General features: G+C 44.4%; 45 protein-coding genes and 1 rRNA gene. 27 read left to right on the top strand and 19 right to left on the bottom strand.

All coding sequences use genetic code 11. The features are described from left to right. From J4N23_RS20630 to J4N23_RS20560, 15 genes are all read left to right on the top strand, one after another. Positions 1–208 (top strand): hypothetical protein (locus tag J4N23_RS20630; RefSeq protein WP_207429745.1); only part of this gene is annotated, 208 nt, incomplete at its 5' end. A gap of 1,397 nt (positions 209–1,605) precedes the next feature. Then, on the top strand, positions 1,606–3,312 hold the full coding sequence (gene ilvD / locus J4N23_RS20625; RefSeq protein WP_207429744.1) for a dihydroxy-acid dehydratase: 1,707 nt from the start codon (positions 1,606–1,608) through the stop codon (positions 3,310–3,312). A gap of 95 nt (positions 3,313–3,407) precedes the next feature. Next, a complete protein-coding gene (gene ilvB / locus J4N23_RS20620; protein WP_207429743.1) occupies positions 3,408–5,144 on the top strand; it encodes a biosynthetic-type acetolactate synthase large subunit in 1,737 nt (578 codons plus the stop codon). 64 nt (positions 5,145–5,208) lie between these two features. Beyond that, complete coding sequence (gene ilvN, locus J4N23_RS20615) at positions 5,209–5,820, top strand: acetolactate synthase small subunit (protein WP_207429742.1); 612 nt, start codon at positions 5,209–5,211, stop codon at positions 5,818–5,820. 266 nt (positions 5,821–6,086) lie between these two features. Next, entirely contained in the window at positions 6,087–7,568 is a 1,482-nt protein-coding gene (ilvC, locus tag J4N23_RS20610; protein ID WP_207429741.1) for a ketol-acid reductoisomerase, read from the top strand. Between the two features lie 174 nt (positions 7,569–7,742). Then, complete coding sequence (locus J4N23_RS20605) at positions 7,743–9,209, top strand: ATP-binding cassette domain-containing protein (RefSeq protein ID WP_207429740.1); 1,467 nt, start codon at positions 7,743–7,745, stop codon at positions 9,207–9,209. A gap of 96 nt (positions 9,210–9,305) precedes the next feature. Then, positions 9,306–10,817 (top strand): 2-isopropylmalate synthase, encoded by a 1,512-nt coding sequence (locus J4N23_RS20600; protein WP_207429739.1) that lies wholly within the window; start codon positions 9,306–9,308, stop codon positions 10,815–10,817. Between the two features lie 139 nt (positions 10,818–10,956). Then, a complete protein-coding gene (leuC, locus tag J4N23_RS20595) occupies positions 10,957–12,375 on the top strand; it encodes a 3-isopropylmalate dehydratase large subunit (protein ID WP_207429738.1) in 1,419 nt (472 codons plus the stop codon). A 174-nt stretch (positions 12,376–12,549) separates the two neighbouring features. Continuing rightward, positions 12,550–13,146 (top strand): 3-isopropylmalate dehydratase small subunit, encoded by a 597-nt coding sequence (leuD, locus tag J4N23_RS20590; RefSeq protein WP_207429737.1) that lies wholly within the window; start codon positions 12,550–12,552, stop codon positions 13,144–13,146. A gap of 107 nt (positions 13,147–13,253) precedes the next feature. Then, the gene (locus J4N23_RS20585; RefSeq protein WP_207429736.1) at positions 13,254–14,771 is read left to right on the top strand and encodes an alpha-isopropylmalate synthase regulatory domain-containing protein; all 1,518 of its coding nucleotides are present in this window, start codon (positions 13,254–13,256) and stop codon (positions 14,769–14,771) included. Between the two features lie 227 nt (positions 14,772–14,998). After that, positions 14,999–16,060 (top strand): 3-isopropylmalate dehydrogenase, encoded by a 1,062-nt coding sequence (gene leuB, locus J4N23_RS20580; protein WP_207429735.1) that lies wholly within the window; start codon positions 14,999–15,001, stop codon positions 16,058–16,060. 44 nt (positions 16,061–16,104) lie between these two features. Beyond that, positions 16,105–16,506, top strand: a complete 402-nt coding sequence (locus J4N23_RS20575; RefSeq protein ID WP_207429734.1) for a nucleotidyltransferase family protein — start codon at positions 16,105–16,107, stop codon at positions 16,504–16,506. Continuing rightward, positions 16,496–16,849 (top strand): DUF86 domain-containing protein, encoded by a 354-nt coding sequence (locus J4N23_RS20570; RefSeq protein WP_207429733.1) that lies wholly within the window; start codon positions 16,496–16,498, stop codon positions 16,847–16,849. The genes J4N23_RS20575 and J4N23_RS20570 overlap by 11 nt, the downstream gene beginning before the upstream one ends. A 41-nt stretch (positions 16,850–16,890) precedes the next feature. Continuing rightward, on the top strand, positions 16,891–18,138 hold the full coding sequence (gene ilvA, locus J4N23_RS20565; protein WP_207429748.1) for a threonine ammonia-lyase IlvA: 1,248 nt from the start codon (positions 16,891–16,893) through the stop codon (positions 18,136–18,138). Between the two features lie 73 nt (positions 18,139–18,211). Further along, positions 18,212–18,844 carry an outer membrane beta-barrel protein gene (locus tag J4N23_RS20560; RefSeq protein ID WP_207429732.1) on the top strand — a complete coding sequence of 211 codons (633 nt, stop codon included), beginning with the start codon at positions 18,212–18,214 and terminating at the stop codon, positions 18,842–18,844. A 48-nt stretch (positions 18,845–18,892) separates the two neighbouring features. Here the strand turns inward: J4N23_RS20560 and J4N23_RS20555 are convergent, their stop codons facing one another. The 14 genes from J4N23_RS20555 to hemA form a co-directional block, all read right to left on the bottom strand. Then, entirely contained in the window at positions 18,893–19,948 is a 1,056-nt protein-coding gene (locus J4N23_RS20555; protein WP_207429731.1) for an ABC transporter ATP-binding protein, read from the bottom strand. A 191-nt stretch (positions 19,949–20,139) separates the two neighbouring features. Beyond that, a complete protein-coding gene (locus tag J4N23_RS20550) occupies positions 20,140–20,940 on the bottom strand; it encodes an outer membrane beta-barrel protein (protein ID WP_207429730.1) in 801 nt (266 codons plus the stop codon). A gap of 12 nt (positions 20,941–20,952) precedes the next feature. Continuing rightward, on the bottom strand, positions 20,953–21,705 hold the full coding sequence (locus J4N23_RS20545) for a hypothetical protein (RefSeq protein ID WP_207429729.1): 753 nt from the start codon (positions 21,703–21,705) through the stop codon (positions 20,953–20,955). After that, on the bottom strand, positions 21,686–22,255 hold the full coding sequence (locus J4N23_RS20540) for an RNA polymerase sigma factor (RefSeq protein ID WP_207429728.1): 570 nt from the start codon (positions 22,253–22,255) through the stop codon (positions 21,686–21,688). Before J4N23_RS20540 ends, J4N23_RS20545 begins: the two co-directional genes overlap by 20 nt. Positions 22,256–22,316: 61 nt before the next feature. Further along, positions 22,317–23,447 carry a hypothetical protein gene (locus tag J4N23_RS20535; RefSeq protein WP_207429727.1) on the bottom strand — a complete coding sequence of 377 codons (1,131 nt, stop codon included), beginning with the start codon at positions 23,445–23,447 and terminating at the stop codon, positions 22,317–22,319. A gap of 32 nt (positions 23,448–23,479) precedes the next feature. Beyond that, positions 23,480–24,016, bottom strand: coding sequence for a CopD family protein (locus J4N23_RS20530; RefSeq protein ID WP_207429726.1), 537 nt, complete (start codon positions 24,014–24,016; stop codon positions 23,480–23,482). Between the two features lie 54 nt (positions 24,017–24,070). Next, positions 24,071–25,105: a uroporphyrinogen decarboxylase gene (gene hemE, locus J4N23_RS20525; RefSeq protein WP_207429725.1), complete on the bottom strand. Its 1,035-nt coding sequence runs from the start codon at positions 25,103–25,105 to the stop codon at positions 24,071–24,073. Continuing rightward, positions 25,102–25,620, bottom strand: a complete 519-nt coding sequence (locus J4N23_RS20520) for a hypothetical protein (protein ID WP_242689312.1) — start codon at positions 25,618–25,620, stop codon at positions 25,102–25,104. Before J4N23_RS20520 ends, hemE begins: the two co-directional genes overlap by 4 nt. Beyond that, positions 25,620–26,324: a response regulator transcription factor gene (locus tag J4N23_RS20515; RefSeq protein WP_207429724.1), complete on the bottom strand. Its 705-nt coding sequence runs from the start codon at positions 26,322–26,324 to the stop codon at positions 25,620–25,622. Before J4N23_RS20515 ends, J4N23_RS20520 begins: the two co-directional genes overlap by 1 nt. Continuing rightward, positions 26,314–27,189 carry a cell wall metabolism sensor histidine kinase WalK gene (locus J4N23_RS20510; protein WP_207429723.1) on the bottom strand — a complete coding sequence of 292 codons (876 nt, stop codon included), beginning with the start codon at positions 27,187–27,189 and terminating at the stop codon, positions 26,314–26,316. Before J4N23_RS20510 ends, J4N23_RS20515 begins: the two co-directional genes overlap by 11 nt. A 23-nt stretch (positions 27,190–27,212) precedes the next feature. Next, positions 27,213–28,604, bottom strand: a complete 1,392-nt coding sequence (gene hemL / locus J4N23_RS20505) for a glutamate-1-semialdehyde 2,1-aminomutase (protein WP_207429722.1) — start codon at positions 28,602–28,604, stop codon at positions 27,213–27,215. 60 nt (positions 28,605–28,664) lie between these two features. Further along, on the bottom strand, positions 28,665–29,633 hold the full coding sequence (hemB, locus tag J4N23_RS20500) for a porphobilinogen synthase (RefSeq protein ID WP_207429746.1): 969 nt from the start codon (positions 29,631–29,633) through the stop codon (positions 28,665–28,667). A gap of 96 nt (positions 29,634–29,729) precedes the next feature. After that, the gene (gene hemC, locus J4N23_RS20495; protein WP_207429721.1) at positions 29,730–31,310 is read right to left on the bottom strand and encodes a hydroxymethylbilane synthase; all 1,581 of its coding nucleotides are present in this window, start codon (positions 31,308–31,310) and stop codon (positions 29,730–29,732) included. A gap of 59 nt (positions 31,311–31,369) precedes the next feature. Then, the gene (hemA, locus tag J4N23_RS20490) at positions 31,370–32,596 is read right to left on the bottom strand and encodes a glutamyl-tRNA reductase (RefSeq protein WP_207429720.1); all 1,227 of its coding nucleotides are present in this window, start codon (positions 32,594–32,596) and stop codon (positions 31,370–31,372) included. Positions 32,597–32,826: 230 nt separating this feature from the next. Between hemA and J4N23_RS20485 the strand changes: the two genes are divergently transcribed. The 9 genes from J4N23_RS20485 (at position 32,827) to J4N23_RS20445 (ending at position 41,026) form a co-directional block, all read left to right on the top strand. Continuing rightward, a complete protein-coding gene (locus J4N23_RS20485; protein ID WP_207429719.1) occupies positions 32,827–33,285 on the top strand; it encodes a MarR family winged helix-turn-helix transcriptional regulator in 459 nt (152 codons plus the stop codon). After that, positions 33,282–34,121, top strand: coding sequence for a S9 family peptidase (locus J4N23_RS20480; RefSeq protein WP_207429718.1), 840 nt, complete (start codon positions 33,282–33,284; stop codon positions 34,119–34,121). Before J4N23_RS20485 ends, J4N23_RS20480 begins: the two co-directional genes overlap by 4 nt. Positions 34,122–34,227: 106 nt before the next feature. Further along, positions 34,228–34,776: an RNA polymerase sigma factor gene (locus tag J4N23_RS20475; protein ID WP_207429717.1), complete on the top strand. Its 549-nt coding sequence runs from the start codon at positions 34,228–34,230 to the stop codon at positions 34,774–34,776. A gap of 46 nt (positions 34,777–34,822) precedes the next feature. After that, a complete protein-coding gene (locus J4N23_RS20470; protein ID WP_207429716.1) occupies positions 34,823–35,452 on the top strand; it encodes a hypothetical protein in 630 nt (209 codons plus the stop codon). Between the two features lie 12 nt (positions 35,453–35,464). Continuing rightward, the gene (locus J4N23_RS20465; RefSeq protein WP_207429715.1) at positions 35,465–35,851 is read left to right on the top strand and encodes a hypothetical protein; all 387 of its coding nucleotides are present in this window, start codon (positions 35,465–35,467) and stop codon (positions 35,849–35,851) included. 67 nt (positions 35,852–35,918) lie between these two features. Continuing rightward, positions 35,919–37,118 (top strand): aspartate aminotransferase family protein, encoded by a 1,200-nt coding sequence (locus J4N23_RS20460; RefSeq protein ID WP_207429714.1) that lies wholly within the window; start codon positions 35,919–35,921, stop codon positions 37,116–37,118. A gap of 207 nt (positions 37,119–37,325) precedes the next feature. Continuing rightward, the gene (locus J4N23_RS20455) at positions 37,326–38,750 is read left to right on the top strand and encodes a class I adenylate-forming enzyme family protein (protein WP_207429713.1); all 1,425 of its coding nucleotides are present in this window, start codon (positions 37,326–37,328) and stop codon (positions 38,748–38,750) included. Further along, on the top strand, positions 38,740–39,885 hold the full coding sequence (locus J4N23_RS20450) for a DUF3419 family protein (RefSeq protein ID WP_207429712.1): 1,146 nt from the start codon (positions 38,740–38,742) through the stop codon (positions 39,883–39,885). Before J4N23_RS20455 ends, J4N23_RS20450 begins: the two co-directional genes overlap by 11 nt. Further along, on the top strand, positions 39,860–41,026 hold the full coding sequence (locus tag J4N23_RS20445; protein ID WP_207429711.1) for an aminoglycoside phosphotransferase family protein: 1,167 nt from the start codon (positions 39,860–39,862) through the stop codon (positions 41,024–41,026). Before J4N23_RS20450 ends, J4N23_RS20445 begins: the two co-directional genes overlap by 26 nt. Here the strand turns inward: J4N23_RS20445 and J4N23_RS20440 are convergent. From J4N23_RS20440 to J4N23_RS20430, 3 genes are read right to left on the bottom strand one after another with little or no spacing between them, the layout of a single operon-like run. Then, positions 41,008–42,072, bottom strand: a complete 1,065-nt coding sequence (locus tag J4N23_RS20440) for a hypothetical protein (protein WP_207429710.1) — start codon at positions 42,070–42,072, stop codon at positions 41,008–41,010. The genes J4N23_RS20445 and J4N23_RS20440 overlap by 19 nt on opposite strands. Next, positions 42,062–44,611 (bottom strand): PEP/pyruvate-binding domain-containing protein, encoded by a 2,550-nt coding sequence (locus tag J4N23_RS20435; RefSeq protein WP_207429709.1) that lies wholly within the window; start codon positions 44,609–44,611, stop codon positions 42,062–42,064. Before J4N23_RS20435 ends, J4N23_RS20440 begins: the two co-directional genes overlap by 11 nt. 2 nt (positions 44,612–44,613) lie before the next feature. Continuing rightward, positions 44,614–45,498: a UbiA family prenyltransferase gene (locus tag J4N23_RS20430; RefSeq protein ID WP_207429708.1), complete on the bottom strand. Its 885-nt coding sequence runs from the start codon at positions 45,496–45,498 to the stop codon at positions 44,614–44,616. Positions 45,499–45,546: 48 nt separating this feature from the next. On the opposite strand from J4N23_RS20430, the gene J4N23_RS20425 reads away from it, so the two are divergent. From J4N23_RS20425 to J4N23_RS20415, 3 genes are read left to right on the top strand one after another with little or no spacing between them, the layout of a single operon-like run. Further along, positions 45,547–47,766 (top strand): RND family transporter, encoded by a 2,220-nt coding sequence (locus J4N23_RS20425; protein WP_207429707.1) that lies wholly within the window; start codon positions 45,547–45,549, stop codon positions 47,764–47,766. A gap of 50 nt (positions 47,767–47,816) precedes the next feature. After that, entirely contained in the window at positions 47,817–48,002 is a 186-nt protein-coding gene (locus J4N23_RS20420) for a hypothetical protein (RefSeq protein ID WP_207429706.1), read from the top strand. A 20-nt stretch (positions 48,003–48,022) separates the two neighbouring features. Continuing rightward, the gene (locus J4N23_RS20415) at positions 48,023–48,244 is read left to right on the top strand and encodes a hypothetical protein (RefSeq protein ID WP_207429705.1); all 222 of its coding nucleotides are present in this window, start codon (positions 48,023–48,025) and stop codon (positions 48,242–48,244) included. 37 nt (positions 48,245–48,281) lie between these two features. On the opposite strand, the gene J4N23_RS20410 is transcribed toward J4N23_RS20415, so the two are convergent. Together J4N23_RS20410 and rrf are read right to left on the bottom strand one after the other, a co-directional pair. Beyond that, positions 48,282–49,265 carry an acyl-ACP desaturase gene (locus J4N23_RS20410; RefSeq protein WP_207429704.1) on the bottom strand — a complete coding sequence of 328 codons (984 nt, stop codon included), beginning with the start codon at positions 49,263–49,265 and terminating at the stop codon, positions 48,282–48,284. Between the two features lie 308 nt (positions 49,266–49,573). Next, positions 49,574–49,685, bottom strand: a 5S ribosomal RNA gene (gene rrf, locus J4N23_RS20405). Positions 49,686–49,803 lie beyond the last annotated feature (118 nt).

Below are 49,803 nucleotides of genomic sequence, written 5' to 3'. Positions count from 1 at the left end.
CAAATTCCGAAGAGCTCCTGGTGCTTTTTCAACTGTTTTCACCCAAGACCGTAAGCTGAAGTTGCTCATCTTCGCCTACCTCTCCTTTCATCGTCATCCTGAACTGGTTTCAGGATCCCTTGAACTATCTATTTTTCAAACTCAAGAGATCCTGCTCTTCGATATTTGCAATCTCGAAGCCGTATCTCTGGATTTACAATCCAGCTAGCGTTGCAACTTCCTGCCGGTTCTCAGAACCTACGATAGGAACTTCGGAATTACAAATTCCGAAGAGCAGTTGGTTTTCCGTTGACCTTTGCACTGCCATCTCGTTTTTTTATTCCTCAAGAGATGCTGAACTAAATTCAGCATGACGATCTGAAGTAGCGCTAGTGCTCTTTCAACTGTTTCCATCAAAGACCGCAAGCTGAAATTACTCATCTTCGCCTACCTCTACACGCTCTTCGAGATTTGCAATCTCGAAGCCGTATTTCTGGATTTACAATCCAGCTAGCGTTGCAACTTCCTGCCGGTTCTCAGAACCTACGATAGGAACTTCGGAATTGCAAATTCCGAAGAGCTCCTGGTGCTTTTTCAACTGTTTTCACCCAAGACCGTAAGCTGAAGTTGCTCATCTTCGCCTACCTCTCCTTTCATCGTCATCCTGAACTGGTTTCAGGATCCCTTGAACTATCTATTTTTCAAACTCAAGAGATCCTGCTCTTCGAGATTTGCAATCTCGAAGCCGTATCTCTGGATTTACAATCCAGCTAGCGTTGCAACTTCCTGCCGGTTCTCAGAACCTACGATAGGAACTTCGGAATCACAAATTCCGAAGAGCAGTCGCAATACTGATCTAGGCGAGATCTATAAGGTCGTAGCGGGACGCTACGATCATGGGCGGGGCAGCAAATGATAAATTAATTCGGTGTCTCCCCGCTCTTCGAGATTTGCAATCTCGAAGCCGTATCTCTGGATTTACAATCCAGCTAACGTTGCAATTTTACTGCCGGTTCTCAGAACCTACGATAGGAACTTCGTTTCAGATCCCTTGAACTATCTAGTCCGCCAGCGCAAGAGATGCTCAACTAATTTCAGCAGGCTGAAAAAGTAGCGGAGCGATAAATTAACCAGACCTGCGTTTATAGGTAAATCAGAACCTGCTATTTTTTTATCGGGAAATTCAAGAAATTTTATGAATTACCTCATTTCAGGAAGAATTCAGGAAATTTTTGCTTCCCCGCCCGCTCGTCATACCGTATACCAAAAGTGGTTTTGGTATTAGGACATGTACTTATATTCTTTCAAATTAAGGCTAAGAAGAATCATATTTCTAAAAATTAGAAAAAACAAAATAAAATACTAATTCAAAAAAAATCACTAGCCCTATTGCTTCAAAAAACTCTAGTTCCTACCTTGAACATACTGAAACAAACAAGAAATGCGTAACGACAGCACAGTAACTAACAGCAGTCAAAACGGACGAATTAGCATCGGTAATCGGGTGCTGGTCGTGCTCCTGCTTAACTGTATGTCGAAGGCGTATTAATGGAAATAGTATAGAACGCCTTCTGAGAAAGAGGGCGTTTTTTTTTATGCACTAATAAAATTAAAAAAGATTCAGATATGGCCTTATCTTCTGAAAAAACAGAAACTACCGAAATCAACAAGTACAGTAAAACGCTGACTCAGGATCCGACCCAGCCCGCTGCACAAGCGATGCTTTATGGAATTGGATTGACTGAGGAAGATATGAAAAAAGCGCAGGTCGGCATTGCTAGTATGGGATATGATGGAAATACCTGTAACATGCACCTGAACGACCTGGCGAAACTGGTAAAAGAGGGAGTCTGGAAAGAAGACCTGGTGGGTCTGATCTTTAACACCATTGGGGTGAGTGATGGAATGAGCAACGGTACTGAGGGTATGCGCTACTCGCTGGTTAGCCGCGACGTGATCGCTGACTCTATTGAAGCCGTCTGCGGAGCTCAATACTACGATTCGCTAATCGCTCTTCCTGGCTGTGATAAAAACATGCCCGGATGTCTGATCGCGATGGGAAGATTAAACCGCCCTTCGATCATGGTTTATGGCGGAACCATTGCACCGGGACATTATAAAGGTGAAGATCTGAACATCGTTTCAGCGTTTGAAGCGCTGGGCAAAAAGATAGCGGGACAATTAGATGAGATCGACTTTAAAGAGATCATTAAAAACTCTTGCCCGAGTGCCGGAGCCTGTGGAGGTATCTACACCGCTAATACCATGGCGGCTGCTATCGAGGCTTTAGGAATGAGTTTACCTTACTCTTCATCAAACCCTGCTCTTAGTCCTGAAAAACAACAGGAATGTCTGGATGCAGGAAAAGCAATCCGCGTGTTGATGGAGCGCGATATCAAACCGAAAGATATCATGACCCGCGAAGCGTTTGAAAACGCGATTGTGACGATCATGATCCTGGGTGGCTCTACCAACGCCGTATTACACCTACTGGCAATGGCCAGAAGCGTGGATGTGGAGCTAAGTCAGGACGACGTTCAGGCTGTCAGCAACCGGATACCGGTTCTTGCAGACATGAAGCCAAGTGGCAAATACATGATGGAAGACTTGCACAAGATCGGCGGCGTACCTGCAGTCATGAAATATGCCCTTTCTCAGGGATGGCTGCATGGTGATTGCCTGACCTGTACCGGAAAAACGCTTGCGGAAAACCTTGCGGAAGTTCCTGAACTGGAATTTGAAAACCAGAAGATCATTCTACCAGCCGAAAACCCTATCAAAGCAACAGGACACTTACAGATCATCTACGGAAATCTGGCAGAAGGTGGTAGCGTGGCGAAGATCACGGGTAAAGAAGGAGAGCGTTTTGAAGGACCGGCCCGCGTATTTGACGGTGAAACGCAGCTGATTGCAGGAATTTCTTCAGGCCACGTCAAACATGGTGATGTGATCGTCATCCGTAACGTAGGTCCGAAAGGAGCTCCGGGAATGCCTGAGATGTTGAAACCTACCTCGGCACTTATCGGAGCGGGCTTAGGCAAAAGCGTAGCCCTGATCACCGATGGCCGTTTCAGCGGTGGAACGCATGGCTTTGTAGTGGGCCACGTAACTCCGGAAGCTTACCTGGGCGGTTTGATCGGACTGGTAGAAGATGACGACATCATCGAGATTGACGCAGTCAGTCGCGTAATGACACTGAAAGTCTCTGATGAAGAGATCGCACGTCGGAAAGCAAACTGGACACAGCCGGAGCTAAAGGCGAAAAAAGGATTACTTTATAAATATGCAAAGCAAGTAAGCACCGCAGCAGAAGGTTGCGTAACGGATTTGTAGATATAAATAAGAAAAAAGGCGTTAAATAAAATAAACGGTTGAGAGTAGAGTTTGGCGAGAAATCCAAACATAACTCAGCACTCAAAACTACTTTTATGGATACAGCACAACAAGAATTAACCGCTACTGAACAAAAGACAACCATTGAATTGTCAGGTTCTGCCGCCGTACTGGAGGCCCTTATAGCGGAGGGAGTAAAAACCATTTTTGGTTACCCTGGAGGAGCGATCATGCCGATCTATGATGCTCTGTATGATTACAATGACAAGCTGGAGCATATCCTGGTCCGCCACGAACAAGGCGGCATCCACGCAGCGCAAGGCTATGCTCGTACTTCCGGGAACGTCGGTGTTGTATTTGCCACCAGTGGTCCCGGTGCTACGAACCTGGTTACCGGCCTTGCTGATGCGCAGATCGACAGTACGCCGCTGGTATGTATTACGGGGCAGGTGTTTGCTCACCTTTTAGGTACAGATGCTTTCCAGGAAACAGATGTAATCAACATCACCACGCCTGTTACCAAATGGAACTATCAGGTAACTGATGCCAATGAAATCCCGGAGGTGTTGGCCAAAGCGTTTTATATCGCGAAAAGCGGCCGACCAGGTCCTGTTTTGATTGACATTACTAAAAATGCGCAGATCCAGAAGTTTCAGTATTCCGGATATACCTGCTGCAAACATATTCGTAGCTATCGTCCGAAACCGATAGTGAGAAGAGAATACATTGAAGAAGCGGCAAAGCTGATCAATGCAGCAAAGAAACCTTTCGTTCTATGGGGACAAGGAGTGATTCTGGGCAAGGCCGAAAAAGAGTTTGCTGCATTTATCGAAAAAGCGGGGATTCCTTCTGCCTGGACTATTTTGGGTGCCGGAGCTATTCCTTCAGACCATTCTCTGAACGTGGGAATGCTGGGAATGCACGGTAACTACGGACCGAACGTCCTCACTAACGAATGTGATGTACTGATCGCTATTGGTATGCGTTTCGATGACCGGGTAACCGGACGTCTGGATAAATATGCAAAGCAGGCGAAGGTGATCCATTTGGATATTGACCCTGCCGAGATTGATAAAAATGTCCAAACAACCGTTCCTGTTTGGGGCGACTGTAAGGAGACCCTTCCTTTATTGACCGAATTGGTAGAGGCTAAACAACACACCGAATGGCTGGCGAAGTTTCGCGAATATCAGCGTCAGGAAGAAGAGCAAGTCATCCAGGGAGAGTTATTCCCTACTTCGGAGGAGCTGACTATGGGCGAAGTGATCCAGCAAATCAACGAAATTACGGGTGGAGAAGCGGTGATCGTAACAGACGTGGGCCAGCACCAGATGGTAGCCTGCCGCTACGCCAAGCTCAACAATACCAGAAGCAACGTGACCAGCGGTGGTTTAGGAACTATGGGCTTCTGTCTGCCTGCCGCCATTGGTGCGAAGTACGGTGCACCGGATAAGCCGGTGATTGCAGTAATTGGTGATGGTGGTGTACAGATGACGATCCAGGAGCTTGGAACCATCATGCAGTTTAACGTGGATGTGAAGGTATTGATCCTGAACAACCAGTTCCTCGGGATGGTGCGTCAGTGGCAACAGCTGTTCCACGACAAGCGCTACTCTTTTGTAAACATCACGAGTCCTGATTATGTGAAGGTAGCCGAAGGTTACTATATCCCAGGCCAGAAAGTAGAAAACAGGGAAAGTTTAAGACCAGCCCTTGAAGCGATGCTGAATCACCCGGGTTCGTACCTGCTGGAGGTAATGGTAACCAAAGAGAATAACGTGTTCCCGATGGTTCCGCAAGGATGTAGCGTGAGTGAAATCAGGTTGAAATAAGGTTAAAGGATATAGCTGAAAGGGTAAGCCGAAAGCTACCAGGCAGCTTCTTAAAAAAATCATCATGACAGATCACATTTTAAATCCTGAGAAGCAGGAATATAACATCACGGTTTATACCGAAAACCAGATCGGGTTACTTACCCGTATTGCCATTATCTTCAGCAGAAGAAAGATCAATATTGAAAGTTTGAACACCTCTCCTTCTGAGATCGAGAGTATTCACCGCTTCAACATAGTGATCACCGAATCTGAAGGAGTGGTAAGAAAAGTGTGCCGCCAGATTGAGAAGCAGGTGGAAGTTCTAAAAGTGTACTACAATACCAATGAGGACGTGATCTGGCAGGAGATGGCTTTGTACAAGGTTCCTACTGATCAGATTGCCGAAAAAGCCCTAGTAGAGCGTCTTCTTCGTGAAAATGGTGCTCGGGTGGTAGTAATCAGACACGACTACACCGTGTTCGAGACCACAGGCCACCGGGAAGAAACAGATGCGTTGATATTAAAGCTGCAGCCCTTCGGACTGATCGAGTTTGTGAGGAGTGCCCGAGTAGCGATCATCAAGCACAGCGAAGGCTTCAACAGAAAGCTTCGTGAGTTTGAAAGCATGGAGCCGGGGCATGAGCCGGGTGAGAATGAGTACCTGGACAAAAGGGACAAAGTGTTCACCATGTAGGTTGTTCAAGGGCCTTGAAAGGGTAGAAACGGCCCTAGATACGCCCGTTAGGGATAGAAGCGGATACCGGCCCTGTGGCTAAGGCCCTGAGCAGTATGAGCGGATAGCCCGGGCCGAAGGTAACGGCCAGAAGGTGAAAGGCCCGACCTGATGACCTCTTATTTAAATATTTGCACTAAATTAGCGCCGCTTTAAAGGAGGGGCTTATTTAGCCTGCTGAAAAGGAACATTAACGTAAAAATCAAATAGAAATCAAGCAATAAAAAATGGCAAATTATTTTAATACACTACCCCTTAGGGAACAACTAAACCAGCTGGGTGTATGCGAATTCATGGACAATTCTGAATTTTCTGATGGTGTGAACGCACTTAAAGGAAAGAAAATTGTGATCGTAGGTTGCGGAGCTCAAGGATTAAATCAGGGTTTAAACCTAAGAGATAGTGGTTTAGATGTTAGTTATGCATTGCGTAAGGAGGCTATCGAGCAGAAAAGGGATTCGTGGAAAAACGCTACAAGCAACAACTTCAATGTTGGTACTTACGAAGAACTACTTCCAACGGCTGACCTGGTAATTAACCTGACTCCTGACAAGCAACACACTGCAGTAATTAACGCTGTAATGCCATTGATGAAACAGGGAGCTACTTTATCTTACTCTCATGGTTTCAATATTGTAGAAGAAGGCATGCAGATCCGTAAGGACATCACAGTAATCATGGTGGCACCTAAATCACCAGGTTCTGAGGTTCGTTCTGAGTATGTAAGAGGATTTGGTGTACCTACCCTGATTGCAGTTCACCCTGAAAATGATCCTGAAGGAAAAGGTTTAGCGTGGGCGAAAGCTTACTGCGTAGGCACTGGTGGTCACCGTGCTGGTGTTCTTTTATCATCTTTCGTTGCGGAAGTAAAATCTGACCTGATGGGCGAGCAAACTATCCTTTGTGGATTGCTGCAAACAGGTTCTATCCTTTCTTTCGACAAAATGGTTGAAAAAGGTATCGACGCTGGTTACGCTTCTAAACTGGTTCAATATGGTGTGGAAGTAATCACTGAAGCGTTGAAACATGGTGGTGTATCCGGAATGATGGATCGCTTAAGCAATGTTGCTAAAGTAAAAGCTTTCGAACTTTCTGAAGAACTGAAAGACATCATGCGTCCGTTGTTCCAAAAACATCAGGATGATATCATGAGCGGAGAATTTAGCCGTACCATGATGGAAGACTGGGCTAACGGTGATGCAAACCTATTGAAATGGAGAGCTGAAACAGGTGAAACTGCTTTCGAGAAAACTCCTGCCGGTGATGTGAAGATCGGTGAGCAAGAGTACTTCGATAACTACTTACTGATGGTTGCTTTCGTAAGAGCTGGGGTTGAATTGGCTTTCGAAACGATGGTTGAAGCAGGTATCAAACCTGAGTCTGCTTACTACGAGTCGTTACACGAGACTCCACTTATCGCGAACACCATCGCTCGTAAGAAGCTGTTCGAAATGAATCGCGTAATTTCTGATACTGCTGAGTATGGCTGTTATCTGTTCGATCAGGCTTGTAAGCCTTTGCTTGCTGACTTCATGAAGAAAATTGACACTGACGTAGTGGGTAAAAACTACAACGAAGGTAAAGATGGTTCAGTAGACAATCAGCAATTGGTTGCTATCAACGAAGTTTTACGTAATCACCCTGTTGAAATTGTGGGTACTAAATTGCGTAAAGCGATGACTGCAATGAAAGCGATTAAAACCGCATAATTTGTAGTTGGTGAACACAACAACCACAGCATAAAATTAACTATACAATAGCAGCTCGTTCCTGGGCTGCTTGTCATCCCGACCTTAGGAGAGATCTAAAGCATTACGCAAAGATTTCTCCTATCGTCGAAATGACAAAAGAGTCAAACTGACAAAGAAAGAGTCCTTCAACAAATGGAACCATTGGTGAGAATAACAGGCTTAAATTTAAGATACCAGCAAAAGCAGGTATTGAACAATTTGGGTTGGACTATTCAGCACGGTGAGAACTGGTTACTTGGAGGAGCAAGCGGAAGCGGAAAAACTTCTCTTGCGAAAATTATTGCAGAAATGCAGTCGGCTGCCGGAGAGCTTAAGATCGACTTTAACAAAAAGAGCAGATTACCTGCGGAAGTCCTGTTTGTAGAAAGCTGGTACCGCTTTAAAAATATAGAAGGTTTATCCAACTTCTATTATCAACAACGATACACCAGCCTGCAGGCAAATGAAACAGTTACCGTAAAAGCTGAACTACAGCATTACGGGAAGGATAAAAATCTAGAGTTCGAAGAAGCAGAAAAGCTGATGGAAGCTTTGAACTTTTCGGCACTCAAAAACTCGCAACTGCTGGAACTATCAAGCGGCGAGCATAAGAAATTACAGCTGGTGAAAGCGCTATGGTTGAAGCCTCAGTTGCTTATCATAGACCAGCCCTATACGGGTTTGGATGCTTTATCCCGGCGGAAGCTAAATGGCTTGTTGGATGAAGCCGTTGCAGCGGGAGTTCAACTGATCCTGATCTGCAACGACAAAGAGTTACCCGCAAGCATCAATTGCTACGCAGAAATTGAAAACGGGCAATTGAAACGATTGGATTCGCAGGACGAGATTTCGGTATCTTACCAGAGACAATCGAAGGACTTACCTGACTTTTTGCAGGTACGGCCTGGTTATACCTCTGATGAGATCCTTAGAATGATCGACGTCAGCATCCGATACGGAGATAAACAGGTTCTAAAAAATATAAACTGGGAAGTTAGAGCAGGTGAGAAATGGCTTTTACAGGGACCAAACGGATCCGGAAAGTCGACCCTGTTAAGTTTAATAAATGGAGACCACCCGCAGTCGTACGCCAACAATTTTTACTTGTTCGGCAACAAGAGAGGCAGTGGCGAAAGCATCTGGGATATCAAGCAACATACAGGGATTATCTCCCCGGAGTTTCACTGGTATTTTGATGCGACATCAACGGTTTGGCAAAGTATTGCTTCGGGCTTTTATGATTCGGTGGGTTTGTACAGGCAATTACCTTTTTCAAAAAGTGCCAAGGTTGATGAATTGATTGAGTTCTTTGAACTGACAGAACATAAAAACGACTTGTTAAGCGCCCTTCCTCTTGGAAAACAGCGGTTGGTGCTACTGGCAAGAACGATTATCAAAAATCCGGAACTGTTAATTCTGGATGAACCCTGTCAGGGATTGGACCAGCAGCAAACGGCCTACTTTAACCAGCTGGTGGACGAGTTAAGTGTGAATGGCATGACCATTATTTATGTGGGCCATTTTGCATCGGCACTCCCCTCCTGCCTGGAGAAACGGATTGAGTTGAACGAGGGCGAAGTAGTAGCCATCGAAACTCTTGCAGAAAGCTGCTTAGCATAAAAAAACAGAAGCTGTTTTAATACCCGGGGATGGTATTCAAGAAACAGGAAATAAAAACGAATAAGCATCCCCACACTAAATCAACAACCAAAAACGATGTTACACGATCCAAACCGTATTTATATTTTTGATACTACGCTGCGTGACGGCGAGCAGGTACCTGGTTCTCAATTAACAACTCCTGAAAAGATCATCATTGCTGAGGCACTGGAAAAACTGGGAGTAGACATCATTGAAGCTGGATTCCCCATCTCTAGTCCCGGCGATTTTCAAAGTGTGGTTGAATTATCCAAGGCTATTCGTGAGCCAATTATTTGTGCCTTAACGCGTGCAAATAAAGGAGATATCGATTGTGCAGCAGAAGCGCTAAAGCATGCAAAACGCCCGCGTATCCATACGGGAATCGGTTCATCCGACATGCACATCCAATACAAGTTTAACAGTACCCGCGAAAAGATTCTTGAGCGTGCCGTAGAAGCGGTAAAGTATGCGAAGTCTTTTGTGGAGGACATCGAGTTCTACGCTGAGGATGCAGGTCGTGCTGACAATGTTTTCTTAGCGCAAATGATCGAGGCGGTGATTGCGGCAGGTGCAACGGTAGTAAATATCCCGGATACAAATGGCTACTGCCTACCGGAGCAATACGGGGAGAAAATCAAGTTCCTGAAAGAGAACGTGAAAAATATCGACCAGGCGGTGATCTCTGTTCACTGTCATAACGACTTAGGCTTAGCTACTGCCAACAGCATTGCCGGTCTTCAAAACGGTGCCCGCCAGGTAGAGTGTACCATCAACGGAATCGGGGAACGTGCGGGAAATACGTCGCTGGAAGAAGTGGTGATGATCCTGAATACGCACAAAGGTTTGGGTTATCATGAGATGATCAACATCAACACCAAACATATCTACAACTTGAGCGGAATGGTGAGCCGGATGATGCGCATGCCTGTTCAACCAAATAAAGCGATTGTAGGTAAAAATGCATTTGCTCATAGCTCCGGTATTCACCAGGATGGATTCCTGAAACACCGGGAGAACTACGAGATCATCAACCCGGAGGATGTAGGTATTGATTCAGCGGATATCGTATTAACAGCTCGTAGCGGTCGGGCCGCATTGAAGCACCACCTGGAGCGTTTGGGATATACCATTGAAAAGATCGACCTCGACCACACCTATCAGAAGTTCCTGGAGCTGGCAGACGAGAAAAAAGAGGTAAAGGATGACGATCTTTTGAAATTGATGGGTGCTGACGAAACGAATTACAAAAACGGCATCAGCATCAACTCTATCAAAGTGACAACCGGAGATCAGGAGCAACCGGAAGCAGAGATCAGTCTTCACTACAATGGCGAAGATTATACGGCGAAGGCAAAAGGTAACGGTCCGGTGAGCGCAACTATCAATGCGATCCTCAGTATTCTGAAGAAAGATATCGAAATTAAGGAATTCAATATTCATTCGATCCACGGGGGTAGCGACGATGTGAGCAAGGTGGATATGCGGGTGATGTTTGAAGATAAATCGTACATGGGCTACGGGTTCAGTACCGATATCGTAAGGGCTTCGGCCAATGCGTACCTGGATGCGCTGAATAAGTTTGTGTAGTTTGGTCCGTCGCGTTTAGAACGCTGTCTGCGTTAGCCAAAATAGTATACTACTTGAAGCAAATTGCTTCAAAATGACATAGTTAGAGTACCCGAAGTAAAAAGGGAACGTTTAAAGACAATAGTAAATTAAAAGTAAAATGAGCAAGACTTTATTTGACAAAGTGTGGGACTCGCATGTGGTACGTAAAATTGAAGGTGGCCCAGATGTGTTTTTTATTGATCGCCATTTGATCCACGAGGTTACCAGTCCGGTAGCTTTTTTAGGATTGAAAAGCAGAGGATTAAGTGTTCTGTATCCTGAGCGTACATTCGCTACAGCCGACCATAACACCCCAACGATTAACCAGCATTTACCAGTCGCAGATCCTCTTTCAGCTAACCAACTGAAACAACTGGAGGAGAATGCCAACGAATTCGGTATCCGTCACTGGGGATTAGGTCACCAGAAAAACGGTATCGTACACGTTGTTGGTCCTGAAAACGGTATTACCCTTCCAGGCGCTACTATTGTTTGTGGTGACTCTCACACGTCTACTCATGGTGCTTTTGGTGCTATCGCATTCGGTATTGGTACTTCTGAGGTAGAAATGGTTCTTACTTCACAGTGTATTATGCAGCCGAAGCCAAAGAAAATGAGAATCAATATTACCGGTTCTTTAGGTAAAGGTGTTACTCCCAAAGACGTGGCCTTGTTTATTATCTCTAAATTAACTACTTCTGGTGCTACTGGCTACTTTGTAGAGTATGCAGGTGAAGTATTTGAGAAAATGAGTATGGAAGGTCGTATGACGGTGTGTAACCTGAGTATTGAAATGGGTGCACGCGGTGGTATGATCGCTCCTGATGAAACTACTTTCAACTACATTGCGGGCAGAGAGTTCACGCCGAAAGGCGAGGCTTGGGATAAAGCAATGGAATACTGGAAAACATTAAAGACTGATGCTGATGCTGTGTTCGATATGGAATACACGTTTGATGGTAGCAGCATTGAGCCGATGATCACTTACGGAACTAACCCGGGTATGGGTATGGGCATCTCTAAGGCTATTCCAACTGCTGAAGAGGTTGAAGGTGGAAAAGCGACTTACGAGAAATCCTTAGGTTATATGGGCTTCCATGAAGGTGAAGCAATGATCGGGAAACCGGTGGATTATGTGTTCGTAGGAAGCTGTACAAATGGTCGTATCGAAGACTTCAGAGCTTTTGCATCCCTAGTAAAAGGCCGTAAAAAAGCAGATAATGTGGTTGCATGGTTGGTACCGGGATCTCATATCGTTGAAGCGCAGATTAAAGAAGAAGGTATCCTGGATATCTTAACAGAAGCAGGATTTGAGCTTCGTCAGCCTGGCTGTTCTGCATGTCTGGCGATGAATGACGACAAAGTTCCGGCAGGTAAATATGCAGTAAGTACTTCCAACAGAAACTTTGAAGGACGTCAGGGACCTGGTGCAAGAACTATGCTGGCTAGCCCTTTGGTGGCTGCTGCTGCTGCTGTAACAGGTGTTGTAACAGATCCGAGAACTTTAATTGAAGAAGAAACTTTAGAATTAGCATAGGAAAGGTAAAAGGGGAAAGGTTAGAGGTAAAGGGTGTTAGCGCTTTATCTCGCCTTTCGCCGGTCCTATAATTGTTAAAACCTGGAAGTAAAAGTTAAAGTAAACGTTTAAGAGCCTTGTAATAGGGCGTCAAACAAGTACCTTTTACCTTTCAGCTCTCAACCTCTAAAAAAAATGGCTTACGATAAATTTACTATACTAACAAGTACTGCGGTTCCACTTCCTATCGAGAACGTAGATACCGACCAGATCATTCCTGCACGTTTCTTAAAAGCAACGAAGCGTGAAGGTTTTGGTGATAACCTATTCCGCGACTGGAGATATAACAGCGACAATACCCCTAAAGCTGATTTCGTATTGAACGACCCTACCTACAAAGGTAAAATCCTGGTGGGCGGTAAAAACTTCGGTTCTGGTTCATCACGTGAGCACGCAGCATGGGCTGTTTATGACTACGGATTCCGTGCCGTTGTGTCCAGCTTCTTCGCTGATATCTTTAAGGGTAACTGTTTAAATATCGGTGTATTGCCGGTACAGGTGAGTCCTGAATTCTTGCAAAAGATCTTCGACGCGGTTTACGCTGATCCAAATACCGAGTTGGAGATCAATTTGCCAGAGCAAACAATTACGCTTCTCGCTACAGGCGAAAAAGAGAGCTTTGACATCAACTCTTACAAAAAAGACAACATGCAGAACGGTTTTGACGATATCGACTATCTTCAAAACATCAAAGGAGAAATCCAGGAGTTCGCAACACAGCGTCCGTTCTAATATTATTTCATAAGTTTGCACCGGTGCAAGGGGTTGAGAAATTCCACGCACCGGTGTACTCATTTTGCCCCGTCAGCAAGGGGAAAACCAACGTGTAACCACTCCAGATGAACAGACGGAAAATCGAGATAATGGATACCACCCTGCGTGATGGAGAGCAGACTTCAGGGGTGTCTTTTTCTATTTCTGAAAAACTTACCATTACACAATTATTACTTGAGGAGCTCAAGGTAGATCGGGTTGAAGTGGCTTCTGCAAGAGTTTCGCAGGGGGAATTTCAGGCGGTAGAAGCAATCACGAGCTGGGCTTTGGAAAACGGCTATATCAACCGCATCGAAATCCTCTCCTTTGTGGATAATGGTGTTTCTATTGACTGGATGGTGAAGGCCGGAGTAAAGGTGCAGAACTTGTTAACCAAAGGATCACTGAACCACCTGACACACCAGCTCAAGAAAACGCCAGAGCAACATTTCTCGGATATTGCTAAAACGATCGCACTGGCAGAAAGCCACGGTATTGCAACCAATGTATACCTGGAAGACTGGAGTAACGGTATGCGCAACTCCCCCGAGTATGTATGGCAATACCTTGATTTTCTTTCGACGCAGGCTGTGAAACGGATCATGCTACCGGACACTTTAGGGGTGCTTACTCCTTCTGAGGCCTTTGGTTTTATTTCCGCCCTTAAAGAAAAATATCCTTCCATTCATTTTGATTTCCACGCACACAACGACTACGACCTGGCTACGGGCAACGTGCTGGAGGCGGTGAAAGCCGGAATTGACGGTCTGCACCTGACGGTTAATGGAATGGGCGAAAGAGCCGGAAACGCCCCGATGGCAAGTGTTATTGCCGTCATCAACGACTTTCTTCCTGAGGCGGAGATAAGCGTCAAGGAAGAGTCTATTTACAAAGTAAGCAAGCTGGTGGAGACTTTTTCGGGAGTTCGGATTCCGGCAAACAAGCCTATTGTTGGCGAATATGTGTTCACTCAAACTGCAGGAATCCATGCGGACGGTGACAATAAAAAGAATTTATACTTCAATGATCTGCTTCCTGAGCGATTCGGGCGGAAACGCAAGTATGCTTTAGGGAAGACCTCAGGCAAAGCAAACATTGAGAAAAACCTTCAGGAGCTCGGCTTAAAGCTTTCTGATGAGGATATTAAAAAGGTTACCCAGCGCGTCATTGAGCTGGGTGATAAAAAGGAGATCGTCACAAAAGAGGACCTTCCTTATATTATTTCTGACGTGCTGGATAGCAGTATGTACGAAGAAAAAGTAAAGATCGAATCGTATGTACTGACCCATGCCAAGGGTTTGCGCCCTTCCGCTACGCTGGCTATTTGTATTGACAGCCGCGTGTACGAGGAGCACGCGCAAGGCGACGGACAGTTCGACGCTTTTATGAAGGCGTTAACGAAAGTCTATTATAAAAAGGGACTTCATCTGCCAAAGCTGGTAGACTACACGGTTCGCATTGCACCGGGCAGCAGCTCTGATGCGCTTTGTGAAACGGTGATCACCTGGGAAAAGGATAATAAGACCTTTAAAACCAGGGGCTTGGATTCAGACCAGACGGTATGCGCGATCAAGGCGACGCAAAAGATGTTGAATATTATTTAGGAGATGGCGCAGACAGCGTTTCGAACGCTGTCTGCGTTTTTTTAAACGGCGATCGGAGAGCTGCCGTTGTAAAATAAACCCGGGTGCAGCGGATACCGGCCCGGAGCCTAAGGCCTGCAGGCGTATGAGCGGAACACGGGACAGGAGGGTGAGATGGAATGCGAAAGCTGGTTTTCAAATTGAAACAGAAACAAATTAAATCATAATAAAAACCCTTATAAAACAACATGAAACTTAACATCGCTCTTTTAGCAGGAGATGGAATAGGTCCTGAGGTGATCAATCAGGCGGTTAAAGTTGTAGACGCTGTGGCTGTAAAGTTCGGTCACGAAGTTAACTGGACAGAAGGTTTAACCGGTGCGGCTGCAATTGACGCGGTTGGCGAGCCTTATCCAGATTCAACCCACGAAATTTGTATGGCTGCTGACGCGGTGCTTTTCGGAGCTATCGGTCACCCCCGTTTTGATAACGATCCAAAAGCAACGGTTCGTCCGGAGCAGGGATTATTGAAAATGCGTAAGAAACTGGGACTGTACGCAAATGTTCGTCCTACCTTCACTTTCCCTTCCCTGATCGACAACTCCCCTCTGAAAAGAGAACGGATTGAAGGTACTGATCTGATCATCTTACGTGAACTGACTGGCGGCATCTATTTCGGTGAAAGAGGCCGGAAAGACGATGGAAACACTGCTTTTGACACTTGTACATACACACGTGAAGAGATTCAGCGCCTTGCAAAGTTAGGCTTTGAGATGGCGATGACCCGCAGCAAAAAACTTTGCTGTGTGGATAAAGCTAACGTTTTGGAGAGCTCCCGTTTATGGAGAGAAACCGTACAGGATATGGAAAAAGATTATCCGGAAGTACAGGTTTCTTACGAATTTGTGGATGCAGTGGCGATGCGTTTGGTGCAATGGCCTAGCTCTTACGATGTGATTATCACTGAAAACCTTTTTGGTGACATTCTAACTGACGAAGCTTCGGTGATCTCTGGTTCTATGGGATTGATGCCATCCGCATCTAAGGGTGTTCATACTTCCCTATACGAGCCGATCCACGGTTCATATCCTCAGGCAGCTGGCAAAGACATCGCCAACCCTCTTGCTACTGTTCTTTCTGCTGCCATGATGTTTGAAGATGCATTCGGATTGAAAGAAGAAGCAGAAGCAATCAGAGCAGTGGTAAACAAGTCTTTAGCTGAAGGGATCGTTACTGAAGATCTTGCAGGCAAAGAAGGTAAAGCTTACAAGACAAGCGAAGTAGGCGACTGGCTTGCTACTAACGTTTAACACAATTTTTTGCCTCGATTATATGACCCTGTTACCGAATGGTAATGGGGTTTTTTATTCGGGTATCTGTTTCTTACAAAGAACCTTGCCCAACTTTCACTGTTATCCGGCGGGCTATCACTCTTTCAATACATATTCTTATTTTTGCAGCTATGACCCTCGGTGCGAACGATTTGAATTTAATCAGACAGTTCTTCAGTACAAAACCTGTACGGAAAGCCTTTTTATTTGGTTCTTATTCGAGAGGAGACGCCGACGAAAGTAGTGATGTGGACATTTTGGTGGAGCTAGACTATTCGAAAGGCGTAAGCTGGAACTTCTACGGCATGAAAGAGGAACTGGAAAAAGTTTTAAATAAAAAAGTCGATGTCGTATCTACGGGAGGGCTATCTAAGTATATCTCGCCTCTTATCGACCAGGAGAAAAAGCTTATTTATGAGAAATAATAAGCTGAGCGATCGTGTGCGGCTACTGCACATAATTGATGCCATCCTTGACATCGAACTTTACTTGACAAATTTGACGCGGGACGAGTTCCTTAGCAACTCTTTAGTCAAGAGCGCTACTTTAATGCAAATAGTTATCATAGGAGAAGCTACTGCAAACTTAAGCGCCGAGACAAAGAGCCTTAACAAGGAAGTGGCTTGGAGACAAATAAAAGGAACTAGGAACATTATTACCCACGAGTACTTTGGCATTGATTACGAGATTGTGTGGAATATTGTCAGGCAGGAATTACCAGCGCTTAAAGAACAAATACAGCAGATACTGAGACAAATGGAGGAATGAGTTCTTTCACCTCTCCGATAGAATACAACCCAGCTCCCTATATGAGCAACTACAAATCAGAATTAAATTATATAAGCGCTTTAGCGCGACTTAAAAAGGTAATCAAAAAAACGCCTTTGCAACATAACCAATGGCTGTCGGAGAAGTACGACTGCGAGGTCTATCTAAAGCGGGAAGATTTACAGGTGGTGCGTTCCTACAAGCTTAGAGGGGCTTACAACATGATCAGTCAGCTAAGTACTGAACAGCTCTTGAAAGGGGTGGTCTGTGCGAGTGCTGGCAACCATGCGCAGGGTGTTGCCTTTTCTTGCAGAAAACTCAATACCAGAGGGGTTATTTTCATGCCGGAGATCACGCCGAAGCAGAAAATCAACCAGACGAAGATGTTCGGGGATGGGATGATCGATATTATCCTGGTTGGTGATACCTTTGATGACTGTCTTCGGGAAGCACTTGCTTATACCACTGCGAATGAATTGACCTTCATCCCTCCTTTTGACAACTACAAGATCATTGAGGGACAAGGGACAGTGGGCGTAGAAATATTGACCGATCTTCCCGAGACGGAGGTGGTGATTGTCCCACTAGGCGGCGGCGGACTGGCTGCCGGAGCGGGAAGTTATATGAAGCAGGCGAATCCCGCCATCGAGATCTTTGGAGTGGAACCAGAAGGCGCTCCTTCGATGAAGAAAGCTTTTGAAGCGGATGGACCGGTAACGTTGGATCATATCAACCGCTTTGTCGACGGAGCCTCTGTGCGGAGAGCCGGAGAGCTCACCTACCCGATCTGTAAAGAGGTATTAAGCGATATTACTCTTATTCCCGAAGGGAAAGTCTGCGCCACAATCCTGCGACTCTATAATCAGGATGCCATTGTAGCCGAGCCGGCGGGAGCATTGTCTATTGCCGCCCTCGATTATTATGCCTATCGGATTAAAGGTAAGAAGGTAGTTTGTGTAGTCAGCGGGGGAAATAATGACATTGAGCGTATGCAGGAGATTAAAGAACTCTCTTTGCTGTACGAAGGACTGAAGCATTACTTTGTAGTTAACTTTCCTCAGCGCCCCGGTGCTTTAAAAACCTTTGTCAACAGGGTTTTAGGTCCCGATGATGATATTACCCGATTTGAGTTCATTAAAAAGACGAACCGGGAATTTGGGCCGGCCTTTGTGGGGATCGAATTGAAGTCGCCGGAAGATTATGCTGCGTTGATTCAACGAATGGAAGCGCATAATTTCGATTACAAAGAAATTAATAAAGATCAAACGCTTTTTGAATACCTGGTTTAGGAGTGACGAATACAAAATACAGAAGAAAATGTTTTAATTTTTTTTTAAGTTCGCGGCACTTAAATAAATCACAATGAAAAAAATTTTTCTTTCTGTAGCATTATTGCTAGGTGTCACTATTGGCACTCGAGCACAATTGTCTAATCTAAACCTTGGTTTAAGCGGCACTTATACTTCTTATGGAGGAGATGTTGACAAAGCTACTCCTGGGCTTCAATTTACTGCCGGATATGCCATCAAAGAAAAGCTTACCGCTGTTCTAGGATTCAATTACGGCTTTCCGATCAAGCAATCATTCTCAGATGAGGGATTCTCGTTTGAGTCAAAAACAACTTTCACTACCCTTTCTCTGAGTGCACTTTACCACTTAGTGGGCACCACCGAAGACAATTTTAGCTTGTACGTGCCTGTCGGCGCGGCCCTCGTCACCAGTAACACAAAAATGGAGGGTAACGGAGGTGGCAACGGAATGGACTTCGAAATGGAAGCTGATGGTAAGTTGTCAGGACTAACTTTGAATGCAGGATTAGGCGCTCAGTTCAAAGTCGGCGTTCCTTTGCTATTTGCTCAAGCAGGAATCGCATTACCTGCCGGTTCTAACTCAACAAATTCAAGAACCGGGGACACTTCTGAGAGCAGCAATCCTATTCCATTTCATACCATCTTGAATCTTGGAATCAAAATCCCTTTAGGATCTAGCTATTAATATCAAAAAAATAGAGCCAGCAATTGAAACAGCTGGCTCTATTAAGACCTAGTCAAAACTAAGAACCTTCTTCACGCCAATATCCAAGAGGTCTCCAACCTGAAACTTTTCCACTTCTAGATTCAATGCTCTAATTAAAACACCTGATCGCTCTAGTAGAACCTCTTCGCCATACCCCTTAAAAAACCTGTCTACTACCCGCATTTTACCTGAGCTAAAATTTTCAATCAGCTGAACATCTTCCAGCCGGATTCCCACCACAGTTTTTTTGACTTGTACACCTATTTTCTCTGCCGCGTCCTTTTCCAGTACATTGCAATCTGAAAGGAGCTTTGCGGTATACAAATGGCGAGGACGATTGTAAAGCTCAGCAGGACTACCGGTTTCGAGCACTGCACCCCGTCTGATCACTACCAGCTCGTCGGCTAAAGAAAGACCATCTACAGGATCGTGTGAGACGATGAGGATAGTGATCCCCAGTTCATGCGAAAGTCTCCTTAAATCAGCTCTAAGCTGGCTTTTAAGCATTGTGTCTACCTGACTGAAGGGTTCGTCCATCAATAATACTTCAGGCTCTGTAACGATTGCTTTCGCGATGGCTACCCGCTGCTGCTCTCCTCCACTTAAATCGGCTACCCGCTTTTGAGCAAGATGACTAATCCTCAGCAGCTGCAACATGGATTCCGTCTTCTCCACTTTATACTTCAGATTGGTATTAGGCAGCATGGAGGCAATGTTGTCGTAAACCTTTGCGTAAGTATTCAGGCTAAAATCCTGGGTCACCATTTTCATTGCTTCGTGCCCGGGGATAAGTTTCTTCTCGGGACCCTTTATTAGTTCTGAACGAAAAAAAACATGCCCCTTCTCGGGAGTCATCAAGCCATAGATCAGCTTCAGCAACGTACTTTTACCACTACCGCTCTCGCCTACTATTGCTACAATTTTCCCCTTGTCGATAGCAAAACTGGCGTTATCAACTCCAGAAAAGGGAACTTCTGAATATTTTTTAGTAACGTTTTGGACGGTTATTATTCTATTTTGGGGGATGTTTGGAAGATAGATTTGATCATCTTCATCAAAAACTTCACAGGATATATCAGCCAAATTCTTTTCGTGTTTAAACAGACCCTACAAATATCGCTAAATAAAATAGAACCTTCACGAGCAGAAACTCACAAACGGAGGATGAAAGTACCCTTATGTTCATAGTGAGCTTAAAGACCAAACAAATCTCCACAAAAAAGCCCCACAAAGAAGTTCCTTGCAGGGCGAACGTATATATTAATTGATGCTTTCTAAAAGCCAACCATTATTCCAAAGTTCACATTTTTAAAGTCGCTTGGACCCCGGTTCTCGGCAAAAACGTCGTTAGCATAATATTTCACGTAAAGGCCCGCAAGACCATAGCCAACACGAGCAAACGCTCCATAGCGGAAGGGATTGAAATTGAAGTCATCTTTAAACTTCACTTTCCCTTGTTCCTCACTCACCTGCTTCGTCTTGCCGTTAATCAGGAATCCCACTTCCGGTCCTGCCACGAAGTACACCTTATTACCTTTTTGATCATCTTTTGTTCTGAACTGAAAGGATAAAGGAATACGCAAATAGGTACTTGAAAACCGATTTTTCTTGAATTCGATATCCTCCTCTTTGAAAGTTAGCTCAGGCTGATCTGAAAGAATAGTCACGTTGTTTTTCAAGCGGATATGATTCCAGTCTAAACCAGCACCCAGATATATTTTAAAGTAGCTGTTAAAGCGATAGCCCGTTTGGAGAAACTCAAATCCGAAATTATGCGTCTTTAGTGTCTCATATTCGAGGTTTTTCGCCTGAGGAGACGACAAGGTATAACTTCCGTTTTCCATATAAGTGGCCAGGCCAAGATCGACGCGGGCCAGTGTTAACTGGAATGAAAATTTTGAAGAAGCCTTTTTGGTGGAATCAGATGTATTAGTAGGAACCCTGAACCCTCCTACTTTGACTACCGGTTCGGCTTTCACCTCATTCTTATTCCTGGTGGTATCTACTTCATTTCCAAATGCTAGCGCTCCCATTAATAAACAAGGAAAAAGAGCTGACAGAACTTTGCTTTTCATCTATTAGTGTATTTATTTCTCTTTGCTTTTAAACTGTAATAAGCCCAAATTGATCCCCGAAACGACATTCCCCTCTTCCTCGTTGGCAAATTCAATAATCTTATCTTTTCGCTTGTCTACTTTGCCTACCACAAAATTTACAATATCACCTACTGACTTAATTTTACGCCGGGCTCTCGACTCCTCCAATTCAGCTTCTTCAGCCGCTGCAAGCATTGTAAGCGTCTCTTTTCTGCTTGGGCGAGCCTGTGTAAAAGTAGCAGGCCGTTCTTCTGGAAGGGCCGTAGCTTCTGTTAGCTCTGGCGCGCGTTCTCCTTCAGTTTCTGCTGCTACTAACGCAATACTACTTTCCTCCCGCTCTACCTTCGCCCCTTCCGGTTCTATTGAAACGCGAATCTTTGACTTGATCTGAGCGGGTACCGGCGCTGCTATTTCCTCAACGGGAGTTATCGCGGCCATCATCTGCGTAGTTTCCGGCTCGGTTACCTCCGCCGGTATTTCCCGGTTCGCTTCTACCGGAACTTGCTGAACCTCTGTCTTTCCATGCAAGCGCATTCCTTCATTAGGAGGCGCAAACCAAAGTGCCGTTAATACCGCTGCTAAACTCGCGGCTGCTACCCATACATAGGGAAAAGGCTTTTTTGACTTTACCCTATCCAGCTCTTGTACAATTCCTGTCCAGGCTGCAGGAGGTGGATCAAGTTCAAACGAATCGAACCTATCCTTAAACACTTTATCAAATTCCTTATCCGACGTGATCGACATATTTACTCCCCTCTAGTTTCATTATTTTTTCTTTAAGAACCGCTCTTGCCCTAGATAACTGCGATTTTGAAGCGCCTTCTGTTATCCCAAGCTGATCTGCTATCTCCTTGTGCGAATAACCTTCAATTGCATAAAGGTTAAATACCAGTTTGTAGCCGGCGGGCAGCTGTTGAATCAACCGCAGCAAGTCTTTTGTCTCCAACCCATTCATGTCAAAGGTCACTTGCTGAACATCGTACACTTCATTGATATCTACTACATCCAGCATTCGCTGATTTTTGCGGTATACTTCAATTGCTGAGTTAACCATAATTCGCCTTATCCATCCTTCAAAAGACCCTTCCCCTCGAAATTCTTTAACTTTTTGAAAAACCTTTACAAAGCCAATTTGAAGCATATCTTCAGCTTCATACCTATCTTTAGCGTATCGGGTACAAACGCCCAGCATCCTGGATGCGAGCATTTTGTACAACAGCTCTTGAGCCCTGCGCTCTCCGCGCCGGCAGCCCTCAAGCAAGTCGTCCACTGCTAATTTGCGGCTTATATTCATACACGTTCAGGAATAAGAGGGAAAAATTGTGATCTTAGTTGCATTGCTTTTGAAAAAAACGTCACTTTCTTTTGAAAAGCCTGAAATCTTGCTTGTACACAAGAAACAGCGAGTGGAAAAACTCCATGGGTTTGGAACCCGGGCTTTTCAAATCAAAAATCGGTTCCACCCTAAAGTCGAGATAAAAGTTGGCTACCAGCTGTCGCTGCAGGGTGTAGCGAAGGAAAACTAGTTGCCGTAATGCTTCCGAGTAGCCCGGATGATTTATTTGTCGCGAAAGAGACTGATATATTGGCATTCCGACCGGCGATATATATTTGTGCCCTTCCCAGTACGACAGCAGCAGACTTCCGTACTTCCAGGTTCCCAGCCCTGCATTGAAGTACCAGCCGGTACCATTGCTATATACTTGCTGCTTGTGAGGAGAAAGGTCGGTATAGGTGACGAAGTAGTTCTCTGTTTTTAAGTGTTTGAGGAAGCCCGTCCTGTTCCATTGGAATTTTATTCCTAATGCTGCGTTCACCACGGTCTGCAGCGGTGCAGGGTCTGTATCTATTTGTCCGCCCTGATGAAAAGCAAACACCTGTAGGGGAACGCTGACTTTCAGAGCCTTTTGCTTGTAGATAGCGATATCAGATGAGACGCCTGCGAATATTTGCTCCTGCTCAGGAGAGTTCCGCTCGATCATCTTGTTCCAATTGACAAAGGCATCCAGAAACAGCGTCCGTTTATCGACAACCAACTGCGTGCCATACTCAACGGGGTTACTAATCTTTCTTTCGAAATCAAAAAGCGGCTCGATAAATCGATGGTTGATGTTGCCTTCCAGCACTCCATTTATAAGAGCAGTGTTACCATTTTGATACTTAATAGTAAACAGTGGAAAACTTTTATTGATCCCTTGCTTGCCAAAATCTTTCCGAACATGAACGCCTGCACTTAGCACCAATTTAGAATTGGGATAATACACTAACCGCGGCTCCAACTGCGTCCCGAAAAGGGTATACCCATCCTGAAAGTTGTTAAAAAATTCGTAATTCCGCAGAAAATTGAAGTTGTAGAGACTAAGTTGAACATCCCCCGACTTGAGCGTGTCTGGTCGGATCCGATATTCCAGAGAGTCGTTAGGAAGCTGCCCGCTTGCGGAAAGAAAATAAACGAATGAAAAGAAAAACAGTACGAGCTTTTTCATTTGCCGACCAGGTTACAACTCATAGTATTTAACTATTGTTTCAAGCGATAGTACTTATAAATTTTGACCGCCGACATAATGATTACAATGAAGGCCAATAGTCCAAGCAGTCCGTACAACCAGTCGATAGCACTCTTCAGAACAACGGTGAAGACTATCGCGACTAAGAATATCGTTGCTACTTCATTCCAAATCCTGAGTCCTGTGGAAGTCCAGTTATAAATGCCATTTTTTAGCTGATTTATAATTTGCTGGCATTTGAAGTGATAGGCAAGAAGGCCTGCCACAAAGGCAAGCTTCACCAGCATCCAGTCGGCTTGGAGCAAATTGGGATTTAGATACACCATATAAGCTCCTGCAAGAATAGTAAGAATCATCGCAGGGGTGGTGATGATATTCCAAAGTTTCCGCTGCATCACCACAAACTGTCGCTGGAGGATCTCTCTTTCGGCAGCAGGCCGCTCATTCGCTTCTATATGATAGATGAACAGACGAACGATATAGAAGAGCCCGGCCATCCAGCTGACTACAAAAATTATGTGTACCGATTTAGCGTAGAGATATAGCATAAGGGCAAAGCCGGACTACTGGACTTCCTGGTAGTCCGGATATTCTTAGTCGTTCTATTTATACTCTTTAATTACCTCGATGGCGTACTTCACGTTATCGAAGGGGATGTCGGGCATAATTCCGTGACCAAGGTTGAAGATAAAGCCATTCTCTCCTTTCATGCGGTCGAAAAGCCGGTAAATTCTCTCCTTTATCACTTTCTTATCTGCATATAAGATGTGTGGGTCCAAGTTCCCCTGTACCGCTATTCCTGCTGGTAAGCGACGTTTCATATCTAACAGATCCACGTTCCAGTCGATTGAAACTACGTCTGGTTTAGCCTCTGCCATCAGTGGCGCGAAAACCGAGCTACCTTTGCAAAAAGAAATCACGGGGATATCCTTACGATTCAAACCTGCAATGATTTGTTGGATATAGCGGTGAGAGAATTCATTGTAGTCATCCCACGAAAGTGCCATGGCCCAGCTGTCAAAAATCTGCAGCGCGTTAACACCTGCTTCGATCTGCAGATTCAGGTAATCTGTAGTTACGGCTGCAATCTTAGATAAAAGCTGATGCGCCAACTCAGGCTCATTGTGCAGCATCAGTTTCGTTAGCTTAAAGTCTTTTGACGACCCGCCTTCCACCAGGTAACTCATCACGGTAAAGGGTGCCCCAGCGAAACCAATCAGGGGAATGCTTCCCTGCAAACGTTGTTGAATTACCTTAATCGCATCAGCAACATACTGAAGCCGGTCATTCACTCCAGTAGCCAGGTTTTCGACGTCCGCCTTAGTTCTTACCGGATTGGCAAATCGCGGCCCCACACCCTGGTTGAAACTCAGGTCTCCACCCATTGCTTCCCCCGTTACCAAAATGTCCGAAAATAAAATTGCCGCATCAATGCCAAGAAGATCTACCGGCAGCATGGTTACATCAGCCGCTATCTCGGGCGTCTTGCACATCTCCAGGAAAGAGTACTTGTTTTTAATCTCCCAATATTCTTTCATAAAGCGTCCAGCCTGGCGCATCATCCACACCGGCGGGCGTTCTGTAGGTTCCGAAAATGCTGCCTTGATAAACAGCGAGTCTTTCTGGTTATTTATCACTTAGATTTTTGTATTTCGTGTTCTATCTTCTTAACAATACTTTCAACTCGGGAACTAATTTTTAGTTCTTTGGTCTTCTCCAGGTACGCTTTTGCCTTCTCAAACTCTTTCTTACGAAGGTTAAGGTTAGCCAGCTGCACCAGCACTATTCCTTTATCATTCTCGCTTCTTAGCGGAAAGCGACTGGCTATTTGAAAATGCATTTCAGCTTCATCAAATCGCTCTTTTTTGAGCTCTATGTTGCCCATGATAAACTCGTAATAACCACGCCTGCTCCTGGCTAGCTTATCCGGATCTGCGGTTTCTAACAGTAGCTTCTCTGCCCGTTCGTAATCTCTGTTGTGGTACGCTTTGGAGGCTAAGGCTACCGAACCCTGTCTAAAGTGACTCCAGACGAGATAAAGAATACCGAGACCAACGATTGCGGCAATTTCATAAACACGCTGAGAAAGCACCCAGATTAGAAGGACTACGGCGAGTGCCAGCACTACAAACCGGGCGTTTTTGTTCAGCATTACTGAGCGTCCGTAAATTTATAACCTACTCCGCGGATAGAATGAAAATATTTAGGATTCTTTTGATCCGGCTCAAAATACTTCCGGAAGGTTAGTATAAAGTTGTCGATGGTGCGGGTGGAAGGGTATACATCGTAATTCCAAACCGTTTCCAAGATCTGCTCGCGTGAAACCGCCTCGTTTCTGCGTTCTATCAGCAGCTTTAACAACATTGTCTCTTTTTTCGTGAGAGGTGTAATGGAGCCATCCTCATGCCTCAACTCGAAAGAGTTGAAGTAGATGGTCTTGTCACCGATTTTGTAGGTATTCAGCTCCTTCTTTTCTTCGCCGCTTAGCCCTCTTTTTACCAGGTTATTAACCCGTAAGATGAGCTCTTCCAGGTTAAAGGGTTTTACCAAATAGTCGTCGGCACCTTTTCTTAGTCCCGTTACCCGGTCCTCATTGGTGTTCTTTGCCGTGAGGAACATAATCGGAACCTCCGAATTCTCCAGCCGAATAGTTTCTGCGACCTGGAAGCCGTCGATTTCCGGCAACATAACGTCCAGTACTATCAGATTAAATCGTTCTTCCTTGAAAATACGGAGCGCTTTCTTACCGTCAGTTGCGGTAGTGACTTTGTAGCCTTCAAGCTCCAGATTAAGTTTTATTGCTTCGAGTAGATGTTCTTCATCTTCTACTAATAAAATACGTTGTTTAGCCGCCATTTGAATTAAAGGTTACTTCAAAAATACTTCCCGTAGGACGATTATTCTTAACTTTTATTTGTGCGTGATGGTTTTCAAGCACCTGTTTTACAATGTATAAGCCAAGACCTGTACCCTTTGTTTTGCGTGTCTCTTCGCTTCCTACACGGTAAAACTTATCAAATATGCGAAGTTTTTCTTCATCTTTAATCCCTATCCCCTTATCGGCAACAGCCAAACAAATAGTATTATTTTTTTCCAGGAGGCTTACCTCTACTTCCGCACAGGGCGGAGAATATTTAACAGCATTCTCGATTAAGTTGGATACTACCAGCGTGAGGGCAAACTTATCACCGGTAATAGCAACATCTGGTTGCAGTTTTGTTTTAATAATTTGAGTACTGCAGGTATGGATTTGCAATCGTCCTGCCACTTTTTGAATCAGTTCGGAGAAGTTAAACTCCTCTTTAGGGAACGAGTAGGACCGGTTTTCAATACGCGTTGCAATTAGCATATTCTCCACCAAATCGTCCAGCCGTTCAATGTCCTTCAACGAGTTATTCAGGAACGAATGGATCTGCGCTTTGTCCAGTTCCCTTTTCAAGATTGTTTGCAGGTACAACTTGATTGAAGCCAGGGGCGATTTCAACTCGTGTGTTACCGAAAGCAAAAAGTTTTTCTGTTGTTCGTGCAGCTTCCTTTCTTTCTTCAAGGTTTTCTGAAGATAATAGACGCCGCTGATAAAGATTAGCAAAAATACGGCGCCCTCACCCAGGATCATCCCCTTCCGCTCTGGCTGCACCGAAATGAGAAGATAGGCCCACCAGATTAACTCCACCAGTACATAGATGGAAAGCGCATAGAATATTACAAGTGGTTTTCTCATTTCGTAATCGCCCGATATTAACGTTACCTATCTTCCGACGGCGTTTTCCCTGTACTGCGGAATACTATGTCCAGTGCCTCAAAAATCGCACGTTTTGCTTTTTCCAACTCCGTTTTCGTATGGGCCGCAGATACGAAACCGACTTCGTAGCCGGAAGGACCTAAATAAATGCCCCGGTTGAGCAACTCACGGTGCAAAACTTTGAATTTTTCCATGCTTGAAGGATCTATGTCTTCAGCTTTACGGATGTCTTTATCAGTGAAGGCAAACCAAAATATGGAGCCTACATTAAATACTTTGAATTTGTAATTTCTTGCCGATGCGAATCGTTGAATCGACTCTGCAAATTCTTCCGCTTTCCGGTTCAGATCTTTATAAAAGCCAGAGCGCAGTACTTCTGAGATCTGGGCGATTCCTGCCGCCATTGCTACGGGGTTACCTGAAAGCGTGCCTGCCTGGTAAACAGGACCTTCGGGAGAGATGTTTCCCATAATGCTTGCCGAGGCGCCATAAGCACCTACAGGCATTCCGCCTCCTAAGATTTTACCATACGTGATGATGTCGGGCTTAATGTCATAATGTTTCGCTGCCCCTTCAAAGCCCAGTCTGAACCCTGTTATCACCTCGTCAAATATCAGCAGCGCGCCATTGCTGGACGTAATCTCCCTCAAAAACTGCACAAACTCTTTATCCTGGATGAGCAAGCCGTTGTTAGCCGGCACCCCTTCAATGATAATTGCTGCAATTTGATCAGGGAATTGGCGAAAAGCCTCTTCTATCGCGTTTCTATCATTCAAAGGAACTACGATGGTTTCCTCAGCAAACGATTTGGGTACCCCTGCTGATGAAGTTTCGCCGAAAGTCACTAAGCCTGAACCGGCTTTTACCAATAAGGAGTCTACATGACCGTGGTAGCAACCCTCAAATTTTAATATTTTGTCTCTCTTTGTATACCCTCTGGCCAGGCGGATTGCTGACATCACGGCTTCGGTTCCTGAACTTACAAACCGAATTTTCTCTATGAGTTTGTTGTTTTTAAGAATTAGCTCGGCCAGCTCGTTTTCGAGAGCGGTAGGAGCGCCGAAGCTCATTCCCCGTTGCATTACTTCTCCAACCTTCTCTCTTATCTTTGGATTATTATGACCTAAGATTAGTGGTCCCCAGGAGCAGCAGAAGTCGATAAACTGATTACCGTCAGCGTCCCAAATGAAGCAACCATCTCCCTTTTCAATAAATAAGGGCGTACCGTAAACAGAACGAAAGGCCCTCACCGGAGAGTTAACCCCACCCGGAAAAAAAGTCTGCGCTTTTTCATAAAGCTCAGCAGATTTCTCGCGGGATATATCAGGTTTACCAGTATTAGAAACCATTTTTTCGTCCTCAGAATTGAATATTTTTTTGAGAGAGTCGAGCATTATATCTTGGTTAAAGTTTAGACTTTAAGCTAGCTTGTTTATAATTCGGGCTTCGGATATTTACATCCAGCCTTTTTCAAGGATTTCCCTTGCATGATAGGTGATGATAATATTAGCGCCAGCGCGAGCAAAGGCATACATATTCTCCATCGTCACCTTCTGTTCATCGATCCAGCCGGCTTGAGCAGCGGCTTTCACCATTGAATATTCGCCGGAAACGTTATAACAAGCTACCGGCAAATTAGTGTTATTCCTCAGGCGATGAATGATATCAAGATAGGCAAGAGCCGGTTTCACCATCAGTACATCAGCACCCTCATCTTCATCCAGGATAGCCTCTCTTAGTGTTTCGTTCGGATTACGATAATCCATCTGATATGCCTTTCGGTCCCCTTTGTTGGGAGCAGAATCAGCGGCCTCTCTAAATGGGCCATAATAAGCGGAAGCGAATTTGACGCTATAACTCATGATGGCTGTATTCTCCATATTGTTAGCATCCAGCTTTTGCCGGATACCAAGAATGCGGCCGTCCATCATATCAGATGGCGCAATCATATCCGCACCGGCCTGGGCATGTGTAAGAGCCATTTTAGCAAGCACTTCTACCGTCTCGTCGTTATGTACGTAGTCGTTGTGCATGATCCCGCAGTGCCCGTGAGTAGTATACGCACAGGTACATACATCCGTAATAACGTAAAGATCTTCTCCGAAAGCAGCTTTCAATTCCCGAACCGCGTTAGCAACAACAGAGTTTTCGCTATACGCTGAACTGGCATCCTCACATTTATCCTCGCCTACACCGAACAACAACACCTTATTAAGGCCCAGCTTTAACGATTTTTCCACGTCTTTTACCAGGGTATCAGCGGAGAAATGACTTACGCCGGGCATCGCATCGATCCCGTGAGTGACGTTTTTACCGGGTACTACAAAGTATGGGTACACGAACATGTCTTTTGAAAGACGTGTTTCTGCTACCATTTCCCGCACTAAAGGGGTTTTTCGTAATCTTCTTGGTCTAATTAACATCTGGCCCCCCTCCTCCATCTGGAGGAATTTATAGATCTGCCCAAGGCAGATCCTGATATCTCTAAATTATTTTTAATGCTATGACGGCCTAGCAAGTTACAGGCCGAAAACTGCCTCTGCCAGTCCAATCTCGTCAGGAGAATATGGAAGGACGTATTTCACGCCCATCTCGTCGAACTTTTTGCCGGTTGAACGGCCTATACAGATCACTTTTTGTCCCGGCTCCAACAGGTGATGAACAAAATATGCCTCTACATTAGATGGACTAGTAAAAATGAGGACATCCGCAAGGGATTGTTCCACGTGCTCCTCCATGACCGTCTCATATACCGGAAGGTCAATGACTTTAGTTTCTGGCGACATGGCCTTCTGAACCGTCCTTAACGATTCTTTTGCCCCTGGGAACAACACTGTGCTACCATTTGCAATAGCGGCAAATTCTTGAGCTATGTCTGCTGTGTCAATTCCACCTTCTTCCCCGTTGAAGTCAGGGCGTCTGCCGAACCTTCTTAATACTTCTTCTGATGCCCTCCCAATCACCCCAAACCGGGTTTTCTTTACTATCTCCGGCTCCAGTTTGAAAAAATACTCAATAGCATTCTTACTGCTAAAGAATATCCAGTCAATATTCCGCAATATATAAGGATCAAGCCTGTTGATGATAGGGAACGTTCGGATGAGCGACCTTCCTTCTAGCCTGATATTGTGTTTTTGAAGTGCTTTACGTAGATAGCTGGACTCCGATACTTCCCTGGTGATAAAAACACTACCAGGAAACTTACGGCCTTCTGAAAACTTACCTACAATTTTTTCGGCCAGACCATCGAGCGTTTCTGACTCGATGAAGTGCCGGTCAGGGAAACTTTCTTCCGTCTCCGCCTTAGATGTCCACACCTGAAACTTGCCATTCTCCTTTCTGCAATAGCAACCTAAAGGCAAGTGACAACCTCCGTTGAACATGTTTAAAACTTTCCGCTCTACAGATATCTCATCAGCTACCTGTTTATTATGCAATGCCTGCAGCTTATCGAATAAAGGTCGGTCATTTTCCCGAATCTGTATCGCTAATACTCCTTGCGCAGGTGCTGGAATAAACTCCATAGGTTCGAGCTCCTCTACATAGAACTCGCTCAGGTCAATACCCAGACGCTGCACTCCTGCTTTGGCAATCATGATAGCATCATAGTCTTCATCCCGAAGCTTTTGAATCCGAGTAGGAACGTTACCGCGGAGATCTTCAATTTCCAGATCCGGACGTACCGACAAAAGTTGAGCTTTCCGTCTGTTGGAGGAAGTGCCTACCATCCCACCAAATTTCACGGACAATTTCTGCTTTACATCCACGCAATCTTTTAATATCAGCAGAAGCTCATGCGGGTCTTCTCTTTCAGAAACGGCAGCAATAATTAGTCCCGGTGGGTTTTGTGTTGGAAGGTCTTTATGAGAGTGTACGGCAACATCAATGGCACCGGATAAGAGAGCCTCTTCGAGTTCTTTAGTGAAAAACCCCTTGCCTTCCAGTTTATCGAGTCTCAGGTTAAGAATGCTATCGCCCTGAGTTTTTATGATTTTTAGTTCTGAGTCTACACCGATTTCAGCTAGTTTGTCTTTAACAAAGTTAGCCTGCCACAGAGCCAGCTCGCTCCCACGGGTACCTATAACAATTTTTCTATCCACAATGAAAATTTAGCCCTTGCAAAAATAATCAAGCGATTTTGCAAACGAAGAGAAAGAAACTAACTATTATTAACAAGTATTTCTTTTGCCATTACCATCGGCACGCTGATGTACTTCTTCTCCATGTAATTCATGATTTTCTCGAGAACTTCACGAGAATCAGTATCTAGCTTCTGGATATCATCAGCAAACACAGAATTGACAGCAACACTACGGATTTCCTTGATTTTCATTGGAACTTCCCGCATAGCCAACTCAATTCTACGCTGCTTCAACAGGGGCATAAACTCGTCAATATTTCGATCTATTATTAGTTCAGCGTGTACCAATTCCTGATACCGCTCCTGCATGTTTCGGTTTGCAATCTCCTGCAGACTTCTTACTTCAATAAAGTGCACCAGGTTATTATCCAACACCTCCGCACTTGTATCATTTGGAATAGCGAGATCTACAATTACCTTCTTATCCGTATCGCCATTTAGCAATGACTGATAAATCTCATTTGTTATTATTGGCTCAACTGCGCTCGTACATGTAACAATAACATCAAAGCCTTTCTTATAATTCGAAAGCTCCTCAAGGCCATAGGCCTCACCGTTCAAATCACGTGCCAAGTCCTGCGCCTTTGACAAGGTGCGGTTGAAAATTGTAAAGTTTGAGTATTTGTGCTTCTGAAGATACTTGGAAATATTCTTATTCGTTTCACCGGCCCCAATGATAAGAATCCGGGAATTGGAGCACATTTTTAATTCGTGAAGCTTTCGGTAAGCTAAGGAAACAACGGAGATCGGGTTTTTAGATATTTTAGTCTGCGTGTACACTTCTTTAGCAGCCTTAACTACCTGATTCATCACCAAGCGAAGATAATCACCCGTGAACCCCGCCTTTCGACACGTCTCATACCCCTTCCTAACCTGAGCAAGAATCTCCTTCTCTCCTACCACTAGACTTTCAAGCGAACAGGATACCCTGAGCAGGTGATTAAATGCCTCCACATCCTCGTACACGTAAGCTTTGCTAACAAAGGCATCTATTTTATCGTCTGGGATACAGAACTCCAGCGCACGAAGGAAGTTTTTAACAAAAACTGGTGTGATATCGTGACAAGTAGTGAATACAAACTCGACACGATTACATGTTCCGATGTAAAATATCTCAGCAATATCAAACCTCTCCCTAACCTGACTTAACCTGCTAACCAGCGTCTGATTACAGATTACTAATTTCCCCAACTCCTTTAAATCTATCCGCTGGTGAGTAAATGCTAAGACTTTTAAGTGTTTCAACGCTTGATATATCTTTTAAAAAACCCGCAACAAAAGTAAGTAATAGAGCACCTCAGGCTGTCATTACTTTGTCAAACGCTTCCATTTAGAAAGCTTATAAATAGAAAAATGACCAGGACCACATAGTTAGATAACAATCGTCAGGATTTAAAAAAGTAATTTAAAAATTGTCCTAAAAAAATAAATTTTGTTTTATTTGACTATAATTTTGCTTGTATCGCGATTTTGAAATGACCAGAGATTCGTCCCTAACACCCTTGTTTGATAACGTTGAAAGCGCTCCCGGATTTTTGTTATGGCAGATCGAAATGTGCTGGCAGCGCTCGGTGAACCAGGCGCTTTCTTCCTTCGACCTTACTTACACACAGTTCATCGTACTGTTTATCAGCGAAAGCTTAACGCTGAAAAATAAACATGTGTATCAGCACCAGGTAGCCAGGTTCTCCAGAATTGACCGCATGATGACTTCAAGAATTCTTTCAAGCCTGGAAAAAAAGCAATTTATTGAACGGGATAAACTTTCGGGCGATGCCCGGGCGAAGCTGGTTATTCTTACTGAAAAAGGGAAAGAGGTTCTACAAAGGTCATTGAAAGCGGTATCTGCTGCTGAAGAAGGTTTCTTCAAACCTGCAGGTCCCGACTTTGTTAAAAACATGCAGGATATACTCAGCGACTGCACTGCTGTATGACAAAATCATCCTTTAGTATTGAAGGGGCGGCCGGTAAAACAATAGACATTGATTTCACCCCTTCTGCCGCTTCCTCTTGCATGGTAATATTTGTTCACGGATTTAAGGGATTTAAAGATTGGGGCACACACGATGTAACTGCTAAGTATTTTGCCCGACGTGGTCTGGGCTTTCTTAAGTTCAATTTCTCGCACAATGGGATAAGCAGGGCGGAGACAGACCGATTTGATGACCTTGAGGCCTTCGGCGAGAACACGTTCAGCAAAGAACTTTACGACCTGGATCAGGTTATTTCGTTTACGATGAGCGGAAGTGAATTCGCAACTCCTGAATATCTTTTTCTAATCGGACACAGTCGTGGTGGTGGCATCAGTATTATCAAAACAGCAGAAGACCCAAGAATCACCCGACTAGTAACCTGGGCCTCCATCAGTAACTTCAGAAATTTGTGGCCAGTAGAAAAGGAAGGGGAATGGAGAAAAAATGGCGTGATACATGTTAAAAATGCGCGCACGAATCAGGAGATGCCCCTGAATATCGGCTTGTTGCGTGACCTGGAAGAAAACGTCCAAAGGCTTGATATTTCTTCGGCTGCAAGCCGGATCGAACGGCCTTGGCTTATTCTACACGGTACGGATGATCAGAGCGTAGCGATAGCCGAGGCAGCGCAACTGGCAGCGCAGAAAACAGAGGCTGAATTTTTAGAGATCGCGGGAGCAGATCATGTGTTCAATGCACGTCATCCCTGGCCAGAGCCTACTCTTCCCAAAAAATTACAGGAAGTTTGCGACGCTACGATAGCCTTTTTTAAGGAACAAAAGTTCACCGTTAATTAAACCTGCGCTAAATATCTCGGTCTGAGCACTGAATTTATATTGTTCCTCTTAATTTTACATCACAAACTAATTTGGAAAAGTTGAGGTTTTATTCTAAAACACATTCATGAAGCAGGTTGAAGATTCAGAAATATTAGAAAAATTTGCGAACGAACAAACCCGCAGTGAAGCCTTCAGCCTATTATTAAAGAAGTACCAACAAAAGATTTATTGGCACATTCGCAGAATGGTAATCGATCATGACGATGCGGATGACCTGGTGCAGGATGTATTTGTGAAAGTATGGAAATACCTGGGAAATTTCCGCAATGACTCTCAACTTTACACCTGGCTTTATCGCATTGCAACCAATGAATCTATTACTTTTTTAAACAAGAAGAAACAGAAGAACAACGTCCCGCTCGATGATGTATATAATCTGGCGGACAATCTTACAGAAAGCAGCTACTTCAACGGGGATAAGATCCAGATGAAGCTTCAAAAGGCGCTTTTAACCTTACCGGAGAAGCAACGCCTGGTGTTCAACATGAAATATTATGACGATTTGAAGTATGAGGAAATCTCTGAGATCACCGGAACCAGTGTTGGAGCATTGAAAGCTTCCTTCCATTTGGCGGTGAAGAAAATAGAGAGTTTTTTGTTAAATAACGATTAAACCATCACAGTTTGAAGCATTCAGTAATTATATGGATTTGCAAAGTATGAACGAGGATTGGAGGACTGAGGCACCAAAGCTGGCAGCAATGGAGAGATCAAATCCATTTACTGTGCCTGAAAATTATTTTGATACTTTATCAGAACAATTACAAGCCAGAATTAACATAGAAAATATAACAGCATCGGATACTGCTAGTGGTCTGACTGTTCCTGAGGATTACTTTTTGTCGCTGGAAGAACGTATTCATCTATCGGTAAAACTGGCGCAGATGAAAGAACAGATCCCTGCAGAAGGGTTTGATATTCCGGAGGGGTACTTTGATAATTTGGAGCAGCGGATACTGGCTCAAACAACAGCCGTACCGATGCAACAGGAGGCAAAAGTTAAGCGGCTTTTTCCTACCTGGATAAAGTACGCTGCAGCGGCTTGTATTACAGCTGTGATCGGTGTGGGAGTGTTTATGAACAACAACCGGCAGAACTCGCCGGCGGCAGAGGCAGAACTATCTCATATTCCAGAAGAAGAGATTGTGCAATACTTGCAGGCCTATAGTGCACCGGGCGATGGAACCATGATTGTAGAACACTTATCAGAGGCTGGAGATGGCAAGGGGAGCGTTGGATTAGAAGTTCCTGAAAAAGAAATTGAAGAATATTTGAATTCAACATTATAAGAAGTTTGAGAGATGAAAAGATTGTTTTTTACCATTTTAACGGCACTCATTTTTAGTATTCCTGCTCTTGCACAGCAGGGCAAGCAATTAGAGGCAGTTAAAGTGGGGTATATTACCAACAAGTTAGATTTAAGCGCTGAAGAAGCTCAGCGTTTTTGGCCGGTATACCACAATTATGAGAGAGAAATGCGGGAGGTGATAAAGCAGCGTAACAAAGAACGTAAAAGCGGCGCTACTGTAGACGAATTGAAGTACGAAACCCAGATTTTGAACATTAGAAAAAAATATAAAAAAGAATTTTCAGAAGTGCTGCCGGCGTCAAAAGTAGCGCTCGTTTTCCAAGCGGAGCGGGATTTTCGGGAACAGCTGATCAAGGAACTGCGAGGACGGCGAAATTAAGATTTATAGTTTTTAGTTAAGGTCAAAAGCCGCGGGTATATCTCTGCGGCTTTTGTATTTTTGAACCATGTTAAGTCACCGTCAGTTATTCCTTTTAAATAATGCACAGACCTCTGGTTCGCCCCGCCTGCTTGAAATAGAAAAGGCCGAGGGTGTTCACATCTTTGGGCCTGATGGAAAGGAATATATTGACCTTGTTTCGGGCTTTGCGGTTAGTAATGTCGGTCACAGGCATCCAAGGGTTGTACAGGCTATAAAAGACCAGGTAGATCGATACATGCATGTGACCGTGTATGGAGAGTTTGTACAAGCGCCTCAGGTACTGTTTGCCCAGAAACTAGTATCGGTTTTACCAAAGCCTCTCGATTCAGTCTATTTCGTTAATTCGGGAGCCGAAGCAACCGAAGGGGCTCTTAAACTCGCGAAGCGCTATACGGGGCGCCGTAAGATCATTTCCTGTCACAATGCCTATCATGGTAGTACTCAGGGCGCCCTCAGTGTCATGGGAAACGACTACTACAAACAGGGCTACCAGCCTTTATTGCCTGATATTGAGTTTATCGAATTTAATAGTTTTCGTGACCTGGAATACATCAATTCAGAAACGGCTTGTGTTATCATCGAGACAATTCAGGGAGAGGCTGGTATTAGAGTCCCTACCCACGAATATATGCTGGCCCTGAGACAAAAATGTGATGAAACCGGTACTTTGCTGATCCTGGACGAAATTCAAACAGGCTTCGGCCGTACGGGGAAACTGTTCGCATTTGAACATTATAACATCGAACCCGACATTTTACTCCTTGCCAAAGGCATTGGCGGGGGAATGCCGATCGGTGCGTTCATAGCCAGAACGGAAGTCATGAGTGTACTGAAAGAGAATCCGATCCTTGGCCACATCACCACATTTGGCGGTCATCCGGTTTGCTGTGCAGCTGGTCTGGCAACGCTGGAAACAATTCTGGAGGAAAATATGCTGGAAGGAATCTCAGAACGGGCCGCACTTTTTAAGCAGCTGCTGAGGCATTCGGCTATTAGGGAAGTCCGCGGAATAGGGTTTATGATGGCAATACAACTGGAAAGGTTTGAACAAGTTGAAGCTGTAAGCAGCCTATGCGCAAAAAATGGATTGATCATTGACTGGTTCCTTCATTGCGATTCAGCACTACGCGTTTCCCCACCTCTAATCATTGCTGAAAAAGAGATCAGGAAAGCTTGTGCAATCATCTTGGACGCTTTAGACCAGTGCACTGGTCAACACGGATAAATTTAAATTTTTAAGGTCTAGAACCAATACACTCAGCCTCCACTCCGCTGTCTGCCTCAGGCTTTACCAAAAACCGGTATCCCCCGCCATTCGAATGCCTCAATAGGGCAGCATTTGCCTTATCAAAAACTTTGTTATACCTTCAGGGGACCTAACTCATTGGGCAAGCAAACCATAGATCTAAAAATACTATCCGAACCTGACTTTATGAACTTTCTCCACCATATTCACAAAACACTTCGCAGCTTTCCCGATAAAAAGCTTATTTACTGGGGGGAAGAGCCAGGAGAGACAAGTACAGGAAAAGCCCTTTTAAATCGGGTGGGCTCCCTTGCGGGGCATCTGAAAGCGAAAAAAGTTTCAAAAAGAGAAAAAGTTCTGCTATTACTTCCTGTCAATTCCGAACTGCTTAGCGGATTGCTTGCTTTGTGGACAGTTGGTGCAATCCCGGTACTACCTCCTGCCGGATCTTCAATTTGGGACATCGCTGCCCTGGTACGAGCAAAAGGCATATCGAAAGTACTCATGGCAAAGCCGCTTCCTTTCTATTTAAAAGTAGCTACACAGCTGGCTGGCATTAGTATCCTTCCTACAGAAGGTATCGAAACAGTGGAGCATACGAAACTGGAACTGGAGGAAGTACCTGCAACGCAAGCGGCATTGATCTCTTATAGCTCCGGATCCACGGGAATTGCAAAGGCGATCGTAAGGACCCATGGCGTCCTATCGGCACAACACCAGGTATTAGCAGCGTGTTTTCCGCCCGACTCTAACCAAGTGGACTTTCCGCTATTCCCCAATATTTTGCTTCATAACCTTTCTTTGGCTACGGTAAGCGTCTTGCCTGCCATCCCCGGCTTCAGCTTAGAAAATCTTGATCCGGCTCAAGTGGTTGAACAGATCATCGGACAGAAAGTAACAACGTTAACAGGCAATTTCTTTTATTTTAAGGCGATACTATCCCATTTGCAGAAAACAGACACGACGCTTCCTCTCGTACAAGCTATTGGAATTGGGGGATCTCCGGTACCCGAATTTCTATGTGAAGCGTTAAAGCGTTACATCCCGAGGGGCCGCCTTTTTATCATTTACGGTTCTTCGGAAGCCGAACCTATAGCTATCAGGGAGGTGACAGCGATCCAAACCGACGTGAAGGCGGGATACATGGTGGGCACTATACACGCAAGCATTCAATTGAGGGTAAGAGCAATTGGCACCGTTCAATCAGGAGCAGATGAAATCCCGGTAGGTGAAATTGAGGTAAAAGGCGCACATGTGGCTACAAATAGCGGCGACTGGCTTTCTACTGGAGATTTTGGCTATATCAAGGACGGTGGCTTATTTCTCACGGGGCGGAAGGGAAACGAGCGCATTCATCGGGGGATACAGCACTACCAAGTCGAACACTTTCTCCTGCATTTTCCGAATATAACTGACGCTGCTGCGCTTTCTCGTCGTGATGGTTTTGATGTCATCTTTACGGGGACGGCCCTGGAGGAGGAAGTGAAGCAGGAATTGGAAAATCAGTTCCCAAAAGGTATTTTTATAAGAGTCAAAGCCAGCTCTTACATCCCCAAAGATAAAAGGCATCACTCGAAAATTTTATATAGTAAGCTAAAAAATGAAGTCTGAGTTTTCGAAAATAGAGCTGGACCAGATTCGATATTCACTTGTCTGGGAAGATGCAACCACGTTGTATGAGTCGTTGGACATTCAGCCAGATGATACAGTACTGGTAATCACCTCCGCTGGTTGCAATGTTCTAAACACGCTGCTAAAAAATCCTGCAGAAGTAATAGCTATTGATCTTAATTCCGAGCAAAACAAGCTCCTTCAGTTTAAGATCCACCTGATACAGCATTTTGATCACGAGACCTTTCTTTCCCTGGTAGGGTTTGCAGGAGCCGATGCAGTTGCGCCCGCCTGGAACACCGTCAGGGCATCACTTTCTCCCGACCATCAGCAATACTGGGATGCTTTCTTCCGCACCAATCCAGCTGGCATAGTCACTGCTGGGAGACTGGAACGTTATATTACTGCATTCCTCGGCAGCATTAATGAGCAATTCCGACTCATCTTAAAAAAGTTACTTACTTGCAAGGATCTTGCTCAGCAGGAGGAATATTTCTTCAATAATCTGCACGGCACCGAATTCAGTGAGAAGTTCATCTCCTATTTTGACAAGACGAACCTGAGCAAAGGAAGAGATCCCCGACTTTTTCAGTATGCTACTGATAGTTGCGGGCAGGTTTTTTACGACCGGTTAGTCGCGCAGATAAGATCGTCGCTGGCTTCGGAAAATTTCTTTCTGCGATTCTTTTTCTTTGGCCCCGAAAACATACCACAACAGCTCTTACCTCCCTGCTATCAGGAAGCCAACTTTACCTTCCTGAAGCAAGCTGTCAGAAAGGTCAGGATTATCGATGGAGAAGCCGTAGAATTCTTACTGTCAGAGCAGGGCAGAACAATCTCAAAGGCATCCTTATCCAACATATTTGAATACACAAGCGCGAAAGAGTTTGACAATGTTTACACAGCTCTTTCTTTGGATTCCTCCCGCCGGCGCAAGATACTTTTTTGGAATTTGCTAAATGAACAGGCCAACAATGAAAGCTATGAAAGAATAAATGTCTCTCTTTCAGAAAAAAACAGCCGGCTCCCTAGGGCCTGCTTTTATTTCAAAAATGTACGGATCTTAGAAACAAAAAGCACTGCAGACTTATCCGAAAGCACAATTGAAAATGCAAGTAAATCTATTAAGCTCTGATTTTATAGAGCACATGATGCAGCATCACTGCCCCGGGGCTTCACTGCGGGTAAGAAGCCTTAAACCTATTGATATCGACAATTCCGCCAGTATTTTATCTGTTTTAACGGCTGGAAGGAGCGAACGGCTGATCGGTCATTTCGCTTTTACCGTTAACTATGAAAAAAACGGCCAGGTATTCGAACGAAATATGGTGATGAAGATCAAACCCCACGGTAATGAGATTGTGGAAATGCTGAATAGTTTAGCTCAAGCCTGCAGCAATCCCTTAGCTGAAGTCTATGATCAGTTTAAAAGCCTTACCGGCTTTCAGTACACTCATGTCCGGGAGCAAGAGATTTACAGCAAGCTTCCTTCAACGCTAACTCCGGAAATTTACGGTCTTTACACGGATCCGGAATCGGACACTTATGTTGTTTTGATGGAATATCTGCAGGATGTTCAACTGATTAACTCGGTCATGAAGCCTACCGAATGGACAGACGAGTACCTAAAAGAAAGTTTACGGTCCATCGCCGCCTGGCATGCCCGGCACTTAGTTCAGCGGCCTTCCATCAACTCCCGCTACTGGTCGGATGTGCCATCTTTCGCCTACATGAACGAGCTGAAAGCGCTATGGCAGTGCTTCGTTAAAAATGCCGCCGAAAAGAGTGCTGATTTATACACTCCAGACCGAGTGGCGACCTTAAATAAGATTATTGATGAGATCCCAGCCTACTGGTCGGAACTAGAAAAACACCCTAAAACATTTATTCATAACGATTTTAATCCCAGGAACACTTGCTTCAAGGTAATAGATGGGAAACCGCACCTGTGTGTTTACGACTGGGAGTTGGCTACCTTCCATCTGCCACAGTACGACGTGGTAGAATTGCTTTGCTTTGTTCTGGACGAAGATCGTTATCATCTTAGAGAAGAATATCTAGAATTCTACCGACAAGAATTGAATAAACTGGTTCCGATCTTTGAAGACCAAGATACTTTCCACAGAGGTTTTTATCTTTCCGCTTTCGACTTCGGTCTGCACCGGCTTGGGATGTATATGATGGCGCACTCTGTTAGCCCCTATCCTTTCATCCCAAGAGTGGTGAATAGCTATTTTGACTTAATTAGTCATTGCAGCTACTTCAATCGTTTTTGAAAGAGGGCATATTGAGTGGATTCATACTGAAGCCCCCTACTAAAATTCCGGGAAACGTTGTCGGATCGCATAAGACAAAAAATAGCATCCTCGTAATGCTCGCGAAAAGATAACATCGCGTAAGCTCCCAGGTAGCTCATCAGGTTTCTGTTCCGATATTCGGGGTGCACCCCCACCGTTTTTATCAAAAGCGTTTTTTGTTTCAACAACTCAAAATGAAGTCTGAAATCGAGTTGTGAATAGGGTATTTTTAAGCTGGAATAATTTGGTTGGCAGAAGCTCAGAGCTGCCAGGACTTTCGCCCCCCGTTCCTTGAAGATCACCGAGGAATAGGGACAGAGTAGTTTTGCGAAACCCGGGTTGTAAAGTAGCCTGAATTGTTCTTCCGAAACTCTTTTAAACGCAGGATTTTGTCCGAAGCTAGCCTCTACAAACTCATAGATTGCTGTTTGGTATTCTGTCCAGGAATCCGGCGTTATAGGAATCATTTCAAAAGGAAGATCTTTTACCTCCTTCAAAAATTTCCTTTTATCAGTATAAAACTGTTCTACATCTTTTTTTTTTACAAACCGACTTTCAAACAGCGTTGCAGCCTTGTAACCAAGTTGCTGCAGAAAGATGGGATAATAATCAGGGTTTACGGGCTCTCGATCAAAAGAAATCCAGGATGGATCAATCCCGATCCGAAGACGGTAATTGTGAAAGGTATTGAAATTAATTGGTCCCTTAATAACACTTCTTCCGCGTTTAATAGCGTCATCCTCAAGATATGAAAACGCTGTTTGATTCAGCTTGAAATTATTTACTGTTTCCCAAAATCCAAAGTAAGCCTCCGGGGAGTTTTCAGGAAAAATTCCAACTAATCTAAGCTGCTCTCCATCTGAATATAGAAGGGTCTCATTCCGTCGAGTCTCGAATTGAAATATTGCAGCGGTCAGCTCCGGCTCCTCGAAGGGGCAAAAAGGGAGATCTTGATAAGGAACTTGGCCAATTCGAAAAAAATAAGGAGGTAAGACACCTCGGTATGTTAATCGTTCAATCCCCATTTTCTAATATTTCAATGAGACCAGTGGAGGAATTCATTCGAACGGTCATTCCGGTTTTAAGGATGGTGGTTAAACCGGGGATATTGATAATAGCGGGAATCTGAAGCTCCCTGAGTAAAATAACGGAGTGCGACAAAGACGAACCTTTCTCAATCAACACCCCGGCACAGGAAGGAAATATAACGGCCCAGCCAGGATCAGTCCTTAAAGCACAAACGATTTTGCCCCGCGGATCAAAATCAAGGTCGGTATTTTTAACAACGATTACTTCTCCAATCAGCTGTCCCGGAGTACAACCAGTACCTTGGAGGAGATTTATATCATGACCTTGTTTTACCGTATTTGTAACCGGCGCCGAGGGAACTATCACCCGGGAGGGTATATCTTCAGACTGATATCCTTCAAATTCCTGTTTCCGGTTTTCAATTAGTCCCGGCATCCGAAGCCTGTTGTCCGAACTTGTTCCCTCGCAAATCTCCTCCTCCGTCAAATAAAAGATATCCCTTTTGTTTGAAATCACACCCTCTTCAGCCAACATTTCGCCTAATAGCAGATAGAGATGCCGGTACATGCCAAATAACCTTGTTCTTTCCAGACGCATTGATTCACGAAACTGAATTGAACGTTTCAACTTTTCCAGGTTGCTTAACACCTTCGACCGGAAAAAAGGTGAGCGGCCCGCTAGTTTTTGTTCCAGCTCTGCAACTGCTCCGTCTCGAAACTCTGATCCAAAACCCAACCCCTCACTTTCTATCTGATTTTTCAGAAGCCGGTAGAAGAGCAGCGGATCGGTCCTCATCGTTCTTGTTTCTAGTTTTAGTTCACCTGCAGTCCGATCCCCGTACTTATCAAGAAAGGTAAGCACTTCCTTATAAAATTCAGGAAAGCACCTCGGAATGGTTTCAAAACTCGCTTCCGGACTTTCTTCTACTAGTTTCCTTAGCTCGGAGTCGGCTATCACCATTCTAGCAAGTCGCTGCATTTCCAGAATAGGTTGTATACTTTCTACCTGCTGGCTCCCGGAATACAAGCGGCTTAAGAATTGTTCCGGATCATTGATGCCTAACCCCAGCAGGCTCCGCCTGACTCTCCCATTCATCATCATTACATAAAAGTCATTAATAATGGGTGTGGACCATTTCTCCAGCACATTCTTATCAAGCGCCTTCCGTTGGGCTATCAATTCTTTATAATCTAATTCTTCAAATTTCTGGTCGTAGAAGTGGGAATACCAGGCCGCAAAATTATTCCTAAACTTGATCACCGATTTATCTAGCTTGCGAAACGCGGCGACCAGCCGAATCAGATTTAGCAATTGTGGTAACAGCCGAAGTTTCTCCAGGAAGCTTTTCTCTTTATCCTCTATGAAATCTACCGGTTCTTCCAAGCCCATCATTCGCTCCATATCCTCCTTGTTTTGCTTAAACGATGGCAGCAACTGCAGTCCCCGATACCAGTTATTGATATTGTAATATATGCGGCCTTTCACCAGACCGAGCAGATTTGCAACTACCTCTTCATTGTCTCTAATCACCCCTTCAGGCAGCCCAAGTACATTCATAGTTTGGCGATAAACAGTAGCATAAGCCCTTTTCGCGAAGCTGAAAGTAAGTGGAGTTGTTACACCGCAGTAGCTTTCCTGGATATTTGAATTATCATAAACAACTACCGGAGGAATAGGTGCAGTAATTGAACGAGTCTGCACGATGAAAGGTGTCCCATTGGACATCACGAACTCGACGTCTTGCGGGCGACCTAACTCTCTTTCGAGGAGGCTAGCAATTTGGAACAGTTGCTCAACCTGCCCTGCTCGTAGTGAGGGCGCATCTCCAACTTCCTGAGACAACTCTGTCTCCTCTAACCCTTCCTTGCAGGAAGCCCTGAATGAATGAGTTTTCCTCACAATCTTTTCCCTGGATAATATACCTGTTCTTTTGTCGATATAAAACTCGTCCGGCTCCAGTTTCCCTCCTACCAAACCTTCACCAAAACCGATGACAGCATGTATGGCAAGTTCCTGAGGATAATCTGGAAACGTACTAAAAATCACACCGCTCGCATCAGCATGCACCTGTCTTTGAATCACAACTGCTGGTCGAGGACTTAGCGAAAGGCCTTTTTGTTTGCGGTAACTCAGGGCTCGTTCAGAGTAGGCGCTAGCTGCACAAGAATTAATGGCCCTAAGTACGCTATCGAAGGCTTTCAAGTTCATGAATGTATCCATAAGCCCGGCAAAGGCATCGGAGGTTCCATCTTCATCAGCCACAGATGATCTCACAACTAAGGGGATCTCAGGAAATCCCCATGCGGAAACAAGGGAATGTAGCATTATTATATCCTCATCTGCAAATTGAAAAGCTAATAATCTCTCTCGCCTCAGCGTTGCTCCATTCTCAACAGAAAAAAGTTCATCAAAAGTTTCGGCGGGTATAACGCAAAAATCGGGCACATCCAGCTTCAACTCTTTTAGGTGTAGCAAGCCTTCCGCCTTTCCACCGATTGTGCCCCTCCCTCTCTTTTTAAAATCAGATAATACCATGTTCAGAAATTAGCCTCAACAATAACTGAAAGGTAGCTAAAGAGCATAAACAGTGATACGAGCACTTCTGCAATTCGAAGCTTTTTTTCTTCAGGTCGGAATAACAAGTACAAATAAAGAGCCGCGGTTAGTAGAAACAGGCCGGCAATAAGAAAAAAGGGCCAGAGCTCTGAGTTCATTGAAATGAGTAGGATGAAAAGCACGACAATTCCACCTCCCACAACAAGAAGCACGAGCAGAATAGACGGGACATAACCTAGTGACTTTGAATAGGAATCAACAGTTTCCCTCTCTGCTAATGGTGCGTGAATTTTCCTGGCAAGTTCAAAAGAAAAGCCACCGAAAAGACTCAGCAGACCCAATAAAATGTAGGCGGTCCCTGCTATGGTTGTATAGGCAGTCCAGATCCAAAAGATTACTAAAGGCATCACCATCATGTGGCTTATAGCATACAGCAACAGATTTTTATTTAAAACCCGTGACAAGAAAAACTCATATCGCATCAACAGACTAAAGGCGAAGGCGCCAAGCCAGGCTAATAAGGTAGGGATACCCATCAAAGCACTCCAGAGCAACTCTATAGCAGTGCCTAAAGTTGTGACTACTCTTAGATGTGTCAGACTCACCTTCCCCGACTGAAGAATTCGATGCGGATGGTTAATCAGGTCGATCTTAAAGTCCTTTATTTCGTCAAAAAACCTCAGGCGAAAAAAGAAAAAGATCGTAGCTACCATTCCTAAACCATCCACCCAGCTGAAAGAGGCCTCGTTTTTCGTCTCAAAATGCAAAGCTACCGAGTAAACCGTGAGGAAGAGAATAGCGAAAAGCGCCATGTTAACGATAGGGAATCTTTCATTGAAATAAGCGTAAAGGTTTTTAAAATTCATATCTTGTGAGTATTGTGAAAGATAAAAATTAATAGCGACTTCACACAAATGATTCGGCTACTGTCTCAAGCAAGATACCTGCTCCTTACACTTGTCATTACAGCCTGCGTACTGCTTTTTCCGCAAGTAAAAAAGGCATTGGTTGTAGACAATAGTCTTGATATCTGGTTCCTTCAAGAGGATCCCGCTCTCCTGAATTATAAGCAATACAAAAGTCTCTTCGGAAATGATGAAGTGATCGTAATGATTGTTAGGGATGAAGCTGGACTGATTTCGCACAAATACAATCGCCTCTTTCCAGCCCTTACGGCAGCTCTTGAGGCTCGACCGGAAGTTCATCGCGTATTAGGGCCAGGGAATGCAAAAGTGATCGAAAAAGATGAACTTGGCTTTTTCTCTCAGCCGCTACTTTCGCCGGGATCTGCTTCCAGTGAAATTAAAAAAAGGCTGGCGGCTATTCCACTGCTAAAGAATCAGCTCTATTCTCCCGATTACAAAACCGCTCGTTTTATCATTACTCCCGGCAATATAACAGATTTTGAAAATCGACGTGGAGAGATACTTCAAGCAATTAAAAATACAGTAAGCAGGCATCTAAATAATGACCAAACATTTTATGGAGGTGTAGGCATCATTTACACGGAGCTAAACAAGCTATCAGAAAAGGATTTTGGCTTCTTTCTTTTTTCGGGATATGCATTAATGTTCCTTGTCCTCTCTCTATTGCACCGCAGTCCCCTGGCAGTTTTATATGCTATCGCGACCGTGGCATTATCCACCTGGCTCACTTTCGGCGTCTATGGGGCTTGCGGATTTCGTTTAAATCTAATGACAATCTTGCTTCCCATGATATTTATTCTGTTAGGTGTAATGGATATTATGCACGTACTAAACGAGTACGCACTGGTAACAAAAGCTTCCGGGACTGACAGAGAAAGGGCATTGAAGGCACTAAGTGCCGTGTTTAAACCTTGCCTGCTCACCTCTTTAACCACTATGGCAGGCTTTCTAGCAGCTCTCAGCAGCCCAATGCCGATTCTTAAAACCTTTGGGGTTTTTGCCGCCATTGGTGTAGGCTTCTGCTTTGTCTTTACCTACCTCCTTGGCGTAATTCTCCTTCCATCCATCAGATCAAAAAACTACAGTACCAAGGTTGCAGCCAGACTTTCAACTACTTTAGCTGAATTGGTAGTCCGAAAGCAGAAACTTTTCAGCCTCATCTCAATAGCACTTGTTGTATTCTGCTGCCTAGGTATCTTTAAGCTGAAATCCGACACGTACACCTTAGGTTACTTCCCTCCCAAAAACAAAGTCGTTACAGATAATCACCGTATTGAAGACACTTGGGGAGCGTACATGCCTTTGGAGTTCACTATAGAACCTAAAGCTGGTTTCTCCCTGAAAGATCCTCAACTGGTAATGGCGGCTAAGGATTTTGAGACCGAGGTCAAAAAACTAAAAGGCGTGGAGCGGGTGTTAGGTTTTCACTCATTTTACGAAGGGATCCTTCAAAGCGAACACGGGGAGAAAACAGACATCGCGATACAAAGCAAGGGAGCTGTGAAGCTTGCCGACCGAACCTTCCAAAGGTTCTATCCAGATTTATATCCACAGTTTATTAGTGGGAAAACCGGGAGGATAACTATTTCGGGCCATATGACGTCGGCGATGAGTTTAAGTAAAAAGTTGGATACCATTGGGACAATTGCAGCTAACACTTTGGAGAAGTATGCACGAGTTGAGCCGGCAGGATACCAACCGATGTATACATCAATTGTAAAATACGTCACAACATCCCAAATAAACTCTTTCGTGCTTTCACTACTCGTAGTGGCCGCCTTGATTATGATTTATCTCAAAAATATCCGGCTAGCCATTATCGCGCTTATTCCAAACATTATTCCAATTTTGATCATGTTTGGGATAATGGGATGGTTTGGGATATATATTGATACAGCCACAGCAAGCATCGCTGCAATTATACTTGGAATCGCTATCGATGATACTATCCACTATATCTACCATTATAACACGTTAAAAAAAGGCGGTCGTACAGCAGCTGAAGCTCGCCGACTTACGGCAGGTCACGTGCTTCCGGCGGTAATACTTACTGCGATTCTCCTTACTTCTGGATACTCCTTCATGTTGTTTGCATCTTTAAAAACGGTTCAGCTATTTGGACTTCTAACTAGTATTGCACTCATTGCTGGCTTATTTTCAGAACTCCTCATCTTTCCACTCCTGCTGCATAGATTTGACACAGACTAAAACAACAAGAGGTACGGTTCTTGTTATCCATCTATACCAACTACTGAATCATGACAGACAAAGAGCAGGAAAAAGAAAAGAATCAAAGCGAAGCCGCCCAAGCCGAAGAGTTTATTTTAAGTAACGCGAACGGCAATGGCATCAACCCCAATCCCATCGAAAGTGGGAATAAGGCAGACTGGGACGAGGGTACTGCCCAGAACGTGCAGTACAAGGCGGATGCTACCGACGAGTAATTAATCTAAAATCTACCAATATGTTAGAAAATCAAGAAAACAATCAGGAAAACCAGGATAAGGCTGAGCAGATACAGGGAAACCCCGAATCTACTGAAGGAAAAGTATCGTATGGTGGTACCTCGGATGAAGAGAATCTCCAACAGGAAAAAGAGAAAGAAGGCTTTCCAGCTGGATCATGGGGCGAAAGCAGTATGGGCGGCGAACAAAATATCCTTGATGAGGACGAGCCTAACGACTGAACTAAAAAGGGGAAACTTCTCAGTCTCCCCTTTTTTATTACATGCTGTGAATCCAACTGAACTTATAAGCTAAGCCAGGATCCTTTATCCTCTCAGCTATTCGAATAAGTCTGTTCGGCAGCTTCATAATGTAGTCTCTCGCTCGCTCTCCCGCGTCATTCATTCCTGTGACACTTTCGATTTGCCAATCCTTAATCAGGTCCTCCAAAATTTCTACGTAGTCAATAGCTGTATAAACTCCTAACCTTTGAGCAGCGTCAGCAAAATGAGTAAAAGTCTCACCAGCCTTTTTACCTATTTCCCTCAAGAAGTGAGCTGGCATTACAATCTTCTTTCTCATCATGTCCTCAAAAGCAATCATCACTTCGCTTGGATCTACTTGAAGTATTTGGAAAATAAAGTCTTTGTACGCCTTAGCATGGCGTGCTTCATCGGATGCAATAACACCGCACATCTTTGAAAGCAATGTATCTCCGTCTTTTTTAGCTAAAGAAGCTACTCTTCGATGGGATATATTTGTAGCCAGCTCCTGAAAGCTAGTGTAGATGAAATTCCTGTAGGGGTCACGATCGGTACCGATATCGAAGCCATCGGCAATAAGATATTGAGTAGAAATTTCCATTTGCCTCATATCTACCCGTCCTGATAAATACAAATATTTATTCAATAAATCACCATGCCTGTTCTCCTCGGCCGTCCAATGCCTCAACCACTTCATCCAACCGCCCTCTTCATTCTTGGAAACCCCCTCTACCATTGCCAACCATGATTCGTAAGTCGGTAGAGCTTCCTCAGTGATGGTATCACCAATAAGAACAGCAATTAAATCATATGACAAGCCTCTTGCCGAGTCCTGCATCTCACGTACCTTCTCGAAGAAATCATCGTGGGAAGAATCCGGCAGAAAATCGGAAGGTTGCCAATTAGTATCAATTGGCTTCAGATAATTGTTCATATTCTCTAGCATATACTTTTCGATATGCTGCATCACTTCTCTTCTAGCGCCGTAACTAATATTCATGGTGTTATTCAAGTCGGCAAAGATACTATATTTTTTTAGTTATGCCTGTTATAAGAACCACTAAGCAAAAAGATGGTTTTGAAAGTATGAATTTGTTTAGTTTAAAAATATTACATTCTCTTCTATCATCATCCTCATTCTCCACAACCATCTAAGTCTGATTGTTCAATTCGGACCCTGCGGTGGAGTTCGGGTTACTACGACGACACTCGAACGCCCCAAAACAGCAGCAGGCAAACGAATCTCAACAGGCCATAAAACAGCAAAGCCCGATAGTTATCACTACCGGGCTTTTGTTGCTGAATAAAGGTTGGCACCGACCTACTCTCCCACATGTTACTGCAGTACCATTGGCTCTGGCGGGCTTAACTTCTCTGTTCGGAATGGGAAGAGGTGGACACCGCCGATATAGGCACCTGAAGAAGGTGTAAGCTGATAGCTCAAAGCCTTGCGGCCTTTTACTAACGCTTAATTTCTTTTTGTTTGCCTGGGCATTTCTGCTTTAGCTAAACAATGACAGGTATTGAAAGAAGTAATA

It is taken from the genome of Pedobacter sp. SYSU D00535 (assembly GCF_017355855.1).
Classification (GTDB): domain Bacteria; phylum Bacteroidota; class Bacteroidia; order Sphingobacteriales; family Sphingobacteriaceae; genus Desertivirga.
This window is presented reverse-complemented; position numbering and strand designations above follow the sequence as displayed.

Bases quoted from the DNA above. Each gene is read 5' to 3' on its own strand.
- ilvD (WP_207429744.1), top strand. From the start codon at position 1,606: ATGGCCTTATCTTCTGAAAAAACAGAAACTACCGAAATCAACAAGTAC.
- ilvB (WP_207429743.1), top strand. From the start codon at position 3,408: ATGGATACAGCACAACAAGAATTAACCGCTACTGAACAAAAGACAACC.
- ilvN (WP_207429742.1), top strand. From the start codon at position 5,209: ATGACAGATCACATTTTAAATCCTGAGAAGCAGGAATATAACATCACG.
- ilvC (WP_207429741.1), top strand. From the start codon at position 6,087: ATGGCAAATTATTTTAATACACTACCCCTTAGGGAACAACTAAACCAG.
- J4N23_RS20605 (WP_207429740.1), top strand. From the start codon at position 7,743: ATGGAACCATTGGTGAGAATAACAGGCTTAAATTTAAGATACCAGCAA.
- J4N23_RS20600 (WP_207429739.1), top strand. From the start codon at position 9,306: ATGTTACACGATCCAAACCGTATTTATATTTTTGATACTACGCTGCGT.
- leuC (WP_207429738.1), top strand. From the start codon at position 10,957: ATGAGCAAGACTTTATTTGACAAAGTGTGGGACTCGCATGTGGTACGT.
- leuD (WP_207429737.1), top strand. From the start codon at position 12,550: ATGGCTTACGATAAATTTACTATACTAACAAGTACTGCGGTTCCACTT.
- J4N23_RS20585 (WP_207429736.1), top strand. From the start codon at position 13,254: ATGAACAGACGGAAAATCGAGATAATGGATACCACCCTGCGTGATGGA.
- leuB (WP_207429735.1), top strand. From the start codon at position 14,999: ATGAAACTTAACATCGCTCTTTTAGCAGGAGATGGAATAGGTCCTGAG.
- J4N23_RS20575 (WP_207429734.1), top strand. From the start codon at position 16,105: ATGGGGTTTTTTATTCGGGTATCTGTTTCTTACAAAGAACCTTGCCCA.
- J4N23_RS20570 (WP_207429733.1), top strand. From the start codon at position 16,496: ATGAGAAATAATAAGCTGAGCGATCGTGTGCGGCTACTGCACATAATT.
- ilvA (WP_207429748.1), top strand. From the start codon at position 16,891: ATGAGCAACTACAAATCAGAATTAAATTATATAAGCGCTTTAGCGCGA.
- J4N23_RS20560 (WP_207429732.1), top strand. From the start codon at position 18,212: ATGAAAAAAATTTTTCTTTCTGTAGCATTATTGCTAGGTGTCACTATT.
- J4N23_RS20550 (WP_207429730.1), bottom strand. From the start codon at position 20,940: ATGAAAAGCAAAGTTCTGTCAGCTCTTTTTCCTTGTTTATTAATGGGA.
- J4N23_RS20545 (WP_207429729.1), bottom strand. From the start codon at position 21,705: ATGTCGATCACGTCGGATAAGGAATTTGATAAAGTGTTTAAGGATAGG.
- J4N23_RS20540 (WP_207429728.1), bottom strand. From the start codon at position 22,255: ATGAATATAAGCCGCAAATTAGCAGTGGACGACTTGCTTGAGGGCTGC.
- J4N23_RS20535 (WP_207429727.1), bottom strand. From the start codon at position 23,447: ATGAAAAAGCTCGTACTGTTTTTCTTTTCATTCGTTTATTTTCTTTCC.
- J4N23_RS20530 (WP_207429726.1), bottom strand. From the start codon at position 24,016: ATGCTATATCTCTACGCTAAATCGGTACACATAATTTTTGTAGTCAGC.
- J4N23_RS20520 (WP_242689312.1), bottom strand. From the start codon at position 25,620: ATGCTGAACAAAAACGCCCGGTTTGTAGTGCTGGCACTCGCCGTAGTC.
- J4N23_RS20515 (WP_207429724.1), bottom strand. From the start codon at position 26,324: ATGGCGGCTAAACAACGTATTTTATTAGTAGAAGATGAAGAACATCTA.
- J4N23_RS20510 (WP_207429723.1), bottom strand. From the start codon at position 27,189: ATGAGAAAACCACTTGTAATATTCTATGCGCTTTCCATCTATGTACTG.
- hemL (WP_207429722.1), bottom strand. From the start codon at position 28,604: ATGCTCGACTCTCTCAAAAAAATATTCAATTCTGAGGACGAAAAAATG.
- hemB (WP_207429746.1), bottom strand. From the start codon at position 29,633: ATGTTAATTAGACCAAGAAGATTACGAAAAACCCCTTTAGTGCGGGAA.
- J4N23_RS20485 (WP_207429719.1), top strand. From the start codon at position 32,827: ATGACCAGAGATTCGTCCCTAACACCCTTGTTTGATAACGTTGAAAGC.
- J4N23_RS20480 (WP_207429718.1), top strand. From the start codon at position 33,282: ATGACAAAATCATCCTTTAGTATTGAAGGGGCGGCCGGTAAAACAATA.
- J4N23_RS20475 (WP_207429717.1), top strand. From the start codon at position 34,228: ATGAAGCAGGTTGAAGATTCAGAAATATTAGAAAAATTTGCGAACGAA.
- J4N23_RS20470 (WP_207429716.1), top strand. From the start codon at position 34,823: ATGAACGAGGATTGGAGGACTGAGGCACCAAAGCTGGCAGCAATGGAG.
- J4N23_RS20465 (WP_207429715.1), top strand. From the start codon at position 35,465: ATGAAAAGATTGTTTTTTACCATTTTAACGGCACTCATTTTTAGTATT.
- J4N23_RS20460 (WP_207429714.1), top strand. From the start codon at position 35,919: ATGTTAAGTCACCGTCAGTTATTCCTTTTAAATAATGCACAGACCTCT.
- J4N23_RS20455 (WP_207429713.1), top strand. From the start codon at position 37,326: ATGAACTTTCTCCACCATATTCACAAAACACTTCGCAGCTTTCCCGAT.
- J4N23_RS20450 (WP_207429712.1), top strand. From the start codon at position 38,740: ATGAAGTCTGAGTTTTCGAAAATAGAGCTGGACCAGATTCGATATTCA.
- J4N23_RS20445 (WP_207429711.1), top strand. From the start codon at position 39,860: ATGCAAGTAAATCTATTAAGCTCTGATTTTATAGAGCACATGATGCAG.
- J4N23_RS20440 (WP_207429710.1), bottom strand. From the start codon at position 42,072: ATGGGGATTGAACGATTAACATACCGAGGTGTCTTACCTCCTTATTTT.
- J4N23_RS20435 (WP_207429709.1), bottom strand. From the start codon at position 44,611: ATGGTATTATCTGATTTTAAAAAGAGAGGGAGGGGCACAATCGGTGGA.
- J4N23_RS20430 (WP_207429708.1), bottom strand. From the start codon at position 45,498: ATGAATTTTAAAAACCTTTACGCTTATTTCAATGAAAGATTCCCTATC.
- J4N23_RS20425 (WP_207429707.1), top strand. From the start codon at position 45,547: ATGATTCGGCTACTGTCTCAAGCAAGATACCTGCTCCTTACACTTGTC.
- J4N23_RS20420 (WP_207429706.1), top strand. From the start codon at position 47,817: ATGACAGACAAAGAGCAGGAAAAAGAAAAGAATCAAAGCGAAGCCGCC.
- J4N23_RS20415 (WP_207429705.1), top strand. From the start codon at position 48,023: ATGTTAGAAAATCAAGAAAACAATCAGGAAAACCAGGATAAGGCTGAG.
- J4N23_RS20410 (WP_207429704.1), bottom strand. From the start codon at position 49,265: ATGAATATTAGTTACGGCGCTAGAAGAGAAGTGATGCAGCATATCGAA.